53 protein-coding genes and 1 other annotated feature (2 of these 54 only partly in view) are annotated in these 54,866 nt (G+C 69.4%); of the genes, 35 read left to right on the forward strand and 18 right to left on the reverse strand.

Annotated features, from left to right (window positions below):
- The 3 genes from purF to radA all read right to left on the reverse strand — a co-directional run.
- On the reverse strand, positions 1-603 hold the start of the coding sequence (gene purF, locus AC2SGK_RS04345) for an amidophosphoribosyltransferase (protein WP_488322362.1). Its footprint begins 888 nt before the window's first position; 603 of the gene's 1,491 nt are visible here — the first part of the coding sequence; its start codon is at positions 601-603; its stop codon lies off the left edge, out of view.
- 124 nt (positions 604-727) lie between these two features.
- Complete coding sequence (locus tag AC2SGK_RS04350) at positions 728-1,321, reverse strand: CvpA family protein (protein WP_488322363.1); 594 nt, start codon at positions 1,319-1,321, stop codon at positions 728-730.
- 42 nt (positions 1,322-1,363) lie between these two features.
- Positions 1,364-2,728: a DNA repair protein RadA gene (gene radA / locus AC2SGK_RS04355; protein WP_488322364.1), complete on the reverse strand. Its 1,365-nt coding sequence runs from the start codon at positions 2,726-2,728 to the stop codon at positions 1,364-1,366.
- Between the two features lie 135 nt (positions 2,729-2,863).
- Here radA and AC2SGK_RS04360 point away from each other — a divergent pair, with 135 nt between their 5' ends.
- The 4 genes from AC2SGK_RS04360 to AC2SGK_RS04375 are packed head-to-tail and all read left to right on the forward strand — an operon-like array spanning position 2,864 to position 5,785.
- Positions 2,864-4,159, forward strand: coding sequence for a lipoprotein-releasing ABC transporter permease subunit (locus AC2SGK_RS04360; protein ID WP_488322365.1), 1,296 nt, complete (start codon positions 2,864-2,866; stop codon positions 4,157-4,159).
- A complete protein-coding gene (locus tag AC2SGK_RS04365) occupies positions 4,152-4,817 on the forward strand; it encodes an ABC transporter ATP-binding protein (protein ID WP_488322366.1) in 666 nt (221 codons plus the stop codon). Before AC2SGK_RS04360 ends, AC2SGK_RS04365 begins: the two co-directional genes overlap by 8 nt.
- A 59-nt stretch (positions 4,818-4,876) precedes the next feature.
- Entirely contained in the window at positions 4,877-5,284 is a 408-nt protein-coding gene (locus AC2SGK_RS04370; protein ID WP_488322367.1) for a cytochrome C, read from the forward strand.
- A gap of 3 nt (positions 5,285-5,287) precedes the next feature.
- Positions 5,288-5,785, forward strand: a complete 498-nt coding sequence (locus tag AC2SGK_RS04375; protein WP_488322368.1) for a phosphatase PAP2 family protein — start codon at positions 5,288-5,290, stop codon at positions 5,783-5,785.
- Here AC2SGK_RS04375 and selD read toward each other — a convergent pair.
- Positions 5,782-6,843: a selenide, water dikinase SelD gene (selD, locus tag AC2SGK_RS04380; RefSeq protein WP_488322369.1), complete on the reverse strand. Its 1,062-nt coding sequence runs from the start codon at positions 6,841-6,843 to the stop codon at positions 5,782-5,784. The two genes, AC2SGK_RS04375 and selD, sit on opposite strands and share 4 nt — an antisense overlap.
- Positions 6,844-6,998: 155 nt before the next feature.
- On the opposite strand from selD, the gene tig reads away from it, so the two are divergent.
- The 9 genes from tig (at position 6,999) to AC2SGK_RS04425 (ending at position 14,547) form a co-directional block, all read left to right on the forward strand.
- Complete coding sequence (gene tig, locus AC2SGK_RS04385; RefSeq protein ID WP_488322370.1) at positions 6,999-8,333, forward strand: trigger factor; 1,335 nt, start codon at positions 6,999-7,001, stop codon at positions 8,331-8,333.
- 108 nt (positions 8,334-8,441) lie between these two features.
- Positions 8,442-8,861: a DUF1489 family protein gene (locus AC2SGK_RS04390; protein WP_488322371.1), complete on the forward strand. Its 420-nt coding sequence runs from the start codon at positions 8,442-8,444 to the stop codon at positions 8,859-8,861.
- 250 nt (positions 8,862-9,111) lie between these two features.
- Positions 9,112-9,621, forward strand: coding sequence for a CarD family transcriptional regulator (locus tag AC2SGK_RS04395; protein ID WP_488322372.1), 510 nt, complete (start codon positions 9,112-9,114; stop codon positions 9,619-9,621).
- Positions 9,622-9,760: 139 nt separating this feature from the next.
- Entirely contained in the window at positions 9,761-10,678 is a 918-nt protein-coding gene (locus tag AC2SGK_RS04400; RefSeq protein WP_488322373.1) for a manganese-dependent inorganic pyrophosphatase, read from the forward strand.
- Positions 10,678-11,538, forward strand: a complete 861-nt coding sequence (locus tag AC2SGK_RS04405; protein WP_488322374.1) for a TIGR01459 family HAD-type hydrolase — start codon at positions 10,678-10,680, stop codon at positions 11,536-11,538. The genes AC2SGK_RS04400 and AC2SGK_RS04405 overlap by 1 nt, the downstream gene beginning before the upstream one ends.
- Before the next feature lie 126 nt (positions 11,539-11,664).
- On the forward strand, positions 11,665-12,108 hold the full coding sequence (locus AC2SGK_RS04410; protein WP_488322375.1) for a MaoC family dehydratase: 444 nt from the start codon (positions 11,665-11,667) through the stop codon (positions 12,106-12,108).
- Between the two features lie 32 nt (positions 12,109-12,140).
- The gene (locus AC2SGK_RS04415; RefSeq protein ID WP_488322376.1) at positions 12,141-13,070 is read left to right on the forward strand and encodes a bifunctional riboflavin kinase/FAD synthetase; all 930 of its coding nucleotides are present in this window, start codon (positions 12,141-12,143) and stop codon (positions 13,068-13,070) included.
- Positions 13,070-13,510, forward strand: a complete 441-nt coding sequence (locus AC2SGK_RS04420; RefSeq protein ID WP_411836594.1) for a YcgN family cysteine cluster protein — start codon at positions 13,070-13,072, stop codon at positions 13,508-13,510. The genes AC2SGK_RS04415 and AC2SGK_RS04420 overlap by 1 nt, the downstream gene beginning before the upstream one ends.
- On the forward strand, positions 13,507-14,547 hold the full coding sequence (locus AC2SGK_RS04425) for a threonine aldolase family protein (RefSeq protein ID WP_488322377.1): 1,041 nt from the start codon (positions 13,507-13,509) through the stop codon (positions 14,545-14,547). Before AC2SGK_RS04420 ends, AC2SGK_RS04425 begins: the two co-directional genes overlap by 4 nt.
- Here the strand turns inward: AC2SGK_RS04425 and AC2SGK_RS04430 are convergent.
- The 5 genes from AC2SGK_RS04430 to AC2SGK_RS04450 form a co-directional block, all read right to left on the reverse strand.
- A complete protein-coding gene (locus AC2SGK_RS04430; protein WP_488322378.1) occupies positions 14,544-15,014 on the reverse strand; it encodes a CinA family protein in 471 nt (156 codons plus the stop codon). The genes AC2SGK_RS04425 and AC2SGK_RS04430 overlap by 4 nt on opposite strands.
- Positions 15,011-15,508, reverse strand: coding sequence for a phosphatidylglycerophosphatase A family protein (locus AC2SGK_RS04435; protein WP_488322379.1), 498 nt, complete (start codon positions 15,506-15,508; stop codon positions 15,011-15,013). Before AC2SGK_RS04435 ends, AC2SGK_RS04430 begins: the two co-directional genes overlap by 4 nt.
- Positions 15,505-16,647, reverse strand: a complete 1,143-nt coding sequence (locus tag AC2SGK_RS04440; protein ID WP_488322380.1) for a bifunctional 2-C-methyl-D-erythritol 4-phosphate cytidylyltransferase/2-C-methyl-D-erythritol 2,4-cyclodiphosphate synthase — start codon at positions 16,645-16,647, stop codon at positions 15,505-15,507. Before AC2SGK_RS04440 ends, AC2SGK_RS04435 begins: the two co-directional genes overlap by 4 nt.
- Positions 16,644-18,818: a phosphoribosylformylglycinamidine synthase subunit PurL gene (gene purL / locus AC2SGK_RS04445; RefSeq protein WP_488322381.1), complete on the reverse strand. Its 2,175-nt coding sequence runs from the start codon at positions 18,816-18,818 to the stop codon at positions 16,644-16,646. Before purL ends, AC2SGK_RS04440 begins: the two co-directional genes overlap by 4 nt.
- A gap of 329 nt (positions 18,819-19,147) precedes the next feature.
- On the reverse strand, positions 19,148-20,053 hold the full coding sequence (locus AC2SGK_RS04450) for a LysR family transcriptional regulator (protein WP_488322382.1): 906 nt from the start codon (positions 20,051-20,053) through the stop codon (positions 19,148-19,150).
- Between the two features lie 162 nt (positions 20,054-20,215).
- Here AC2SGK_RS04450 and AC2SGK_RS04455 point away from each other — a divergent pair, with 162 nt between their 5' ends.
- The 8 genes from AC2SGK_RS04455 (at position 20,216) to AC2SGK_RS04490 (ending at position 29,580) form a co-directional block, all read left to right on the forward strand.
- Positions 20,216-23,605: an indolepyruvate ferredoxin oxidoreductase family protein gene (locus AC2SGK_RS04455; RefSeq protein WP_488322383.1), complete on the forward strand. Its 3,390-nt coding sequence runs from the start codon at positions 20,216-20,218 to the stop codon at positions 23,603-23,605.
- 78 nt (positions 23,606-23,683) lie between these two features.
- Positions 23,684-24,496: a glutamate racemase gene (locus AC2SGK_RS04460; RefSeq protein ID WP_488322384.1), complete on the forward strand. Its 813-nt coding sequence runs from the start codon at positions 23,684-23,686 to the stop codon at positions 24,494-24,496.
- 20 nt (positions 24,497-24,516) lie between these two features.
- The gene (gene ccmE / locus AC2SGK_RS04465; protein ID WP_488322385.1) at positions 24,517-24,966 is read left to right on the forward strand and encodes a cytochrome c maturation protein CcmE; all 450 of its coding nucleotides are present in this window, start codon (positions 24,517-24,519) and stop codon (positions 24,964-24,966) included.
- 113 nt (positions 24,967-25,079) lie between these two features.
- A complete protein-coding gene (locus AC2SGK_RS04470) occupies positions 25,080-25,691 on the forward strand; it encodes a holin-associated N-acetylmuramidase (RefSeq protein ID WP_488322386.1) in 612 nt (203 codons plus the stop codon).
- Positions 25,682-26,209, forward strand: coding sequence for a holin family protein (locus AC2SGK_RS04475; protein WP_488322387.1), 528 nt, complete (start codon positions 25,682-25,684; stop codon positions 26,207-26,209). The genes AC2SGK_RS04470 and AC2SGK_RS04475 overlap by 10 nt, the downstream gene beginning before the upstream one ends.
- Before the next feature lie 103 nt (positions 26,210-26,312).
- Complete coding sequence (locus tag AC2SGK_RS04480; RefSeq protein WP_488322388.1) at positions 26,313-28,277, forward strand: heme lyase CcmF/NrfE family subunit; 1,965 nt, start codon at positions 26,313-26,315, stop codon at positions 28,275-28,277.
- A complete protein-coding gene (locus tag AC2SGK_RS04485; RefSeq protein ID WP_488322389.1) occupies positions 28,274-28,747 on the forward strand; it encodes a cytochrome c-type biogenesis protein in 474 nt (157 codons plus the stop codon). Before AC2SGK_RS04480 ends, AC2SGK_RS04485 begins: the two co-directional genes overlap by 4 nt.
- A 62-nt stretch (positions 28,748-28,809) precedes the next feature.
- Positions 28,810-29,580: an enoyl-CoA hydratase-related protein gene (locus AC2SGK_RS04490; RefSeq protein ID WP_488322390.1), complete on the forward strand. Its 771-nt coding sequence runs from the start codon at positions 28,810-28,812 to the stop codon at positions 29,578-29,580.
- Here the strand turns inward: AC2SGK_RS04490 and AC2SGK_RS04495 are convergent.
- The 3 genes from AC2SGK_RS04495 to AC2SGK_RS04505 all read right to left on the reverse strand — a co-directional run bounded on the left by AC2SGK_RS04495 (position 29,577) and on the right by AC2SGK_RS04505 (position 32,046).
- Complete coding sequence (locus tag AC2SGK_RS04495) at positions 29,577-30,257, reverse strand: NUDIX hydrolase (RefSeq protein ID WP_488322391.1); 681 nt, start codon at positions 30,255-30,257, stop codon at positions 29,577-29,579. The two genes, AC2SGK_RS04490 and AC2SGK_RS04495, sit on opposite strands and share 4 nt — an antisense overlap.
- The gene (locus tag AC2SGK_RS04500; protein WP_488322392.1) at positions 30,254-30,655 is read right to left on the reverse strand and encodes a DUF983 domain-containing protein; all 402 of its coding nucleotides are present in this window, start codon (positions 30,653-30,655) and stop codon (positions 30,254-30,256) included. Before AC2SGK_RS04500 ends, AC2SGK_RS04495 begins: the two co-directional genes overlap by 4 nt.
- A 68-nt stretch (positions 30,656-30,723) precedes the next feature.
- A complete protein-coding gene (locus tag AC2SGK_RS04505) occupies positions 30,724-32,046 on the reverse strand; it encodes a diguanylate cyclase (RefSeq protein ID WP_488322393.1) in 1,323 nt (440 codons plus the stop codon).
- 178 nt (positions 32,047-32,224) lie between these two features.
- On the opposite strand from AC2SGK_RS04505, the gene AC2SGK_RS04510 reads away from it, so the two are divergent.
- From AC2SGK_RS04510 to AC2SGK_RS04535, 6 genes are all read left to right on the forward strand, one after another.
- Positions 32,225-32,515 carry a DUF3572 family protein gene (locus AC2SGK_RS04510; RefSeq protein WP_488322394.1) on the forward strand — a complete coding sequence of 97 codons (291 nt, stop codon included), beginning with the start codon at positions 32,225-32,227 and terminating at the stop codon, positions 32,513-32,515.
- Between the two features lie 70 nt (positions 32,516-32,585).
- Positions 32,586-33,155: a heme NO-binding domain-containing protein gene (locus tag AC2SGK_RS04515; protein ID WP_488322395.1), complete on the forward strand. Its 570-nt coding sequence runs from the start codon at positions 32,586-32,588 to the stop codon at positions 33,153-33,155.
- A gap of 23 nt (positions 33,156-33,178) precedes the next feature.
- On the forward strand, positions 33,179-34,159 hold the full coding sequence (locus AC2SGK_RS04520) for a GGDEF domain-containing protein (protein WP_488322396.1): 981 nt from the start codon (positions 33,179-33,181) through the stop codon (positions 34,157-34,159).
- 392 nt (positions 34,160-34,551) lie between these two features.
- Positions 34,552-35,178 carry a Crp/Fnr family transcriptional regulator gene (locus AC2SGK_RS04525; protein ID WP_488322397.1) on the forward strand — a complete coding sequence of 209 codons (627 nt, stop codon included), beginning with the start codon at positions 34,552-34,554 and terminating at the stop codon, positions 35,176-35,178.
- Positions 35,179-35,228: 50 nt separating this feature from the next.
- Entirely contained in the window at positions 35,229-36,563 is a 1,335-nt protein-coding gene (locus AC2SGK_RS04530) for a hypothetical protein (RefSeq protein WP_488322398.1), read from the forward strand.
- A gap of 3 nt (positions 36,564-36,566) precedes the next feature.
- On the forward strand, positions 36,567-37,301 hold the full coding sequence (locus AC2SGK_RS04535; protein WP_488322399.1) for a COG3904 family protein: 735 nt from the start codon (positions 36,567-36,569) through the stop codon (positions 37,299-37,301).
- 36 nt (positions 37,302-37,337) lie between these two features.
- Here the strand turns inward: AC2SGK_RS04535 and AC2SGK_RS04540 are convergent, their stop codons facing one another.
- The gene (locus tag AC2SGK_RS04540) at positions 37,338-38,816 is read right to left on the reverse strand and encodes a SulP family inorganic anion transporter (protein ID WP_488322400.1); all 1,479 of its coding nucleotides are present in this window, start codon (positions 38,814-38,816) and stop codon (positions 37,338-37,340) included.
- 63 nt (positions 38,817-38,879) lie between these two features.
- Positions 38,880-38,935: a sequence feature (sul1 is cis-regulatory element that is thought to sense ions involved in sulfur or methionine metabolism; They are found in Alphaproteobacteria), on the reverse strand.
- 67 nt (positions 38,936-39,002) lie between these two features.
- Positions 39,003-40,037, reverse strand: coding sequence for a tryptophan--tRNA ligase (gene trpS / locus AC2SGK_RS04545; protein WP_488322401.1), 1,035 nt, complete (start codon positions 40,035-40,037; stop codon positions 39,003-39,005).
- Positions 40,038-40,111: 74 nt separating this feature from the next.
- Between trpS and AC2SGK_RS04550 the strand changes: the two genes are divergently transcribed.
- Positions 40,112-40,813, forward strand: a complete 702-nt coding sequence (locus AC2SGK_RS04550) for a rhomboid family intramembrane serine protease (RefSeq protein ID WP_488322402.1) — start codon at positions 40,112-40,114, stop codon at positions 40,811-40,813.
- On the opposite strand, the gene murJ is transcribed toward AC2SGK_RS04550, so the two are convergent.
- Genes murJ through AC2SGK_RS04565 form a run of 3 tightly spaced genes read right to left on the reverse strand, consistent with a single transcriptional unit; the run spans position 40,810 to position 46,340 of the window.
- Positions 40,810-42,342 carry a murein biosynthesis integral membrane protein MurJ gene (gene murJ, locus AC2SGK_RS04555; protein WP_488322403.1) on the reverse strand — a complete coding sequence of 511 codons (1,533 nt, stop codon included), beginning with the start codon at positions 42,340-42,342 and terminating at the stop codon, positions 40,810-40,812. The genes AC2SGK_RS04550 and murJ overlap by 4 nt on opposite strands.
- On the reverse strand, positions 42,339-45,107 hold the full coding sequence (locus tag AC2SGK_RS04560; protein WP_488322404.1) for a [protein-PII] uridylyltransferase: 2,769 nt from the start codon (positions 45,105-45,107) through the stop codon (positions 42,339-42,341). Before AC2SGK_RS04560 ends, murJ begins: the two co-directional genes overlap by 4 nt.
- Positions 45,108-45,131: 24 nt before the next feature.
- The gene (locus tag AC2SGK_RS04565; RefSeq protein ID WP_488322405.1) at positions 45,132-46,340 is read right to left on the reverse strand and encodes a penicillin-binding protein activator; all 1,209 of its coding nucleotides are present in this window, start codon (positions 46,338-46,340) and stop codon (positions 45,132-45,134) included.
- Between the two features lie 121 nt (positions 46,341-46,461).
- Here AC2SGK_RS04565 and rsmI point away from each other — a divergent pair, with 121 nt between their 5' ends.
- Genes rsmI through gshB form a run of 3 tightly spaced genes read left to right on the forward strand, consistent with a single transcriptional unit; the run spans position 46,462 to position 48,761 of the window.
- Positions 46,462-47,385: a 16S rRNA (cytidine(1402)-2'-O)-methyltransferase gene (rsmI, locus tag AC2SGK_RS04570; protein ID WP_488322406.1), complete on the forward strand. Its 924-nt coding sequence runs from the start codon at positions 46,462-46,464 to the stop codon at positions 47,383-47,385.
- Positions 47,378-47,752, forward strand: a complete 375-nt coding sequence (locus AC2SGK_RS04575) for a YraN family protein (protein ID WP_488322407.1) — start codon at positions 47,378-47,380, stop codon at positions 47,750-47,752. The genes rsmI and AC2SGK_RS04575 overlap by 8 nt, the downstream gene beginning before the upstream one ends.
- A gap of 58 nt (positions 47,753-47,810) precedes the next feature.
- The gene (gshB, locus tag AC2SGK_RS04580; protein ID WP_488322408.1) at positions 47,811-48,761 is read left to right on the forward strand and encodes a glutathione synthase; all 951 of its coding nucleotides are present in this window, start codon (positions 47,811-47,813) and stop codon (positions 48,759-48,761) included.
- On the opposite strand, the gene AC2SGK_RS04585 is transcribed toward gshB, so the two are convergent.
- Complete coding sequence (locus AC2SGK_RS04585) at positions 48,758-50,272, reverse strand: YifB family Mg chelatase-like AAA ATPase (protein ID WP_488322409.1); 1,515 nt, start codon at positions 50,270-50,272, stop codon at positions 48,758-48,760. The two genes, gshB and AC2SGK_RS04585, sit on opposite strands and share 4 nt — an antisense overlap.
- Before the next feature lie 126 nt (positions 50,273-50,398).
- Here AC2SGK_RS04585 and coaBC point away from each other — a divergent pair, with 126 nt between their 5' ends.
- From coaBC to sufC, 4 genes are all read left to right on the forward strand, one after another.
- The gene (gene coaBC, locus AC2SGK_RS04590) at positions 50,399-51,586 is read left to right on the forward strand and encodes a bifunctional phosphopantothenoylcysteine decarboxylase/phosphopantothenate--cysteine ligase CoaBC (RefSeq protein ID WP_488322410.1); all 1,188 of its coding nucleotides are present in this window, start codon (positions 50,399-50,401) and stop codon (positions 51,584-51,586) included.
- The gene (locus AC2SGK_RS04595) at positions 51,583-52,671 is read left to right on the forward strand and encodes a cysteine desulfurase family protein (RefSeq protein ID WP_488322411.1); all 1,089 of its coding nucleotides are present in this window, start codon (positions 51,583-51,585) and stop codon (positions 52,669-52,671) included. The genes coaBC and AC2SGK_RS04595 overlap by 4 nt, the downstream gene beginning before the upstream one ends.
- A complete protein-coding gene (gene sufB / locus AC2SGK_RS04600) occupies positions 52,671-54,191 on the forward strand; it encodes a Fe-S cluster assembly protein SufB (RefSeq protein ID WP_488322412.1) in 1,521 nt (506 codons plus the stop codon). The genes AC2SGK_RS04595 and sufB overlap by 1 nt, the downstream gene beginning before the upstream one ends.
- A gap of 77 nt (positions 54,192-54,268) precedes the next feature.
- On the forward strand, positions 54,269-54,866 hold the 5' portion of the coding sequence (sufC, locus tag AC2SGK_RS04605) for a Fe-S cluster assembly ATPase SufC (RefSeq protein WP_488322413.1). It continues 158 nt past the right edge of the window; the window shows 598 of its 756 coding nt (coding positions 1-598); the start codon lies at positions 54,269-54,271; the stop codon falls past the right edge of the window.

The raw sequence follows: 54,866 nt of genomic DNA on the forward strand, positions 1-54,866 counted from the left end.
CAGCGGCCGCACGCCCAGGGCGTCGCGCACGCCGATCAGCTTGGTCCGGGTCATGGCGATGACGCTGAACGCACCCTCGACCCGGCGCAGCGCGTCCTTCATCCGCTCGGGAATGTTGCGCTGGATCGACCGGGCCATCAGGTGGATGATGCACTCGCTGTCTGAGGACGACTGGAAGATCGAGCCGCGCTCGATCAGTTCGCGCCGCAGGGCGCTCGCGTTGGTGATGTTGCCGTTATGGGCGATCGCGCAGCCGCCCATGTGGAACTCGCCAAAGAAGGGCTGCACGTCGCGGATCGCGGTGTTGGCCTTGGTCCCGGCGGTGGAGTAGCGGACATGCCCGATGGCCAGCGGGCCGGGCAGGGTGGCCATCAGCTCGGGCTTGGTGAAGTTGTCGCGGACATAGCCGAAGCGATGGGCGCTGTTGAAACCCTGTTCGGGGTCGTGGGCGACGATGCCGCCCGCCTCCTGGCCGCGATGCTGCAGCGCATGAAGGCCCAGGGCCACGAAGTTCGATGCGTCCGCCACGCCGATGGCGCCGAAGATGCCGCATTCCTCATGCAGGCGGTCCGAATCGAAGGGATGGGCCAGAAAGGGTTGCACGAACGGACCTCGATGGCTGGGGGCTGTTAGGCGCTATGTAGTCCGCCCCCGCCTCAAAGTCACGCCCCCGCGGTCGGGCGGGGGCGCTTTTTCGTCATGCTGCCGTCGCAATCGGCGGAGGGCCTCAGTTCGCGGCCGGTGCCTCGGGGGTCACGGCGGCGTCGGTGGCGGTGCAGCCCATCACCATCTGCTCGTAGCGGGTGACGATCCAGCCCGGCGCGTCGGCGGGGATCTGGTCGTCCATCTGCAGGCGCATCCGCTCGAACACCTGGGCCGAACGCGAGTTCTCGACCACGGCGACGTCCTGGGTGGTCATCACGCGGTCGTAAACGATGAAGGCGATCGCGACCAGCAGCACGCCGCGGGCCACGCCGAACAGAAAGCCCATCCCCTGATCCACCCCGCCCAGCGCCGAGCGCTGCACGACCGAGGAGAACAGCGGCGTGATGATCGAGAAGACGACCAGCGCCAGCGCGAAGACCACCGCAAAGCCCGCGATCGTCGCCAGCTCGCAGCTGTCGCCCAGGAACCGGTCGAGCACCGGCAGCTGCGCCACCAGCGGGCGCATCGTCGGCGCGAACAGGAAGGCCAGCACCGCCGCGCCGATCCAGCCCAGGATCGCCAGCGATTCGCGCACGAAGCCCCGCGACCAGGCCAGAATGGCCGAGAGGATGATGACACCCGCCACCACCGCGTCGATGATCGTAAATCCGTCCATGAACCTGCCCCTTGCGCCGGTTGTCGTTCCGTTTCAGGCCCTTCAGCCGGCGCCGAAGATATCGCCCACAAATCCCGTCAGGTCGGTGATGCGCCTGAGCGCCATCCCCGACGCGCCTTCGACCCGTGAGGCGTCCGGCAAAATCGCTTGTGAAAAACCAAGTTTCTGCGCCTCTTTCAACCTGTTTTCGGCCTGCGCCACCGGACGCAGCGCGCCCGACAGGCTGATTTCGCCGAAAAGCACGGCGTCCGGGGGCAGGGGGTTGTCCTCGCGCGCCGACAGAAGCGCCCCCGCGATGGCCAGGTCGGCCGCCGGTTCCGCGACCTTCATGCCGCCCGCGACGTTCAGGAACACGTCCAGCCCCGCGAAGGGGATGCCGCAGCGCGCCTCCAGCACCGCCAGGATCGTGCTGACGCGGCCGCTGTCCAGGCCCACCACCGTGCGGCGCGGGCTGGCGAGCGTCGAGGGCGCGACCAGGGCCTGCACCTCGGTCAGGACGGGGCGCGTGCCTTCGATGCCCGCGAATACCGCGCTGCCCGCGATGGGCTGGCCGCGTTCGGACAGGAACAGCGCCGAGGGGTTCGCGACCTCGGCCAGGCCCGCGCCGGTCATCTCGAAGACGCCGATTTCACCGGAAGGGCCGAAGCGGTTCTTGACGCTGCGCAGGATGCGGAACTGATGCCCGCGCTCGCCCTCGAAATACAGCACGCAGTCGACCATGTGCTCGACCACGCGGGGGCCGGCGATCTGGCCGTCCTTGGTGACATGGCCCACCAGGATCACCGCGACGCTCCGGCTTTTGGCGAAGGTCACAAGCTCGTGGGCGGCGGCGCGGACCTGGGCCACGCTGCCCGGCGCGGCCTCGACCGTGTCCGACCACAGCGTCTGGATCGAATCGATCACCGCCACGTCGGGGCGCTCGGCGTCCAGCGTCGTCAGGATGTCGCGCAGGTTCGTCTCGGCGCCAAGCCGCATCGGCGCATCCGCGAGGCCAAGGCGGACGGCGCGCATGCGCACCTGGGCGCTGGCCTCCTCGCCGCTGAAATAGATCGCGTTCTGACCGCGCCGCGCGAAGGCCGCCGCCGCCTGCAGCAGCAGGGTGGACTTGCCGATGCCCGGATCGCCGCCGACCAGCAGGGCCGATCCCGGAACCAGCCCGCCGCCCAGCACGCGGTCCAGCTCGTCCATGCCCGACAGGGCGCGCGGCGGCGGCGGCTCGGTCGTGGACAGGCCCGACAGCGGCACCGCGCGCCCCTTGTGCGCGCCGAGGCCCCGGCCCGGACCCTGCGACAGGGGGGCCTCCTCGATGATGGTGTTCCAGGCGCCGCAGGCGTCGCAGCGCCCGGCCCATTTCTTGTGGGCGGCGCCGCAGGCGGTGCAGGTGAAGGCGGAGGATGATTTTGCCATGGCCCTCATCTGGCACCGCCCGGCGGGCCTCGCAAGGTGGGTATTTGCCCGCGCGCCAGGCCCTCACGGCTTTGTCGGCTTGAATTTCGGGGGGCGCGGGGGCAGGGTCCGGGCGGAAATTCAGGGGCTTGGACCATGGCGATAGGCTTTTCGCGTTTCGAATTCATGATCGCCTGGCGGTATCTGCGGGCGCGCCGCGCCGAGGGCGGCGTCAGCGTCATGACCTGGATCAGCCTGATCGGCATCGCCCTGGGGGTGATGGCGCTAATCGCCACGCTGGCCGTCCGCGCGGGATTCCGGGCCGAGTTCGTGGACACGATCCTGGGGGCCAACGCGCATACCACGGTCTATCTGGCGCCGCAGACCGTCACCAACGAGTTCACCGACGACGTCTATGTCGTGCCGGGCCGCATCACCGACTATGAGGCGATGGCCGCGCGCCTGGCCGAGGTTCCCGGCGTCACCCGCACTGCCGCGATCATCAAGGGCCAGGTCATGGCCAGCGCCAACGATTCCTCCAACGTGGCCGAGGTCTTCGGCGTGACCCAGGCCGATCTGGAGGCGATGCCGCGCATCGTCGACCCGGCGACGTCCGAGGGCGACCTGGCGCGGTTCGACGAGGGCATCGCCATCGGATCGGGGATCGCGCGCGAACTGGGCGTGGGCGTGGGCGACCGCATCCGCCTGATCGCGCCGGAGGGCGCGCGCACCGCCTTCGGCACCTCGCCCCGCGTCAGCGCCTACGAGGTGACCTACATCTTCAGCGCCGGGCGCTATGACATCGACCGCACGCGTGTCTACATGCCGCTGGCCGAGGCGCAGGCCTATTTCAACCGCGAGGGCGTCGCCGACGAGATCGAGGTCTTCGTCGAGGACCCCGAACGCGTCGACGACTGGACCCTGCCCCTGATGCAGGCCGCCGGAGAGGGCGCGCAGACCTGGTCCTGGCGCGACAGCTCCGGGTCGTTCCTGTCGGCGCTGGACATGGAGGACGACGTGATGTTCGTGATCCTGTCGGTGCTGGTCCTGATCGCGTCGATGAACATCACCAGCGGGCTGATCATGCTGGTCAAGAACAAGGGCCGCGACATCGGCATCCTGCGCACCATGGGCCTGACCGAAGGGTCGATCCTGCGCGTCTTCTTCCTGTGCGGGGCCTTCACCGGCGTTATCGGCACGATCGCGGGGGTGGTGCTGGGCGTGACGCTGGCGCTGAACGTGGACAATATCATGGCGGGGCTGAACGCGCTGACCGGGGGCGGCGCGTGGCAGCCCGAGGTGCGCGGCATCTATCGCCTGCCCGCCGATCTGCGGGCCTGGGACATCTTCCGCGCGGTAGCGCTGTCGCTGACGCTGTCCTTCGTCGTGACGATCTTTCCCGCGCGCCGCGCCGCGCGCATGAACCCGGTGGAGGCCCTGCGCTATGAGTGACGTGTTGCGGCTGGAGGGCGTCGGCAAGACCTATGGCCGGGGCGGACCCGCGCCGGTGACGGTGCTGGACGGGCTGGACCTGAGCGTCGCGCGCGGAGAGGTCGTGGCGCTTGTCGCGCCGTCGGGGGCCGGGAAGTCGACGCTGCTGCATATCGCGGGGCTGCTGGACACGCCCGATGCGGGGCGCGTCTGGCTGGCCGGGCGCGACATGACCGGCCTGCCCGACCGCGCGCGGACCGAGGCGCGCAGGCAGGAGCTGGGCTTCGTCTACCAGTTCCACCACCTGCTGCCCGAATTCAGCGCGGCCGAGAACATCGTCCTGCCGCAGCTGGCCAATGGCACGGCGCCCCGCGACGCGCAGGCGCGGGCAACCGATCTGCTGGGCCGCGTAGGGCTGGCGCATCGCGCCGATCACCGCCCCGCCCAGATGTCGGGCGGAGAGCAGCAGCGCGTGGCCTTCTGCCGCGCCCTGGCCAACCAGCCCGCGCTGCTGCTGGCGGACGAACCCACGGGGAACCTGGACCCCGAGACCTCGGACCGGGTCTTCGACGTGCTGATGGCGCTGGTGCGCGACACCGGCCTCTCGGCGCTGATCGCCACGCATAACCACGCGCTGGCCGAGCGGATGGACCGGGTGATCCGCCTGACCGCCGCCTGAGCGTTGCGCCGCCTCGCGCGGGGGTGCATGCTGGTGAAAACGAGAGAGGGGCAGGGCCGATGCGCGCATGGATGATGGCGGGGATGACCGGGCTGGGGCTGGCGGGACTGATCGCGGCCTGCGCGCCCGAAATGCAGCCGACCGGGGCCGCGCGCGACTATGCCGATTACTGCGCCAGCTGTCACGGTCCCGGCGGTCGCGGCAACGGTCCCGCCGCGGTGGGCATGCACCCCGCGCCGGCCGACCTGACCATGCTGGCCGCCGCGAATGGTGGCGTCTTTCCCAAGTCCCGCGTGATGGGGCAGCTGGTCGGATACACGATGGGCCGCAGCGAATCGCACATGCTGGTCTTTGACGGGCTGCGAGAGGGGCCGGTGGTCATGTATGATGACGGTTCCGGCCAGCGCGTCGCCACGCCCGCGCGGCTGGTGGCGCTGGCCGATTACCTCCAGACCCTGCAGCAGTAGCCGATGCGCGCGGCGATTGCCGGGATGGCCTGCCTGCTGGCCCTGCCCGCGGGGGCCGACGGGCTGGAACGGTTCGGCACCACGATGAAATACGCGCTGCCGCTGGCGGCAGCCGTCTGCGCGGCCGATCAGGACCGGCTGGAGGACTTCGCCGTTCGCGGCGCCCTTCAGGCGGCGGTGGTGCTGGGCCTCAAGGCAGTGTTCGACGGCACGCCCCTGGGCATGCGGCCTTCCGGAGAGGGGCGCGGGTTTCCGTCGGGGCATTCCGCCGCCGCAGGCTTCGGCGCCGCGGATCTGGCCGGGAAATGCTGGGAGGACGATCCCGCCCTGGGGGCCGCGGCCTATGGGGCGGCGGGGCTGACGGCGCTCAGCCGGGTCCAGGCCGGAGAGCATACGTCCGATCAGGCGCTGGCCGGCGCGTTGATCGGGATCAGCTTCGGCGCGGCCAGCTTCGGCATCGGGTCCGAAGGGGCGGCGATCAGCTTCGGCCTGCGCTTCTAGCGCAGGATGACGCGGGGCGCGTCACTGTGCGGGCCGACCTCGCCGATGACGGCGGCATCCGCGAAACCGTGGCGCGCAAAGGCCGCCTGCACCGCTTCCAGCGCGTCCGGCGCGCAGGCGACCATCAGGCCGCCGCTGGTCTGCGGATCGGTCAGCAGGGCGCGGTCCGCGTCGGCAAAGCCCTGCGGCAAGACCACCCCCTCGCCATAGCTGGCCCAGTTGCGGCCCGAGGCCCCGGTGACATGGCCCGCCGCGATCAGCGCGTCGATGCCGGGCAGTCGCGGCACGGCCGACCATTCGATCATCAGATCGCAGCCCGATCCGCGCGCCATTTCCAGCCCGTGGCCGCCCAGGCCGAAGCCGGTGACATCGGTCATTGCGTGCACGCCGTCGATCGCGGCCAGGTCCGGGCCGGGACGGTTCAGCTTCGTGGTGACCTCGATCATCCGGGCATAGCCCTCGGCACCCAGCTGGCCCTTCTTCAGCGCCGCCGACATGACGCCCACGCCCAAGGGCTTGCCCAGCACCAGGAGATCGCCCGGCTGCGCGTCCGCGTTGCGCTTTAACCGCGCGGGATCGACCAGGCCCAAGGCCACGAGGCCGTAGATCGGCTCGACCGAATCGATGGTGTGGCCGCCGGCGATGGGGATGCCCGCCTCGCGGCAGATCGAGGCGCCGCCGTCCAGGATCGCGCCGATGGTGGCGTGCGAGATCGCGTTGATCGGCATGCCCACCACCGCCAGCGCCAGGATGGGCGTCGCGCCCATCGCATAGACGTCGCTGATCGCGTTGGTCGCGGCGATGCGGCCGAAATCATGCGGATCGTCCACCACCGGCATGAAGAAGTCGGTCGTGGCGACCAGCGCCTGGCGATCGTTCAGCTTGTAGACGGCGGCATCGTCCGAGGTCTCGATGCCCACCAGCAGCTCGGGCGGGACGGGCAGGGCGGCGCTGCCCCGCAGCAGCGAGGACAGCACCCCGGGCGCGATCTTGCAGCCGCAGCCGCCGCCATGGGCCAGCGATGTCAGGCGGGGTTCGGTGGGGGCTTCGGCGGTCATGGCAACTCCTGTCGGTTGGTCCCATCCTAACGCCGCGGGGCGGGCAAGTTCCAGCGGGGCCGCGTGCTATCTGCTTGCAGGCCCGCGGCGCGGCGACTAGAACGGCGCAAATTTCAGGCCGCCTGATGGGTGGCCCTTCTTTCTATGAGGGTAAGATGCAGGTCAAGGAAACGCAGAACGACGGTCTGAAGCGCGGGTATCAGTTTACGCTGCCCGCCGCCGACCTGGCCGCCGCCGTCGATGCCAAGCTGAAAGAGGCGCAGCCCGAAGTCGAGATGAAGGGCTTCCGCAAGGGCAAGGTCCCGATGGCCATGCTGAAGAAGCAGTTCGGCCCGCGCATCCTGGGCGAGGCCATGCAGGACGCCATCGACGGCGCCGTGCGCGAGCATCTGGAGCAGTCGGGCGACCGCCCCGCCGCCCAGCCCAAGATCGAGATGGAGGGTGGCGACACCTGGAAAGAGGGCGACGACGTCGTGGTCAACGTGACCTACGAGACGCTGCCCGCGATCCCCGAGGTCGACCTGTCGGACCTGTCGCTGGAGAAGCTGACCGTTCCCGCCGAGGAGGCTGCCGTCACCGAGGCGCTGCAGAACCTGGCGAAATCGTCGCAGTCCTTCGAGGACCGCAAGAAGGGCAGCAAGGCCAAGGACGGCGACCAGGTCACCATCGACTTCAAGGGCTTCGTCGACGGCGAGGCATTCGAGGGAGGCGCGGCCGAGGACTATCCGCTGGTCCTGGGTTCGAACAGCTTCATCCCCGGCTTCGAGGATCAGCTGGTCGGTGCCAAGGCCGGTGACGAGGTCAAGGTCGAGGTCAAGTTCCCCGAGGAATATGGCGCGCCGCATCTGGCCGGCAAGGACGCCACCTTCGAATGCACCGTCAAGGCCGTGAAGGCCCCGAAGGAGGCCGAGCTGGACGACGAGCTGGCCAAGAAGTTCGGCGCCGAGGACCTGGACGGTCTGAAGAAGCAGATCGCCGAGCGTCTGGAGGCCGAATATGCCGGTGCCGCCCGCGCGGTGATGAAGCGGTCGCTGCTGGATCAGCTGGATGCCAAGGTCAAGTTCGACCTGCCGGAATCGCTGGTCGAGGCCGAGGCCGCGCAGATCGCGCACCAGCTGTGGCACGAGGAGAACCCCGAGGTCCACGACCACAACCACGGCTCAATCGAGCCGACCGAGGAGCACAAGACCCTGGCCGAGCGCCGCGTCCGTCTGGGCCTGCTGCTGGCCGAGATCGGCCAGAAGGCCGAGGTGACCGTCAGCGACCAGGAGATGACCCAGGCCGTCCTGCGCGCCGCGCGCCAGTATCCGGGTCAGGAGCGTCAGTTCTTCGAGTTCATCCAGCAGAACCAGGCCGCCCAGCAGCAGCTGCGCGCGCCGATCTTCGAGGACAAGGTCGTCGATCTGATCGCCGAGAAGGCCAAGGTCCAGGAGAAGACCGTGACCAAGGAAGAGCTGGAAAAGGCCGTCGAGGCGCTGGACGAGCTGTGATCCCGGTCATCTGACCGCCAGAGGGCCGCGCATCACGCGCGGCCCTTTGCGTTTCGGCCCCCGTCGCGGCCCCTTGATGCCGCCGCCCCGCGCGATTAGGTCGGCACCATGACCGCGATCCTGCACCTGATGAAGCTGTGCGTCGGCGCCGAGAGCCCCGACGATCTTGCCGCATGGCAGAAGCGCTTTGGCGCAGGCCCGGCGATGCACGTCACCCGCATGTGGCCCAAGCGCGAGGCCGAGCTGCTGGCCGGCGGGTCGATCTACTGGGTGTTCAAGGGCGTCATGCTGGCGCGCCAGCGCATCCTGTCGCTGGAGCGCATCGAGGGCGCGGACGGCATCCTGCGCTGCGGTCTGGTTCTGGACCGGGACCTGGTCCGGGTCGCCGCCGTGCCGCGCCGCCCGTTCCAGGGGTGGCGCTATCTTCCCGCCGAGGACGCGCCGCCCGACCTGCCCGCAGGCCGCGCCAGCGAGGAGGCGCTGCCTCCGGCCATCGCGGCGGCTTTGGCCGAGATGGGCCTGCGCTGAGGCTTCCCGCCGGACGCGGCGTCTTGATGGCCGCGACCTGCATGCGACGCTTTTTCCGGCGTCATTTTTGTGTTATACTCATTGCTGTCGCGCGTCGTCCGGAGGGTTTCCGGGCCATGGGCAATCCGCTGCCGCGTTCCTGCCGTCTGCTGGTCGGGAGCGCCCAACATGATCGAAAACGGACCGAGGGTGGTCGATCACCCTGCGGCCCTTTGTGCCCGTCCTATGGGCGCATGTCAAAGGAAGCCAGATGTCGAAATCGAAGAAGAATGAATTCCGTCCCGATGATTTCGTGGTCTATCCCGCCCACGGCGTCGGCCGCATTGTGTCCATCGAGGAGCAGGAGGTCGCCGGTCTGCGACTGGAGATGTTCGTGATCTCGTTCGACAAGGACAAGATGACCCTGCGCGTGCCCACCGCCCGCGCGACCGAGATCGGCATGCGCAGCCTGGCAACCCCCGACCTGATCGACCGCGCGCTGGAGACGCTGAAGGGCAAGGCCCGCGTCAAGCGCGCCATGTGGTCCCGCCGGGCGCAGGAATACGAACAGAAGATCCATTCGGGCGACCTGCTGTCGATCGCCGAGGTGGTGCGCGACCTGCACCGCTGCGACGACCAGCGCGAGCAGTCCTATTCCGAGCGTCAGCTCTATGAGGCCGCTCTGGACCGCCTGACCCGCGAGGTCGCCGCGGTGGGTGGCCTGGACGTGGACGGCGCGCAGAAGCGCGTGGGCGACGTGCTGATGTCCCGCGCGGCCTGATCCGGCGCATCGCGATGACGATGGGGGGCGCCCGACCGGGCGCCCTTCGCATGTCCGGAGCGATGTGCCGAACGTGGACAACGGGGGGCGGGCTGCCTATAAGGCGCGTGCAGACAACGCTCAAACCCCGAGGCGCATCATGATCAAGGTCTTTGGCCACACTTCTCCCGACACGGATTCGACCGGCTCGCCCATCATCTGGGCCTGGTACCTGAACGAGTGCCGCCAGACCCCGGCCGAAGCCGTCCTGCAGGGCGAACCGAACACCGAGGCCGCCTGGATGCTGCAGCGCTGGAACCTGTCCAAGCCGCGCATCATCGACGACGTGACCGCCGACGACCGCTGCGTGATCGTGGACACCAACAACCCGGCCGAACTGCCCGAGAGCCTGGAGCAGGCAGACGTGATCGAGATCATCGACCACCACCTGCTGGCCGGCGGCATCAAGACGCGCGCGCCCATCAACATCACCATCCGCCCGCTGGCCTGCACCGCGACCATCATGCACGACCTGATGGGCGAGGACATCGCCCGCGCCCCCGAGGGCATCAAGGGCGCCATGCTGACCTGCATCCTGTCGGACACGCTGGAATTCCGCAGCCCGACCACCACCCCGCATGACCGGGCCGTGGCCGAGAAGCTGGCGGCCGACCTGGGCGTGGACATTCCCGAATTCGCCGCCGAGATGTTCGCCGCCAAGTCCGACGTCAGCGCCTTCAGCGAGGCCGCGCTGCTGAAGATGGACAGCAAGGAATACGAGCTGGGCGGCAAGCAGCTGCGCATCTCGGTGCTGGAGACGACCGCGCCGCAGGTCATCCTGGACCGCAAGGACGCGCTGATCGCCGCCATGCCCGCCGTCGCCGCCGAGGATGGCGCCGACGAGGTCATGCTCTTCGTGGTCGACATCCTGCGCGAGCAGGCGACGCTGCTGGTCCCCAACGACTATGTCAAGTTCGTGGCCGAGCGCAGCTTCGGCGTCACCGTCACCGGCGACACCGTCGTGCTGCCCGGCGTCATGAGCCGCAAGAAGCAGATCATCCCGGTCCTGGCCGTCTGATGAGCCGCATCATTTCGTCGCTGGCCGAGATCTCGGCTGGCTATGACGCGCTGTTCTGCGATCTCTGGGGCTGTCTGCACAACGGCAGGCAGCCCTTTCCCGCGGCCGTGGCGGCGCTTGAGGCGTTCCGCGCGCAGGGCGGTCAGGTCTGCCTGATGACCAACGCGCCGCGTCCGAACCGCTTCGTCATCGCGCAGCTGGACCGCATGGGTGTGCCGCGCGACGCGTGGGACCTGGTGGTCAGTTCGGGCGATGCGGCGCAGGAGGCGATGTTCGCCGGCGCCGTGGGCCGCAAGGTCTGGCATATCGGGCTGGAGAAGGACGAGGGGTTCTTTGCCGACATCCCCGAGGGGGCCGAGCCGGTCCGGCGCGTCCCGCTGGTGGAGGCCGAGGGCATCGTGGCCTCCGGTCCCTTCGACGAGATCAACGAGACCCCCGAGGATTACCGCGACCGCTTCGAGACGGCGATCGCACGCGGGCTGCCGATGCTCTGCGCCAATCCCGACATCGTCGTGGACATGGGCGAGACGCGGATCTACTGCGCGGGCGCGCTGGCGCAGTTCTACGAGACCCTGGGCGGCACCGCGCTCTATTTCGGCAAGCCGCATGCCCCGATCTATGACCGGGCGCGGCAGCTGATGGGCCTGGGTCCCGATGCGCGCTGCCTGGCCGTGGGCGACGGCATCCTGACCGACATCGCCGGGGCCGAGGCGCAGGGCATCGATTCGCTGTTCGTGACCGGCGGGCTTGCGGCGGATGCCTTCGGCGCGGATGTTGAGGCCCCCGAGGAGGCCCTGCTGCACCCGTGGCTGATGGCCGAGGGTCGGACGCCGACCTGGGTGATCGGACGACTGCGCTGATCACTGCTCCGGTCCGACAACATCCTTTCGTCTGATCGCATAAGAGGGTTATTTTGTTGCCAAGACGCGCCGTCGCTGCTATGCAGCAATGGCGCGTCTGCGTTCTTGGCACAGGAAGACCCCGTGATGTTGGACAACCTGCCCCGCGGCACCATCGTGATCGAGGATCTGGAGATCGGCATGACTCGCCATCTTCAGAAGCAGGTGACCGATCATGACATCGCCCTGTTCGCCGAGGTCTCGACCGACCGCAACCCGGTGCATCTGGACGAGGCCTATGCCCGCGACACGATCTTCGAAGGGCGCATCGCCCATGGCATGCTGACCGCGGGGCTGATCTCGGCCGTGATCGGAGAGCAGCTGCCGGGTCATGGCACGGTCTATCTGGGCCAGACGCTGAAGTTCATGGCCCCCGTCCGCCCCGGCGACACGGTCCGCGCCGAGGTCACCGTGCAGGCGATCGACCACGCGAAACGGCGGGTGACGCTTGCAACCCGCTGCCTCGTCGGCGATACGGTCGTTCTGAAAGGCGAGGCGGTCGTGCTGGCCCCAAGCCGCAAGTTCGACTGAAGGGACGGCCCGATCGTCCCGTTGGGGGCCTATTGCAGATCCATCGCGACTGGACCGCACTGAAGGCCGAGGCACGCGGTGCATCGGTCGCCATGGGCAATTTCGACGGCGTGCATCGCGGCCATCGCACGGTGATCGACGCGGCCCGCGCCGCCAGCGACGCCCCTCTGGGCATCCTGACCTTCGAGCCGCATCCGCGCGAATACTTTGCCCCCGACGCGCCGCCCTTCCGGTTGATGAACGCCGAGGCGCGGGCGAACCGGCTGTCGCGGCTTGGTGTCGCGCATCTCTATGAGCTGCCCTTCGGTCCCATCCTGGCTGGGCTGACGCCCGAGGCCTTCGCGCGCGAGGTCCTGGCCGAGGGCCTGGGCGTCGCGCATGTCACGGTGGGGGCCGATTTCTGCTTCGGCAAGAACCGGGCGGGGACGGCGGCGACGCTGCAGGATCTGGGCCGGCAGCTGGGCTTCGGCGTCACCATCGTGCCGCTGGCGGGCAGCGAGGGGGCCGATTACAGCTCCACCGCGATCCGCGAGGCGCTGGCGCGCGGCGACACGCAGGCGGCCGAGCGCATGCTGGGCCACTGGCACCGCATCGAGGGCGAGGTCATCCACGGCGAGAAGCGCGGCCGGGAACTGGGATGGCCCACCGCGAACATGGCGATGGACGGGCTGCACCTGCCGCGGCTTGGCGTCTATGCTGTGCTGGTCGACATCCTGACCGGGCCGGACAAGGGACCCTGCAAGGGCGTCGCCTCGCTTGGCGTGCGGCCGATGTTCGGGGTCAATACGCCGAACCTGGAGGTCAACCTGTTCGACTATTCGGGCGATCTCTATGGCCAGCACCTGTCGGTCGCGCTGGTGGCCTTCCTGCGCGACGAGGCGCGGTTCGACAGCCTGGAGGCGCTGATCGCGCAGATGGATCGCGACGGTGCCGAGGCCCGGCGCATCCTGGACGGTCGCTGATGCGCGAGCGGTTCTGGGAGCTGCCGCTGCCCCGGCTGACCCGCGAGGAGTGGGAGGCGCTCTGCGACGGCTGCGGCAAGTGCTGCCTGAACAAGATCGAGTTCGAGGACACGAACGAGTTGGCCTTCACCCGCGTCGCCTGCAAGCTGCTGGACGGCGAGGCCTGTCGCTGTTCCAGCTATGCCAACCGCCACGATTTCGTGCCCGATTGCGTCGTGCTGACCCCGGCCAAGATCCAGGAGATCGCCTGGTGGCTGCCGGCGACCTGCGCCTATCGGCTGCGCCACGAGGGGCGGCCGCTCTACGACTGGCACCACCTGATTTCGGGCGATCCCGAGAGCGTGCATCGCGCAGGCGCCAGCGTGCGCGGCTGGACCGTCAGCGAGCTGTCGGTCACCGAGGACGATTGGGAAGACCACATCATCGAGGATCTGTCGTGAATTTCGCCTCCGACAATGCCTACACCGCCCACCCGGCGGTTCTGGACGCGCTGATGGCCGCCAATTCGGGCGCCGCGATGGGTTACGGCGCGGATGCCGTGACCGCCGCCGCCGAGGCTGCCATCCGCGACCTGCTGGAGGCGCCCGAGGCCGTCGTGCGCTTCGTAGCGACCGGCACGGCCGCGAACGCGCTGGTCTGCGCGCAGCTGGCCCCGTCCTTCGGCCGCATCTACTGCCATGACGACGCGCATATCGAGACCAGCGAATGCGCCGCGCCCGAGTTCTTCTCCCACGGGGCCAAGCTGGTGACGCTGCCGGGTCAGGAGGGCAAGATCGGCCCTGAGACGCTGGCCCGCGCGCTGCAGGCCGGGGCGGGCGTCGGGCTGAACGGCGGGCGCAGCGCGCTGGTGTCGCTGACCAATGCGACCGAATGGGGCACCGTCTATGCGCCGGAGGAGGTCGCGGCCTTGGCCCGCGTCGCGCATGAGGCGGGCCTGCCGCTGCACATGGACGGGGCGCGCTTCTCGAACGCGGTGGCGACCTTGGGCTGTTCGGCGGCCGATCTGACCTGGCGGGCGGGCGTCGATGCGCTCTGCCTGGGCGGCACCAAGAACGGCGCGATGGCAGCCGAGGCGATGGTCTTCTTCGACCCCGCGCGGGCCGAGGGCTTCGACTATCGCCGCAAGCAGTCGGGGCATGTGCTGTCCAAGAACCGCTATCTGTCCGCGCAGATGCTGGCGCTGGCCACCGACGGGCTGTGGCTGGATCTGGCGCGGCGGGCGAACGCCAAGGCGCAGGTCCTAGCGCAGGCGGTGCGGGACGGGGGCGGGGCTCTGCTTGCCCCGGTGCAGTCGAACGCGGTCTTTGCCACGCTGCGGGTGGCGGTCCATCGCACGGCGCGGGCGGCAGGGGCGCAGTACTATCTCTGGCCCGACAAGTCCGCCGAAGGGGCCGATCCGGTGCCGGTGCGGCTGGTCTGTGCCTGGGACACGCCCGATGCGGATGTGGACCGGCTGGCCGCGATCCTGCGCGGCTAGGTGCGCAGCGCCTCCAGCAGCAGCTGCAGCGCATGATCCACGGTCGCCGCGCGCACGCGCTGGCGGCCGATTGCGCCGAACTCGACGGTCTGGGTCTGCGTGCCGAAGGGCTGGCTGAGGCCGAAGCAGACCCGGCCCTCGGGCTTGTGCTCGGACCCGCCGGGTCCGGCGATGCCGGTGACCGACACCGTGATGCCCGCCCCGGAATGGCGCAGCGCACCCTGCGCCATCTCGGCCGCGATCTCCTCGCTGACCGCGCCATGCGCCTCCAGCGTCTCGGGCCGGATGCCCAGCATCTGGACCTTGGCGGCGTTGGAATAGGTGACGAAGCCCCGGTCGAAGGCGTCCGAGGACCCCGGCACCTCGGTCAGGGCGCCCGCGATCAGCCCGCCGGTGCAGCTTTCGGCGGTGGCGATCATGACGCCCCGCGCGCGCGCGGCGTCCAGGACCTGCGCGGCCAGCGTCACATCAGCACCCCATGCGCCACGCCTGCCGCGATGATCGTGGCGATCGCCGCGAAGATCCCGGCCCAGAGGTCGTCCAGCATCACGCCTGCCGTGTCGTGACGCCGATCGGCCCGGCCGACCAGCCAAGGCTTCCAGATGTCGAACAGACGGAAGAACAGGAAGGCCGCGACCCAGCCCGGCCAGGGGAAGTTGTCGGCCGTCAGGCCCGCATGCCAGAAGCCGAAGGAGGGCGCCATCAGCGCCAGCCACTGGCCGGCGACCTCATCGATGACGATCTCGCTGCGGTCGGGATCGGCCATCCCGGCGGTGTATCGCGGCACGACCCAGAACCCCAGCAGGGTCACCAGACCCGTGGCCAGGGCCAGCAGGGGGAAATGCCCGATCCGGTGCAGGATCAGCCCCATCGCCACCGCGACCGCCGATCCCCAGGTGCCGGGGGCGGGGCGCAGCAGGCCGGTATAGAACCAGGTGGCCAGCAGGCGGTCCATGCTCACTCCTTGATCAGGGTGGCGGTGGCGATGGCGGCGATGCCCTCGCGCCGGCCGGTGAAGCCAAGCCGTTCGCTGGTCGTGGCCTTGACGCTGATGCGGGCGGCGTCCAGCCCCATGATCTCGGCCAGGCGGTGCGCCATGTCCAGGGCATGGGGGCCGATCTTGGGCGCCTCGCAGATCAGGGTCACGTCGGCATTGCCGATGCGGAACCCCTTGTCGCGCGCCATGCCCGCCGCATGGGCCAGGAAGATCGCGCTGTCCGCGCCCTTCCATTGAGGGTCCGAGGGCGGGAAATGCCGCCCGATATCGCCCTGCGCCAGCGCGCCATAGATGGCGTCGGTCAGCGCGTGCATGCCGACATCGGCATCCGAATGGCCCAGCAGGCCCGCATCATGCGGCACGCGGATGCCGCAGAGGGTCACATGGTCGCCCGACCCGAAGGCGTGCACGTCATAGCCATTGCCAAGGCGGATATCCATGTCGGTCCCCAGAATGCGTTCGGCCCGCGCGAAATCGGCGGGGAAGGTGATCTTCAGATTGTCCTCGGAACCGGGGGTGATCGCAACCTCCAACCCGGCGGAAAGGGCCAGTTCCACGTCATCGGCGGCATCCGCCGACTGGTCGCGATGGGCCTTGAGGATCGCGGCCAAGACAAAGCCTTGCGGCGTCTGCGCGCGGTGAAGGCCGTCGCGCGGGGCTGTGGCCGTCACCCGGTCCGCCGCGCCACGCCAGAGCGCGTCCGAGACGGGCAGGGCGGGGGCGGCGCCATCGGCCCCGGCCTGCAGCGCGTCGATCACGCCCCGGATCACCGCGTCGGGGGTCAGGGGGCGGGCGCCGTCATGGATCAGGACGTGGCTGGCCTGACCCTCCAGCGCCTGAAGGCCCGCGCGGACGCTGGCGGCGCGGGTTTCGGCCCCCGCGACGATGGTGACCGTCCCGGCATAGCGGTCGATGGCCTGGGCCATGTCGTCGGGATGGACGACCAAGACGATGCGGTCAAAGCCCGCGAACCGCGCCAGGGTGCGGTCCAGAACCGGCCGTCCGGCCAGATCGCGCCATTGCTTGGGCGTGCCGCCACCCGCGCGCGTGCCGCGTCCGGCGGCGGTGATCAGCGCCGCATAGCCGCGGGGCGCGCGGATCATGCGTGATCCGCGCCCTGGATCGCCGCCGCGAAGGCCGTGCGGTAGAGCGTCGAGAGATCGGCCAGGGCCGCGCTGTCGCCGCCCAGATCGACCGCCGTGCCGCCGAAGCGGCCGACCGTGGCGATGGGCACGCCTGCGGCACGGGCCGCATCGGTCAGGGCCGCCGCCGCGTCGGGCGAGCAGGCGACCAGATAGCGGGCCTGATCCTCTCCGAAGAGTTGTGCGATGTCTGCGCTGTCCAGCGTGACGCCGATGCGGGCTTCCTCGGCCATCTCGAAGGCCGCGAGCGCCAGGCCGCCATCCGACAGGTCGGTGGCCGCGCGCAGATGGGCGCGATGGGCGCGCAGGAATTCGCCGTTACGGCGCTCTGCCTCCAGATCGACCGTGGGCGCGTCGCCCGCGTCGATGCCGAAACCCTCCCAGGCCAGGGCGGATTGCGCCAGATGGCCCTCGGTCGCGCCGATGACCAGCGCCAGGTCGCCCGCCTGCGGCAGGCCCGCGATGATGTCGTCCAGATCCGCGATCAGGCCGACGCCGCCGATGGTGGGGGTGGGCAGGATGCCCTTGCCGTCGGTTTCATTATAAAGCGACACGTTGCCCGACACGATGGGGAAGTCCAGCGCGCGGCAGGCCTCGCCGATGCCTTGGATCGCGCCGACCAGCTGGCCCATGATTTCGGGCTTTTCGGGATTGCCGAAGTTCAGGTTGTCGGTCGTGGCCAAGGGAAGGGCGCCCACGGCGGTCAGGTTGCGATAGGCCTCGGCCACGGCCTGGCGGCCGCCCTGCACGGGGTTCGCCTTGACGTAACGCGGGGTCACGTCGCTGGTGAAGGCCAGCGCCTTGCGGGTGCCGTGCACGCGCACCACGCCCGCGCCCATGCCGGGGCGGCGGATCGTGTCGGCGCCGACCTGGGTGTCGTACTGTTCCCAGACCCAGCCCTTGTGGGCATGGCTGGGGCTGCCGATCAGCGCGCGCAGCGCCGCGATGGGGGCGATGGCGGGCAGGGCGGGCGCGGGGCCCGCCGGCGGGGTGGCGACCCACGGGCGGTCGTATTCCGGCGCGCTGGAGGAGAGCTTGGACAGCGGCAGGTCGGCCATGACCACGTCGCGATGGAGGATCAGGAAGCGGTCCTCGGGAATCGTCTCGCCGACGATGGCGAAATCCAGGTCCCATTTCTCGAAGATCGCGCGGGCCTCGGCCTCCTTTTCGGGCTTCAGCACCATCAGCATCCGCTCCTGCGATTCCGACAGCATCATCTCATAGGCGGTCATGTTCGCTTCGCGCTGCGGCACGTTGTCCAGGATCAGCTTGATGCCCAGACCGCCCTTGTCGCCCATCTCGACCGCCGAACAGGTCAGGCCTGCGGCTCCCATGTCCTGAATGGAAATCACCGACCCCGACGCCATCAGCTCAAGGCAGGCCTCCAGCAGGCATTTTTCGGTGAAGGGGTCGCCGACCTGCACGGTGGGGCGCTTGTCCTCGATCGTGTCGTCGAACTCGGCGCTGGCCATGGTCGCGCCGCCGACGCCGTCGCGCCCGGTCTTGGCACCCAGATAGACGACGGGCATGCCCACGCCCGAGGCCGCCGAATAGAATATCTTGTCGGCATCGGCCAGGCCCGCTGCAAAGGCGTTGACCAGACAGTTGCCGTCATAGCTGGGATGGAAGCGGACCTCTCCGCCCACATTCGGCACGCCGAAGGCATTGCCATAGGCGCCGATCCCCTCGACCACCCCCTTAACCAGATGCGGGGTCTTGGGATGATCCGGCCGGCCGAAGGACAGCGCGTCCATCGCGGCGATGGGGCGCGCGCCCATGGTGAAGACGTCGCGCAGGATGCCGCCGACTCCGGTCGCCGCGCCCTGATGCGGCTCAATGTAGCTGGGGTGGTTGTGGCTCTCCATCTTGAAGACCACGGCCTGGCCGTCGCCGATATCGACCACGCCCGCGTTCTCTCCGGGGCCGCAGATGACCTGCGGGCCGTCGGTGGGCAGGGTGCGCAGCCATTTCTTGGACGACTTGTAGGAGCAGTGCTCGTTCCACATGGCGCTGAAGATGCCCAGTTCGGTGAAGCTGGGCTCGCGGCCGATGATCTGCAGGATGCGATCGTACTCGTCGGGCTTGAGCCCGTGCGCGGCGATCAGTTCGGGGGTGATCCGGGGTTCGAGCATGATCAAGCCTTCCTGCGCATGAAATCACGCGCCTTTTAGGCGCTGCCAGCGCGCATGGGAAGGCCGCCCGACCGCGTTGCACGACAAAAAAAAGCCGGGCACAAGGCCCGGCCTAAGTCCAACAGGGAGGTAGAAGATGACGCGCGATTACGCGGGTCGTCGTCTTCTGAGCCCGATCTATGTGCAGTTTGTGAACGCTTCAAGACAAATGAGGATGCATGCGCAGCATAGCCGCCATGCAATGCCGGTATGGCTGCCCCAAAAGGCTGCAAATCACGTCATATCAGCGGTTTCTGCCGTAAATGCAGGCGGTCCCGCCTTATCTCGCGTCAGTCCTGACCGGTTTCGCTCTGGTAGCGGCGATAGGCCTGGATCTCCTCCAGCACGAAATCGCGGAAGACGGCCACGCGGCGGGTCTGACGCAGCTCCTCCGGATAGGCCAGAAAGACCGGAACCTCGCCCGATTCGGTATCGGGAAAGACCCGCACCAGGTTCGGATGGTCGGCGGTCAGGTAATCGGGCAGCACCCCGATGCCCAGATTGGCCAGCACCGCCTGCAGGACGCCGAAATAGTTGTTCACCGTCAGGGTGGAGCCGACATTCTGCGCCATCAGCTCCTGCACCAGCCGGGCGCCGGCGGCGACCTGGGGCTGATCGGGCTTCTGGCAGATCAGCCGGTGGTTCGCCAGATCGGTCAGATCGGCAGGGTTGCCCCGCGCGGCGATGTAGTCCGGGCTGGCGTAGAGGCGCATGCGGATGTTCAGCAGGCGGCGGCGGATCAGGTCGGATTGGCTGGGCTCCTTCATGCGGATGGCCACGTCGGCCTCGCGCATGGGCAGGTCCAGGACGCGCTCCTCCAGCAGCAGGTCGATGCGCAGGTCGGGGAACTTCTCGTAGAGCTTGACCAGCCGCGGGGCCAGCCACAGCGTGCCGAAGCCCACGGTCGCGGTGACCTTCAGCTCTCCGAAGACGTTCTCCTCGCTGTCGCGGATGCGCGCCGAGGCGCTGTCCAGCTTGCGCGACATGGAGGAGGTCGCCTCGAACAGCAGCTCGCCCTGCTCGGTCAGAATCAGGCCGCGGGCGTGGCGGTGGAACAGCGTGGTCCCCAGGGATTCCTCCAGCGCCCTGATCTGTCGGCTGACCGCCGACTGCGACAGGTGCAGCACGTCGCCCGCATGGGTCAGCGACCCCGCATCCGCGACGGCGTGAAAGATTCTGAGCTTGTCCCAATCCATCCTTGTTACGATCCTGTCATGACAGCCATGCGCTTTTTGCAGACCTAACCTTCCCCTGCGATTCCGGCAAGGCGCCGTCAAGGGATGAATTTTCGCTTCGTTGGTCAGTCATTCTGACCTATAATGGCGTCGGAGGCCCTGTGGGCATGGGAGGAGATGGTAGTGAGCAAGCAGGAATTTTCGCTGGCCGACCGGTTTGATCTGTCGAAGCGACACGTGTTGTTGAACGGGACGCAGGCACTCGTGAGGCTGATGCTCATGCAATCGGCACGCGACAAAGCCGCGGGTCTGGACACGGCGGGCCTGGTCACCGGCTATCGCGGCAGCCCGCTTGGCAGCGTGGACCTGATGATGACGCGCGAGGCCAAGCGCCTGGCCGCGGCGCAGGTGCTGTTCCAGCCGGGCCTGAACGAGGATCTGGCTGCGACCGCCATCTGGGGCAGCCAGCAGGCCGAGCTGCGCGGCGAGGGGCGCCATGACGGCGTCTTCGCGCTGTGGTACGGCAAGGGGCCAGGCGTGGATCGGTCGGGCGACGTCATGCGGCACGGCAACATGGCCGGGTCGTCGCGCCACGGCGGCGTGGTCATGGCGATGGGCGACGATCATACCGGCGAAAGCTCGACCGTGCTGCATCAGTCGGACTGGGCGATGGTCGACGCCTATATCCCGGTGCTGTCACCGGCGGGCGTGCAGGAGATTCTGGATTACGGCCTCTACGGCTTTGCGCTGTCGCGCTATGCGGGGGTCTGGATCGGCCTCAAGACGATGAAGGACACGGTCGAGGCGACCTCCGTCGTGGACGGCGATCCGTTCCGGCTGCGCTTTATCACGCCCGAGCGGGTGCTGCCTGAGGGCGGGCTGAACATCCGCCTCGGCGACACGCCGGTGGCGCAGGAGGCGCGGATGATCGACCATAAGCGGTGGGCGGCCGAGGCGTTCAGCCGTGCGAACCGCATCGACCGCAAGGTCTGGGGCAAATCCGGGGCGCGGATCGGTTTCGTGGCTGCGGGCAAGAACTGGCTGGACCTGGTCCATGCGCTGTCGCTGCTGGGCATCGATGAGGCCGAGGCCGAGCGGCTTGGCCTGACCACTTACAAGGTCGGGCAGACCTGGCCCATGGACATGAAGTCCATCCAGGAATGGTCCGAGGACCTGGAGCTGATCGTCTGCGTCGAGGAGAAGCGCAAGCTGATCGAGGTGCAGCTGAAGGAGGCGATCTTCGACAACCGCCACGGCCGCCGCGTCCATGGCTGGAAGCACGACCGCACCGGGGAGGAGCTGTTCCCGGTCCGCTATGCGCTGGACCCGGTGATGATCGCGCAGAAGATCGGCGGCATCCTGATCGAGGAGGGCCGCGGGACCGAGCGTCTGCGCGCCGGGCTGGAGCGGCTGAACGAGGTGCGCCGCAACGACAACGCGCCTGAGATCGCCACCCGCACGCCGTGGTTCTGTTCGGGTTGTCCGCACAACACCTCGACCCGTTTGCCGGAGGGCAGCCGCGCCTATGCCGGGATCGGCTGCCACTACATGGTGCAGTGGATGGGGCGCGAGACCAACGGCTTCACCCATATGGGTGGCGAGGGCGTGAACTGGATCGGCGAAGCGCCGTTCAGCAAGAGAGGTCATGTCTTTCAGAACCTTGGCGACGGAACCTATAATCATTCGGGGTCTCTGGCGATCCGCGCGGCCAAGGCGGCGGGCACCAACATCACCTACAAGATCCTCTATAACGACGCCGTCGCGATGACCGGCGGGCAACCGAACGAGGGCGGCCTGACCGCCCCGCAGATCGCGCGCGAGCTGCAGGCCATGGGCGTCAGCCCGCTGATCGTGGTGCATGACGAGAAGGAGGAGGTCGATCCCGCCCTGTTCCCCAAGGGCCTGCGGATCGAGACCCGCGACAAGATGATGGCCATCCAGCGCGAGCTGGAGACGGTGGAGGGGGTCAGCGCGATCCTCTATGTCCAGACCTGCGCGGCCGAGAAGCGGCGGCGGCGCAAGAAGGGCCAGTTCCCCGACCCCGACCGCCGCGTCTGGATCAACCCCGAGGTCTGCGAGGGCTGCGGCGACTGTTCGGTGCAGTCGAATTGCGTGTCCATCGTGCCGCTGGACACCGAGCTGGGCCGCAAGCGCCAGATCGACCAGTCCAGCTGCAACAAGGATTTCAGCTGCGTGAAGGGGTTCTGCCCCAGCTTCGTGTCGGTCCGGGGCGGCAAGCTGCGCAAGCCCAAGGCCGAGGCCTTCGATCTGCCGCCGCTGCCCGAGCCGGCGTTGCCCGCGATCCACGGCACGCATAACGTCGTCATCACCGGCGTCGGCGGCACCGGCGTGGTGACGGTCGGTGCGGTCCTGGCGCAGGCCGCGCATATGGACGGCAAGGGCGCGGGCATGATGGAGATGGCGGGGCTGGCCCAAAAGGGCGGCGCCGTCCACATCCACTTGCGCCTGGCCGAGCGCCCCGAGGACATCAGCGCGATCCGCGTCGCCGTGGGCGAGGCCGATTGCGTGATCGGGGGCGATCTGGTCGTGACGGCCGGGGCCAAGACGATCGGGCTGATGACCGCCGGCCGCACCGGCGCGGTGGTGAACGACCATGAGATCATCACCGGCGATTTCACCCGCGACCGCGATTTCCGCGTGCCGTCGGACCGGCTGCGGATGTCGCTTGAGGCGCGCTTGGGCGAGAAGGTGGCGTTCCTCGACGCCAACGACCTGGCGCTGCGGATGCTGGGCGATTCGATCTATTCGAACATGGTCGTGCTGGGTGCGGCCTGGCAGCAGGGGCTGATCCCGCTGGCCCATGACGCGATCATGGAGGCGATCCGCCTGAACGGCGCGCAGGTCGAGGCGAACCAGCGCGCCTTCCAGATCGGCCGTTGGGCCGTGGCCTTCCCCGAGCAGACCCGCAAGCCCGCCGAGGTCGTGCAGCTGCCGCCCGATCCGGTCGCCTATCGCGAGGCGCGCCTGATCGAGTATCAGGGCCGTCGCCTGGCCCGGCGCTATCGCAAGCTGGTCGATGCGGCGCCTGCGGGCCTGCGCGACAGCGTCGCAAGAAGCTATTACAAGCTGTTGGCCTACAAGGACGAATACGAGGTCGCGCGGCTGCATTTGAGCACCGCCCGGCAGGTCGCCGACCGGTGGGAGGGTGATGTGCGGCTGTCGCTGCATCTGGCCCCGCCGATGCTGACCGGCAAGGATGCCGACGGCCGCCCGAAAAAGCGCGAGTTCGGTCCCTGGATGTTCCGCGCCTTCCGCGTGCTGGCGGCCTGCAAGGGCCTGCGCGGAACGCCGCTGGACCCGTTTGGCTACAGCGCCGAGCGTCGCCGCGAGCGGGCCGCGATCCGCGAATACGAGGCCGACATGGCCGAGATCTTCGCGGGCCTGACCGACCCGATGCTGCCGGTCGCGATCGAGCTGGCCGAGCTGCCGTTGGGCGTGCGCGGCTTTGGCCCCGTCAAGGACCGCGCCGCCGACCAGGCCGCCCTGCGGCGGGCCGAACTGCTGGAGCAGTTCCGGACCGGGCGGGCACCGATCCGTGAAGCGGCGGAGTGATCTGGCGCATTTTCAAACCGGTCGTGGCGTCCTAAGAAGGGCGCCACGATCACAGGGACGGTCTCAGGGGGGCGGCAGATGGCGGTAGGGGTCTTCGATTCGGGGCTGGGCGGGCTGACGGTCCATCAGGCCATCGCCGCGCGCCTGCCCGACCTGCCGCTGGTCTATCTGGGCGACAATGCGCACGCGCCCTATGGCGTGCGGACCCATGACGACATCTTCGAGCTGACCTGCGCCGGGGTCGAGCGGCTGTGGGCCGAGGGCTGCGATCTGGTGATCCTGGCCTGCAACACCGCCAGCGCCGCGGCGCTCAAGCGCATGCAGGAGACCTGGCTGCCCGCGGACAAGCGCGTCTTGGGCGTCTTCGTCCCGATGATCGAGGCGCTGACCGAACGGGCCTGGGGCGACAATTCGCCCCCGCGTCAGGTGGCCGTGAACAACGTGGCCCTGTTCGCCACCCCCGCCACCGTCGCCAGCCGGGCCTTCCAGCGCGAGCTGGCCTTCCGCGCGGTCGGCGTCGATGTCGAGGCGCAGCCCTGCGCCGGCGTCGTCGATGCGATCGAGATGGGCGACGAGCAGCTGGCCGAGGCGCTGGTCACCAGCCATGTCGAGGCGCTGAAGCGGCGCATGCCACATCCGGAGGCGGCGGTTCTGGGCTGCACGCATTATCCGTTGATGCAGGAGGCCTTCCAGCGCGCGCTTGGCCCCGACGTCAAGGTGTTCAGCCAAGCGGGGCTGGTGGCCGAGAGCCTGGCCGATTACCTGATCCGCAGGCCGGAATTCGTGGGGTCGGGGACGGAGTCGAAATACCTGACCACGGGCGATCCGGTGCGGGTCGGCGGCAAGGCCACGCAGTTCCTGCGCCGCCCGCTGCGCTTTCAGGCCGCGTGAGGAGGCTCCCGATGGCCGGCATGAAATCCCTCAAGAAGCAGCGCCGCATCCAGGTCCTGGCCGCAGGCAGCGTGGCGCTGGTCCTGGCCGTGGCGCTGATCGGATACGGGTTCAGCGACGGCATCAACCTCTATCGCTCGCCCAGCCAGGTCACCGAGGCCGCACCCGAGCCGGACGAGTTCTTCCAGCTGGGCGGGCTGGTCAAGGAGGGCTCCATCGTCAACCGCGAGGGTGTCGCCTTCGACTTCGTCATCACCGACGGCGCGGCCGAGATCCCCGTGGCCTATGTCGGCGGCGACCCGCGTCCGGACCTGTTCAGCGAGGGGCAGGGCACCATCGCCAAGGGCTGGTATCGCGACGGCCGCTTCGAGGCGCGCGAGATCCTGGCCAAGCATGACGAGACCTACATGCCGCGCGAGGTCGTCGACACGCTGAAGGCGACCGGCGTCTACAAGGACCCCGACGCCTGACGCCCCCGAAACGGACGCCCAGGCAACGCCCGCAGGGTTAACAGGACGTTAACCGCCCCCCGTCAGCATTCCCCGCAGCGCCCCGTCCGGGGTGCGCAACGCGAGGGGGTGCCATGCCGAGTGTCGAACAGATTGCCCGAGAGATCGTCGCCCGCGAGGGTGGCTTCGTGAACGACCCCGACGATCCGGGCGGGGCCACCAACCATGGCGTCACCATCGGGACCATGCAGGCCCTGGGTCTGGACCTGAACGGCGACGGCCGGGTCGATGTCGCGGATGTCCGCGCCCTGACGCGCGCCCAGGCCGAGCAGATCTTCGTCCAGCACTATTTCGCCAGGCCCCGGCTGGCGGATCTGCCTGCCCCGGTTCAGGCGAGCGTCTTCGACATGTATGTCAACGCCGGGGCCAATGCGGTGAAGATCCTGCAGCGGCTGGTCACGCGGATGGGCTTTCCTGCGGTCGATGACGGCATCGTCGGCCCCGCCACCATCGCCGCCGTGACCGAGGCGGCCCAGGCCGCGCCCGCGCACCTGGCCGATGCCTATGGCATCGCGCGGCGCAACTACTACTACGCGCTGGCCGATCAGCGTCCCGCCAGCCGGAAGTTCGCCCGCACCAAGGCCGGCGGCAAGGGCGGCTGGATCACCCGGGCCGAGGAGTTCATCGCGCCGCGCTATCACCTGACCCAAGCAGAGCACCGCGAAAGGACCGCGAAATGGGCCTGATCGACCGCTTCATCGGCATCGCGCCGACCGTTACCGCCCTGGGCAGCGCCGCGACCGGCATGGCCGAGGTCTTCACCCAGAACGCCACGCGCCGCATGGAGCTGGACGAGGAGGCCTATGCCCGCGCCATCGCCCAGCACGGGCAGGAGTTCGCCGTGCCGCGCCAGGGCTGGTTCGACGGCTTCGTCAACGGTCTGAACCGCCTGCCGCGACCGCTGCTGGCCTTGGGGACGATGGGGCTGTTCATCTATGCCATGGTCGAGCCGATCGGCTTCGGCATCCGCATGGAGGGGTTGCAGCGTGTGCCCGAACCCCTGTGGTGGCTCTTGGGCGCCATCGTGGGGTTCTATTTCGGGGCGCGGGAGGCGCATCACTTCCGGCACCGGGTCTGGCCCGCCCGCGTCACCGAGGAGACGACCGTGGTCCCCACCGGCCAGCCGGCCCGCGTCGTCCGCCCGGACGACGATTTCGCCGACAATTCCGCGCTGCGGGACTGGGTCGCGGGCCTGCGCGATTAGGCCGCAGCCGCGGGCGCCGAAGGACGGGGCTGGGACCAAGGGGGGGCTTTCCCCCCCTTTCGCGTATCCCTATGCTGCGAGGCCAGCAGAGGGATTGCCGCAGATGATCGCAGAGCTTGGCCATTTCGCCCTGATCCTGGCCTTCACGGTCGGGATCTTCCAGATGATCGTGCCGATGGTCGGCGCGGCGCGCGGCTGGCACGGCTGGATGGAGAGCGCGCGTCCCGCGGCCTTGGTGCAGGCCGCGCTGATCGCGGTCAGCTTCGGGGCGCTGACGGTGGCCTTCGTGACCTCCGACTTCTCGGTCCGGCTGGTCTACGAGAACTCCCACACCGCCAAGCCGCTGATCTACAAGATCAGCGGTGTCTGGGGCAACCATGAGGGCAGCATGCTGCTCTGGGTGCTGATCCTGGCGCTGTTCGGGGCGGCGGCGGCGCTGTTCGGGGGCAACCTGCCGCCCAGCCTGCGCGCCCGCGTCCTCGGCGTGCAGGCCTCGGTCACGGTGGCCTTCTACGCTTTCATCATCTTCACCTCCAACCCCTTCTGGCGCATGGGAAATCCGCCCTTCGACGGGCGCGACCTGAACCCGCTGCTGCAGGACCCGGGCCTGGCCTTCCATCCGCCCTTCCTCTATCTCGGCTATGTCGGGCTCTCGATGGCCTTCAGCTTTGCCGTGGCCGCCCTGATCGAGGGGCGCGTCGATGCGGCCTGGGCGCGGTGGGTCCGGCCCTGGACGCTGGCGGCCTGGGTGTTCCTGACCATCGGCATCGCGCTCGGCTCGTGGTGGGCCTATTACGAGCTGGGCTGGGGCGGCTTCTGGTTCTGGGATCCGGTCGAGAACGCCAGCTTCATGCCGTGGCTGCTGGCCGCCGCGCTCCTTCATTCCGCCATCGTCGTCGAAAAGCGCGAGGCGCTGAAAAGCTGGACGATCCTCCTGGCGATCCTGGCCTTCGGCTTTTCGCTGATCGGGACGTTCATCGTGCGCTCGGGGCTGATCACCTCGGTCCACAGCTTCGCCAACGATCCCGAACGCGGCATCTTCATCCTGGCGATCCTGGTCCTGTTCACCGGGGGCGCGCTGACGCTCTATGCGCTGCGCGCCTCGGCGATGACCGCCAAGGGGGTCTTCTCGCCGGTCTCGCGCGAAGGGGCGCTGGTGCTGAACAACGTCCTTCTTGCGGTCTCGGCCTTCGTGGTCTTCGTCGGCACCATCTGGCCACTCTTGGCGGAGATGGTCTGGGGCAGGGTCCTGTCCGTGGGGCCGCCCTTCTTCAACCAAGCCTTCACGCCCTTCATGATCGTGCTGGCCATCGCGCTGCCCTTGGGCTCGCTGATGCCGTGGAAGCGCGCGGGCCTCGCGCGCAGCCTGCGGCCCCTGCGCGGCCCGGCGGTGCTGACGGCGGCGGTGATGCTCCTGGTCTTCGCGGTCTCGACCGGTCACTCGGCACTGGCGGTGATCGGGGCGGGGCTGGGGGCTTGGCTGATCTTCGGCGCGCTGGCCGATCTGTGGCTGCGCACCGGATCGTCGGGCGCGGGGCGCCTGCTGCGCCTGCCGCGCGCCGATTGGGGCAAGGCCGTGGCCCATGCGGGCCTGGGCGTGACCTTCCTGGCCGTGGCCCTGATCCAGGCCTGGCAGGTCGAGGACGTGCGCGTCGCCCAGATCGACCAGCCGTTCCGCGTCGGCGCCTATGACCTGGTGTTGCGCGACGTGGACCGGGCGGACGGCCCCAACTATCTCGCGCAGCGCGCGGTGATCGAGGCCAGCCGCGACGGCCGCCCCGTCGCCATGCTACACCCGGAAAAGCGCGTCTATCCGGTCCAGGGCATGCCCACGACCGAGGCCGCGATCGATTACGGCCTGTGGCGCGACCTCTATGTGGTGCTGGGCGACGAACAGCCGGGCGGGGGCTGGGCGGTGCGGACCTACATCAAGCCCTTCGCGAACTGGATCTGGGGCGGGGCGATGCTGATGGCGCTTGGCGGGCTGATCAGCCTGACCGACCGGCGCTATCGGGTGGCGGCGGGGGCGGCCAAGACCGTCCGGCGCGGCGCGGTGCCTGCGGAATGAGGCCCGCCCGCCGCATCGGCGCCGCCCTGTCGCTGCTGGTGGTGCTGACGGCGACGCCGGTCCTGTCGGTACAGCCCGACGAGATCCTGCCCGACGCGGCGCTGGAATCGCGCGCGCGCGACATCTCACAGAAGCTGCGCTGCCCGGTCTGTCAGGGCGAGAATATCGACGAATCGAACGCCCCCATCAGCCGCGACCTGCGGCTCTATGTGCGCGAGCGTCTGGTGGCGGGCGACAGCGACGCCGAGGTCATCGACAATGTCGCCGACCGCTTCGGAGAGTTCGTCCTGTTCGAGCCGCGCGCGCAGGGCGCGAACCTGATCCTGTGGCTGGCTGCGCCGCTGATGGGGCTGGTCGCGGCGCTGACGGCCGCGGGCTTCCTGCGCGGTCGCAGCCGCGCGCAGGAGAGCGTCACCGCGCTGGAGCCGGAGGAACAGCGCCGCCTGGACGAGATCATGCGCCGTCCCTGACGCGGGGTCGCGCTTTCCCCGGCGCCGCTTTCCTGCATGATCCGCGCCAAAGGGAGGCCGCCATGACCTACGAGACCATTCTTCTGTCCGTCGCCGAGGGCGTCGCGACGCTGACGCTGAACCGCCCCGAGGCGCTGAATGCGCTGAACGGCCGGATGCGCGCCGAGATCACGGCCGCGCTGACGCACCTGCCCGAAGGCGTGCGCGCGGTCGTCATTACCGGGGCGGGCCGCGGCTTCTGCTCGGGGCAGGACCTGACCGACGCGGCATCGGCCGTCGATCTGGAACGCACCCTGCGCGAGGAATACGAGCCGATGCTGGCCGCGATCACCGGCTGCACGGTGCCGGTCATCGCGGCGGTGAACGGCGTCGCGGCCGGGGCCGGGGCCAATCTGGCGCTGGCCGCCGATGTGGTGATCGCGACGGAGAGCGCGACCTTCATCCAGGCCTTCACACGCATCGGGCTGATCCCGGATGCGGGCGGCACCTGGATCATCCCGCGGGCGGTCGGCGCGGCGCGGGCGATGGGCATGATGCTGTTCGCCGAACCCGTGACGGCCCGGCAGGCGGCGGATTGGGGCCTGATCTGGGAGGCGCTGCCCGATGACGCGTTCCACGCCGGCGTCGCCCGCCGCGCGCAGGCGCTGGCGCAAGGGCCGACCCAAGCCTTCCTGTCGATCCGCGAGGCGCTGGCGGCCTCGTTCGGCAACGACATGGGCGAGCAGCTGGCGGTCGAGGCGCGGCTGCAGGGGCGTGCGGGGCACAGCGCCGATTTCGCGGAAGGCGTCGGCGCCTTCCTGCAGAAGCGCAAGCCTGTCTTCCGGGGTCGCTAGGCGATCTGGCGGAACACCGGCGCCGGCCCGCGATTGTCGAAGAAGGGCACCGTCGCGGGCGGGCGCAGCGGTTGGCCCTCCTCGCGCAGCGCCAGCAGCGCGCCCAGCTCGGCCAGCACGACTTCGGTGATGAAGGGCAGGTCCAGCGCCCGCACCTCGGACATCGGGACCCATTGCAGGTGCGAAAGCTCGTCGCAGGCGGCGCTGAAATCGTCCGGATCGCCCTGGATGCGGTCGGCATCGACCACCAGGAAATGCGCGTCGAAGCGGCGCGGCCGCCCCGGCGGCGTGATCGCGCGGAACAGATAGATCAGCGCCGAGGCATCCGGCGTCAGCCCGGCCTCCGAGAATCCCGGCCAGAGGCAGGGGTGGCCATCGGGTCTTCCGATCAGCAGGCCCGTCTCCTCGGCCAGCTCGCGCAGCGCGGCCGCCGCGATGGCGTCCGGGCCGGGGCCCTGCCCATCGGCCAGACGCGCGCGGCATGGCTCTCCAATCGACCCGGCCAGCGCGACATCCGCGTCGCCCGGATCGACCGCGCCGCCGGGAAAGACGAATTTCGACGCCATGAAGGCCGCCCCCGCACCGCGCATGCCCATAAGCACCGCGTCCTGACCGTCCATCCGACGCACGACCAGCACCGTCGCCGCATCGCGAATCGCCGGACCCTCGACCGTCATCGCCGCGCTGCCCCGTCGTCGAAGCCGTGCATGCGCCGCGCCCATTGCAGGCCCACCATGCCGCCCTTCATGATCGGCAGCAGGATCAGCGACAGCACGATCGCGCCGATCCCGAAGGACCAGATCATCGTCGCGGCACTGGGCCGCCAGGCGATGAACGAGGCCAAGAGCAGCGGTGCCCCCAGATGCGACACGATCAGCACGGTCAGATAGGCCGGGCCGTCATCGGCGCGCTGATGGTGCATGGCCTCGCCGCAGGCCGGGCAATGGTCGGCGACCTTGAGATAGCGGGTGAAGAGGCGCCCCTCGCCGCAGGCGGGGCAGCGACCGCGCGCGCCGCGCAGCATGGCCGCTCCGGTCGGGCGGTCGTCCGGACTGAGGTCGGTGGCCTGGCTCATGCGCGTGCTCCGCGGATCGTCATGTCGCGGCGATCCTACCGGCCGGGGCGAGCGGAGGAAAGCACCCTCTATGCCGCATGCTGCTTCGTCGCGCAGACGACGCGGTTCCGCCCGGCGGCCTTTGCCGCCAGCAGGGCCCGGTCCGCCTGCTCCAACGCCAGATGCGCGACCTGTTCGGGCCAGCTGTCGCCGTCACCCCGGCCGAGCGCAAGGCCCACGGAGGCGGTGACGCGCAGCTGTCCGCCGCCCGAGACCCCCGGCAGCCGCACCGGGCGCGCCTGCACCGCGAGGCGCAGGGCCTCGGCGATCTGCATCGCGCGTACCGTCGGACAGTCGCCCAGCACCACGAGGAACTCCTCTCCGCCCATCCGCGCGATGAGGCCGTCAGGGCCGACCGTGTCGCGCATCCGGGTGGCGATCTCGGCTAGGACGGCATCGCCTGCGGTATGGCCGTGGCGGTCGTTCACGGCCTTGAAGTGGTCCAGATCGATCGCGAAGACACCGAAGCTGCGCCCGGACTGTGCCGAGGCGCGCACGATGTCGGCCAGCTTCGGCAGCGCATAGCGGCGGTTGTGCAGCCCGGTCAGTGGATCGGTCATCGCCCAGACCATGTGACGGCGGACCTCGGCGCGGCGCTGGTCGCTACGCGACTTGCGCGACAGCAGCATCTGCAGCGACATGGCGGCGGCCTCGGCGGCGGCGGACGTGTCCAGCAGGTCGGCGATCACCTCGCCCGCGCCCAGGTCCAGGGCGATCGCCGAAAGCTCATGGCGGTCCGGCGCGATGGCGATGACGAAGCCTGCATCGCGCGAGCCGTGCCGGCTGCGCAGCTCCGACAGCAGGCGCAGCCCGTCGCCACGCTCGCGCAGGTCGGCGGCGATCAGGTAGAGATCGACCTGACGGCCCTCGGCGGCGGCGCCCAAGGCCTGGTCGGGGTCGCGTACCTCGAAGCGGCAGCTCATCCGATCCGACAGCATCTTGCGCCAGCGCAGAGCGCGCGCGGGGCTCTCGGCCACCAGGACGACCAGCGGGCGTGTGCCATGGGCGAAGGCCGCAGGCGCCTCGGCCATGCCCATCGCGACGCCGGCATCGCCCGGAGCATCGCACTGCCGCAGGATGTTGCGGATACGGGCCAGCAGGATCTCGTCGCCGCTGTCAGGCTCCAGCGTCGCCGTGGCGCCGGCCTGCAGCGCGGCTAGCCGCGCCTCGGCCGAGACCAGCATCAGGATCGGCACCTCGTTCAGGCGCGGATCACAGGAGATCGCGGAACACAACGCCTCGGCCGGAAGGTCGGGCAGGGCGCCGCTGATGATGATCAGGTCCGGCAGCCCGTCATCCAGCTGCCGCGCCAGCTGTTCGCGCGTGCCCGCCGCGACGACGTCGTAGCGCACGGCCGAAAGGCGGACCTTTAACGTGATCCGCGCCGTGGATGCGCCGTCTGCAATGAGGATGCGTGCTGTCATCGGCCTATCCAGAAAACCCCGACTTACTCATTTCAAATTCGCCTAAAATGCTTAACAAAGGGTTTCATTTCCGACGTGCTCACAAAATTGATACTTGAGGGACGACATGGCCTATTCGGTGACACAGGCGGCCGATCTGGCCCAGCAGGTGCTGATCGCCCTGGTGGACCGCCCCGAAGACCTCGGCGCCTTCATGGAGGGCGCGGGGCTGCAGCCCTCCGATATGCGGGATTTCGCGGACAGGCCCGACATCGCGCTCTACCTTCTTGATTTCGTGACGGAAGACGATGACCGGGTGATTGCCTTTGCGCAAGCCCTCGGGCTGCGGCCCCAGGACGTCATGGCCGCCCGGACGGCGCTTTCCGGCCCGGGAAGCTACGGCTGGACCGCCGATTAGCGGAATTCCGCCACCATCTTTCCGGTTTGTTTACGCCCGGACGCTAATCTCGGCTCGAATCGAGGTGGGCATGAACGGTCTGATCAATCGCGCGATCGAGGAGTTTCTCCGCTCCACTTACGGGGAGGGGCTGGTCCAGGCGGTGCTGGAGGAGACGGCCGTCGCGGCGGGCGGCCTGTCCGGCGGGATCCTCGCCGCGGGCTCGGACTGCCTCGACCGCGCGGCTTTCCGCCTGAGCAAGCCGCGCGGCGAGATGATCGAGGATCTGGGCGGCTGGATGACCCGGATCGAGCCGATCCGCCGCCTGCTGCGCTTCTCGGGGCGCGACTTCCGGGACTTCCTCCTGCGCCTGGACGAACTACCGGGCCGCGCGCATCTGGTCCTTCCCGATCTGGTGGTCCCGCCGATCGAGGTCGCGTCCGGCGACCAGAGCGTCTGGCTGATCATGCTGGATCTGGACGAATCCTGGCAGCATTTCCTCATCGGGCTGATCCGAGGCATGGCGGATGATTATGGCGCGCTGTGCCTGATCGCCGCGGACGAAGCCGCGATCCGGGTGGACATCTGGGATGAGCAGTTCGCCGAGGGGCGGCTGTTCAGCCTGCAGGCCATGGTTCCGGCCGGAACGGTGCTGTCGTGACCGCGGCGTTGCGGGACGCCGTCATGCAGCTGGGGACCGGGGCGCTGGCGCAGCTTCTGCCGATGCATCTGTGGCTGGAGGATGGCGGAACGGTCCTGTCGGTGGGGCCGACGCTGGCCAAGCTGGTTCCAGACCTCTCGGAGGGCCTGCCCGGCCGTCTGGCGCCGACGCGCGTCGGGCGGACGGGCTGTCCGCTGGCCGAGATGCGTGTCGCGATCGATCAGCGGCGACGCCTGTTCCTGCGTGCGGTCTGCGCCCGCGACGTCGTCCTGCGCGGCCACGGCATCCGCGTCGAGGACGGCAGCATGCTGGTCAACTTCGGCTTCGGCATCAGCCTTCATCACGCCATCCGGACCGCCGGGCTGACCGACGACGACTTCGCCCCCTCGGACCTCGCGATGGAACTGCTGTTCCTGCACGAGGCCAATCGCGGCGTCCTGACCGAGCTGTCGCGCTTCAACGCGCAGCTGGCGCAGTCGCGCGAACAGGCGCTGATGCAGGCGCTGACCGATCCGCTGACCGGGCTGCACAACAGGCGCGGGCTGGAGCAGGCACTGGCGCAGGCGCTGCGGCCTTCCGACCTGCCGGATGCAGGGCCGCAGCCCTTCGCCCTAGTGCATCTGGACCTGGATCAGTTCAAGCAGGTGAACGACCAGCTGGGCCATCAGGCGGGCGACGACTTGCTGCGCGCCGTGGGCCAGGTGCTGCGCGGGCAGATCCGCAAGGCCGACACCGCCGCCCGCATCGGCGGGGACGAGTTCGTGCTGATCCTCAAGGGCATGACCTCGCGCACCGCATTGAGCCATCTGGCGCAGCGCATCATCCGCGCCATCGAGGCGCTGTCGCCCAAGGATCTGGCGCCGCTGGTGACCTCGGCCAGCCTCGGCATCGTGATCTGGACGCATGCCGTTCCCACCCACCCTGACGAAATCTTGGCGATCGCCGACAGGGGGCTCTACGAGTCCAAGGCCCGCGGGCGCGCCTGCGCGACGATCGTTCCGTGACGCCGGCCGCTCCGTGCGATGGTCCGTGACGGCCTGATGCGGGAAAAGACCGGCTCTGTCGTCACCGCGACAGACGGCGATGCGCGATCTGCGCTAAGGTCGGGGCAGGAGCGGGGCATCGTTCCTGTCGCCCTGTGTTCCGATCAACCGCCCCGCCCGACGATGCGTCGCGGCGGGATCACGGTCCCGCCGTAGCAGTTTGCGGTTCCATCTCGCTGCGCAAGATGTCACCATCGCGTTATGGTTCGGGCGGCGGTGCAGACATGACGGCGCGGATATCCAGGTCCATCCCGGCCGGGTCGGACATCCTTGACCTGCTCAGACGTCTGCGCCCCGCGATACTCGCCGGCATCACCCATGACGGGCTGTCCGCCCTGATTGCGGAGGCGCGCATGATCTCCGTCTCGCAGCCGCTGGAGGTCCTGCGTCAGGGCGAGGTCGCGGACTGGGCCTATCTGATCCTGAAGGGCCGGATCGAGGTCAGCTATCTTGACCGCGACGGCAATCGGGTCTTGGCCCATCTGGCGGGTCCAGGCGAGGTGATGGGCGAGGTCGAGCAGTTCTCGGGCCGGACCTGCGCTGCCGGCTGCACCGCACTGCCTGACAGCACCTTGCTGCTGGTCAATGCCGCGATGATCATGCGGCACATGCCGCACGACTTGCTGATCCGCAACCTTGCGACCATCTTTCACGACCGCCTGACGCGCGACAACCGGCAGCAGTCCATCGCGATGTTCTACGCTTCGGAGCACCGCGTCCGCATCCATCTGCTGTCCCTGACCACCCCCGACGCGCCGCAGATCCGGCTGAGCCAGGCAGAGCTTGCGGCCTTTGCCGGCTGCTCGCGCCAGACGGTGAACCGGACCCTGTCGCAGCTGCGCGCCGAGGGGATCGTCGATCTTGGCCGCGGCACGATCCGGGTGCTGGACCGCGCCCGCCTGCGCGATGCCGGCAGGGGGGATGCGACCGGTGCGGGCCCCGAGGACGACGGCGCGTCGCTGGACATGCCGAAAGCGTGACCGCCCGCGCGGCCTGAAGGGCTGAGATTTCCGGCCTCCTGCGGTTATCTGTGCGCAAGCCCAGCCCGATCGGAGACCGCATGTCCCAGGATGCCCGCCCCACCGACCCCGACCTTCGCCCCCCATCGCAGGCCCTTGCCGGGCGCGACCGCATGGGCGACCGCTATGCGCGGGAACTAGAGCGGCACCTGGACTGGCTGGACAGCTTCACCTCGACCGCGCTCGGGGTGCTGTCGGCGGCGTCGGGCATCTATACCTATCTGGGGGTGCGCACGCTGCTGGACAGTCCCGGCCTGTGGACCACCTTCGCGGCGCTGGCCTATTCGATCGCCGTGTCGGTCGGCATCTTCGTCTTCTGGTCCTACATGCTGCGGCTGCTGCCGGCGGTGCGCTCGGCCGCGTCGCGCGTAGGGCTGCTGCTGACCATGGCGCTCGGCTCGGTGGCGATCGTGGCGATGTCGTCCTGGCTGAACGCCGCGGCGCTGGCCGGCACCGCCGCGGTCGAGACGCACATGGCGGCGACCGTCCAGAGCTATCAGACCTCGCTGGAGCGGGCGCATGCCAATGCGGTCGCGGGGCAGTCGCTGGTGCGCGACGTGACGCGCGTCCGGCAGAGCTTCGGCGACCTGTCCGAACAGGAGGCGGACGGCACGCTGTCGGGCTTCTCCGGACGCGGGGCGGTGTTCCGGGTGCTGACCCAGAAGGGGTCCGAGCTGCAGGCGCTGGAGGATCAGCTGCTGGCGGTCGAGACCTCGATCGAGGACACCTTCGCCCAAGGCAACGTCATCCTGTCGCGCATGCGCGGCACCTCGGTCGAGCCGGGCCCGCTGGAGGACCGCACCGTGCGTTTCTCCGAGGACGCGGTGCAGCTGGCGGGCCTGATCACCCAGCTGCGCCAGCTGAACCCCGCGCCACTGGTCGCACGCGCCGCGCTGGACCTGTCCGAGGCCGTCGTGCTGCCGGAACTGGACGGCTCGACCGAGGCCACGCGGGCGGGACAGTCCAGCACCATCACCTCGGTCCTGGGTCTGGTCGAGCAGCGCGCCCAGACCCTGGCGCAGGCCGCGACCGAGGTCATGGCCCTGCCCGATGCGGATGACGCGCTCTATACGCCGATGTCGGCGGCGGATGCGGTCATCGCCTATGCGGGGAACTTCGTTCCGGCCTGGGCCGGGGCCATCGCCATCGACCTTCTGCCCGCGGTCCTGGTCTTCGTCATCATGGTCGTGCAGGCCGCGATCCGGTCGGGCCGGGGCGAGGGGCACAGCGACGACCGCATGACCGTCGGAGAGCTGCGCGCCGCGCTGGCCGCATCCGAACTGCTGCGCCAGCACGAGGCGCTGCATGCGGAGCCTGCCCCCCGTCCCGCAACCCCCGAGGTCTGAGCGATGGGCCTGCTCTCCTCGCCGCAGCGCGCGATCCGGGCCGTGCTGCTGTCGCAGGTCGTGATGGCTGCGGCCATCGTGGGGCTGGATCTGTGGCAGGCGCCGGGCCGTGCCGCCCCCGGCCTCTATGCGCCCCCCGCCCAAGGGCCGAGCGTGCGCCCCTATCGCCCCGATCTGCGCCCGGCCGACCCCGCCCAGCCCGGCGCCCCGGCGATGCGCACCATGCCCGAGGCGCTGGACTTCGCCGAGGCCGATGGCGCGATCACCCTGGTGGGCCAGATCGCGCCCGGCGACGCGGACCGTTTCGCGGCCTGGCTGGACCGGACGCGGCCCACGGCGAGCGTGGTGGCGCTGGACAGTTCCGGCGGATCGGTGTCGGACGCGCTCGCCATCGGGCGCACGATCCGGGCGGCGGGCATGGCCACGCGGGTCGCGGACGGGGCGGTCTGCCTGTCGGCCTGTCCCTACATCCTGGCGGGCGGCACCGAGCGGCAGGTCGCGCCGGGTGGCGTGGTGGGCGTGCATCAGCACTACTTCGGCCAGAGCACGATCCTGCCCGCCTTCATGGCGGTCAGCGACCTGCAGCGCGCCCAGGCCGGGGTGATGGATTATCTGGTGCAGATGGGGGTCGATCTGCGGCTGATGCCCCTGGCGCTGCGCACGCCGCCGGCCGAAATCAACATCCTCGACGCCGAACAGATGGCCGATCTGGGGCTGACCACGCCGACGGATGGCTGATCGGCCCGGCCGCTGAGGCCGGACCGACAAGGGCGCTCAATGCGCGGGCAGGCGGTCCGGCATGGACAGGCGGTCCATCAGCGTGGCCGAGGCCGCGTTCATGCCCGTCACGCGTGCGTCGGTGCCCGTGCGGCGGAACCTGGCCACGGCCATGTCCAGCGCCTGCACCGCGGTGATGTCCCACAGATGCGCGTCCGAGACGTCGATGGTCGCCGTCTCCAGCGGTTCGGCAAAGTCGAAGGCCGCCATCAGCGCCTCGGTGGAGGCATAGAACATCTGCCCCTGCACGCGATAGGTGCGGTGCCGCCCGTCATCCGACAGGGTCGAGGTCACGCGGAACAGCTGCGCGATCTTGGCCGCGAAGAAGACGCCCGACAGCAGCACGCCCACGCCGACGCCGATGGCCAGGTTGTGCGTCCAGACGACCGTCGCCACCGTCGCCAGCATCACGACCGAGGAGGTGCGCGGATGGTGCCGCAGATCGCCGAGCGACGACCAGCTGAACGTGCCGACAGACACCATGATCATGATCGCGACCAGCGCGGGCATGGGGATGCGGCTGACCAGGTCGCCGAAGACGACCACCAGGATCAGCAGCGCCACCCCCGCGGTGAAGGACGAGAGCCGCCCCCGACCGCCGGATTTGACGTTGATCATCGACTGCCCGATCATCGCGCAGCCCGCCATGCCGCCGATGAAGCCCGTCGCGGTGTTGGCCAGCCCCTGGCCGATGCATTCCTGCGTCCGGCTGGAGCGGGTGTCGGTCTGTTCGTCGACCAGATTCTGGGTCATCAGGCTCTCCAGCAGGCCCACGACCGCGACCGCCAGCGAATAGGGCAGGATGATCAGCAGCGTCTCCAACTTCAGCGGGATGTCGGGCAGCAGGAAGACCGGCAGCGTGTCGGGCAGGGCGCCCATGTCGCCCACCGTCCGCACGTCCCAGCCATAGGCCATGGCCAGCCCGGTCAGCACCACGATCGCCACGAGAGGCGAGGGCACCGCCCGCGTGACGCGCGGGAACAGGTAGATGATCGCCAGCGCCGCCGCGACCAGCACATAGGTGAAGGCGCCCACGCCCGGCGTCGCGGGGTTCAGCTCGGGCAGCTGCGCCATGAAGATCAGGATCGCCAGCGCGTTGACAAAGCCGGTCATCACCGATTTCGACACGAAGCGCATGAAGCGTCCCAGCCTCAGCAGGCCGAAGCCGATCTGGATCAGCCCGGCCAGCACCGTGGCCGCCAGCAGGTGGTCCAGCCCGTGCTCGCGCACCAGCGTGACCATCAGCACCGCCGTCGCCGCCGTCGCGGCCGAGATCATGCCGGGCCTGCCGCCCGCGATGGCGGTGATGACCGCGATTGAGAAGCTGGCGTAAAGCCCCACCTTGGGGTCCACCCCCGCGATCAGCGAAAACGCGATCGCCTCGGGGATCAGGGCCAGGGCCACGACAAGGCCCGACAGCAGGTCGGGCCGGACATTGCCCAGCCATTCGTTCTTGTAGGTCGTCATTGAAAACATGCGTCATCCGTTCCCGACCGGGCCGTGCTGGCCTGCGGTCCGACAGTCATCTGTCACGGTTCGAATTGTCCGGCGGATCGGCGGCCGGAAGAGCCACCCGGAATTTCACCGGGTCCATGCGGATGCGACGCTCATACCCGCAGCCGCCGCGGGGATGCAACCCCGCAGCGGCAAAAGATCGGGACCTCAGCGGCGGGTGCGCAGCAGGCCCATGATCTCCTTGGTGCGCTCGAGGATCGGCGTGGCGATGGCGTCGGCCCGCTCCGCGCCCTGGGCCAGGATGGCGTCGATCTGGGCCGGGTCGGCCATGTAGTCCGACATGCGCCGCGTGATCGGCGACAGCGCCTCGACCGCGACCTCCGCCAGGGCGGGCTTGAACGCGCCGAAGCCCTGACCCTCGAACCGCGCCAGGACCTGATCCGGCGTCTGGTCGGCAAGGGCTGCGAAGATGTTGACCAGGTTGCGCGCCTCAAGGCGGTCCTTCAGGCCGTCCATCTGACCGGGCAGGGGGTCGGCATCGGTGCGGGCCTTGCGGATCTTGGTGGCGATGGTGTCGGCATCGTCGGTCAGGTTGATGCGGCTGGCATCCGACGGGTCGGATTTGGACATCTTCTTCGATCCGTCGCGCAGCGACATGACCTTGGTGGCCACCCCCTCGATCAGCGGCTCGGTGATGGGGAAGTGGTTCACGCCGTAATCGTGGTTGAACTTGGCCGCGATGTCGCGGGTCAGCTCCAGATGCTGCTTCTGATCCTCGCCCACCGGCACGGCGGTGGCCTGATAGGTCAGGATGTCGGCCGCCATCAGCGCCGGATAGGCCAGCAGGCCCAGGCTGACATTCTCGGTGTTCTTGCCGGCCTTGTCCTTGAACTGGGTCATCCGGTACATCCAGCCGACGCGCGCGACCGTGTTGAACAGCCAGGCCATCTCGGCATGGGCGCTGACCTGGCTCTGGTTGAACAGCACGGACTGCGCCGGATCGACGCCTGCCGCCATGAAGGCGGCCGCCGCCTCGCGGATGCGGGCGCGCAGCTGTTCGGGCTCCTGCCAGACGGTGATCGCGTGCAGGTCGACGATGCAGTAGACCGTCTCGGCCGCGCCCCCCTGCAGGGCCGCGAACCGCTTGAGCGCGCCCAGATAGTTGCCCAGGGTCAGCCCGCCCGAAGGCTGGATCCCCGAGAAGATGCGCGGACGGAAGGGGGTGTCGATCGGGTCGGACATGACGGGCCTGCCTTGGAATCTGCTGGCCCGTGGCTTAGCGGTTGGTCCTGTGCTTCGCAACCCAAGGAACGCCCATGCGCACCGGCCTGCCCGAATCGCCCCTGAACCCCCTGCCGCCGGTCATCTGGCTGCTGGCCCTGCCGGTCGTCGCGCTGGAGGCCGTCTTCGCGCTTGGCGCCATGGGCATGATCGGCGGGGCCGAAGGGGTGGGGCTGCGCCTGTCCGCGATCCGCCTTGCGGCCTTTCCGCCCGAACTGCTGCAGCGCGCCTGGACCTATGGCGCGGTGGACCTGGACCAGGCCTATCGGCTTTTGTCCTTCGTCTTCGTCCATGCCAGCCTGACGCATGCGCTGTTCGTGGTGGTCTTCACGTTGGCGCTCGGCAACATGGTGGCGCAGAACTTCCGCCCCTGGGCGGTGCTGGCGCTGTTCTTCGGGTCGGCCATCGGCGGCGCGGCCGTCTATGCGGCCGTCGTTCAGGCGACGGGCGCGCGGTCCGCGCCGCTGATCGGCGGCTATCCGGCCGTCTATGGGCTGGTGGGCGCCTTCACCTTCCTGATCTGGACGCGGCTGGCGGCGCAGAACGCCAACCGTCTGCGCGCCTTCACACTGATCGGCATGCTGCTGGCGTTCCAGCTGGTCTTCGGGCTGGTCTTCGGCGGCGCGGGCCTGGGCTGGATCGCCGAGATCGCGGGCTTTGGCTGGGGCTTCGCGCTGTCCTTCCTGCTGGTGGACGGAGGGCTGGCGCGCGCCCTGGCGCAGCTGCGCCAGCGCTAGCCGCGCCGGACCGCCGCGCGCAGTTCGGACGGGCGATAGCCCGCGACTGCGATGGCCAGCGCGAAATAGATCGCGGCCCCCCCGAAGACCAGGATCGCCAGCCCCGCGCCGCGCCCGATGCCCGCCGTCTCCAGCCAGCCGCGCATCGCCCAGAGCGCCCCCGCCATCAGCGCCGACGACAGGAGGATGCGCGGAAAGGCGCGGCGCAGGCGCGCATCGGCGCGCGCTGCCTGACCCATGGCGCGGGTCCCCCACCACAGCTGCGCGACCATGATCCAGGCCGCGATGCTGGTGGCCAGGGCCGCCGCCAGAAAGCCGAACAGCGGCATCAGCCCGAAGGCCGCCACCGCGTTCACCACCATCGAGATGACGGCAAAGCGGAACGGGGTCCTGGTATCCTCGCGCGCGAAATACAGCGGCTGCAGGATCTTCTGCAGCACGAAGGCCGGCAGGCCCAGGGCATAGACGACCAGCGCCGCCGCCGTCTGCTGCGTGTCGAAGGCGGTGAAGGCGCCGCGTTCGAACAGCGTCGCCACCATCGGCTCGGCGATGACGGCGATGGCGAAGGCGGCGGGCAGGGTCAGGAACAGCCCGAACTCGGTCGCGCGCGAAAAGGCGGTCTGCCCGCCCGCGTGATCCTCGGCGCGGATGCGCCGTGCCAGCTCGGGCAGCAGCACCACGGCCACCGCCGCGCCCACCACGCCCAGGGGCAGCTGATAGAGGCGGTCCGAATAGGACAGCCAGGCGATCGCGCCGTCGAACTGCGATCCGACCTGACGCCCGACCAGCAGGTTGATCTGCACCACGCCCCCCGCGAAGGCCGCAGGCAGCGCCACCGCGATCAGGCGGCGCATGTCGGGGGTCAGGCGCGGGCGGTGCGGCCAGAAGGTGTATCCGGTGCGCCGCGCGTCCCACCAGACCAGCGCCAGCTGGGCCACGCCCGTGACCGGCGTGGCCCAGGCCAGCGTCAGCCCTAGGTCCCAGCCCTGCCAGCGGCCCAGATACATGGCGACGATGAACAGCAGGTTCAGCAGCACGGGCGCGGCGGCGGCGGCTGTGAAACGCCCGTTCGCGTTCAGCACGCCCGAGATCATCGAGGCCATTGAGATCATCAGGATATAGGGGAAGGTGATGCGCCCGTATTCGACCGCCAGATCGAAGCGTTCGTCGCCCACAAAGCCCGAGGCCATCAGCCAGACCAGCCCGGGCATGAAGATCATCGCCACTGCCGACAGCGCCAGCACCGTCAGGAACAGCCCCGAGAAGGCCTCGCGCGCAAAGCGCCGCGCGTCCTCCGGGTCCTCCAGCTTCTTCGAGAACATCGGGATGAAGGCGGTGTTGAACGCCCCTTCCGCGAAGAAGCGGCGGAACATGTTGGGCAGGGACAGCGCGATGAGGAAGGCCTCGGCCACTGCGCCCGTGCCCAGCCAGGCCGCCATCAGGATGTCGCGCACGAAGCCCGACGCACGCGAGATCAATGTCCAAAGACCCACGGAGAGGAACCCCCGCACCAGCCCTGTCTTTTTCATGCCTGTTCGGCCTCGGCCCTTTTCACGCCATCGGCGATCGCCGTGCGCAGTTTCTTTTCCAGCCCGTCGCGTTTCGCGGCGCTGTGCAGCTTCAGCCCGAACATGTCCTTGACATAGAAGCTGTCCACCACCTGCGCCCCATAGGTCGCAATGACGGCGCTGACAATCTGGATGTGGTTCGCGGCCAGCGTCCGCGTCAGGTCGTAGAGCAGGCCCGGACGGTCGCGGGTGTCGACCTCGATGATGGTATAGATGTCGCTGCCTTCGTTGTCGAAGGTGATGTGGGTGGGGAACCTGAACTCGCGGTTGCGCTTCTTGGGCTTGTCGCGGCTGGCGAAGGCTTCGCGCGCGACGATCTCTCCGGCCAGGGTGCGCAGGATGGTCTGGCGCAGCCTGGGCAGGCGGTCCTCGGCGAAGGGGTGACCCTCGCTGTCCTGCACCCAGAAGACCGCCGTCGCATAGCCGTCGCGCGTCGTGTAGGTGCGCGCATCGACCACGTTCGCTCCGGTCAGCGTCAGCGCGCCCGCCAGCCGCGAGAAGATGCCCGGATGGTCCGACAGCACGAAGGCCGCGCGGGTCGCGTCGCGGTCCGGATCGGCACGCAGATCGATGCGGATCTCGTCGGGGCCGATGCCGGACAGCAGCTCGGCGAAGGCCGCCTGCGTCGCCGTCTGCAGCCCCGGCCAATAGGCGTCGTAATGCCGGCCCAGCTCGGCCCGGACCTTCCGGGCGTCCCAGCCCTTGGCGATCAGCATGTGCCGCAGCGAGCGCTTGGCCTCGGTCTGGCGGCGGTCGCGGTTCAGCTCCTCCAGCCCGTTGTCCAGGGCGGCGGCGGTCTCCTGGTGCAGCTGGCGCAGCAGCGCGGCCTTCCAGTTGTTCCAGGTGCCCGGACCCACGCCGCGGATGTCGCAGACGGTCAGGACCAGCAGCAGGTCTAGCCGCTTCCTGGTCTTCACCGCCTTGGCGAAGTCGCGCAGCGTGCGCGGATCGGCGATGTCGCGCTTCTGCGCCACGTCCGACATCAGCAGGTGGTGGCGCACCAGCCATTCGACCGTGTCGATGTCGTCCTGGGCAAAGCCGAAGCGCGTGGCGATGCGGCGCACGATCCGCGCGCCCAGGATCGAATGGTCCTCGGGGCGGCCCTTGCCGATGTCGTGCAGCAGCGTCGCCAGATACAGCACCCGGCGGTTCACGCCCGCCTGGATGATCTCCGACGACAGCGGCAGGTCCTCGGGATGCTCGCCGCGCTCGATCTCGGCCAGGGCGGCGACGCATTGGATGGAGTGCTCGTCCACGGTGTAGTGGTGATACAGGTTGAACTGCATCATCGCCACGACCGGCTCGAATTCCGGGATGAAGGCGGCCAGCACGCCCAGCTCGTTCATGCGCCGCAGCGCGCGTTCTGGGTTCCCGTGCCGCAGCAGCAGGTCCATGAAAATGCGGATCGCCTCGGGGTCGGACTGCACCTTGTCGTCGATCAGATGCAGGTTCGCGGCCACCAGGCGCAGCGCCTCGGGGTGGATCAGGATGCCGGCGCGCAGGGCCTCCTCGAACAGGCGCAGGATGTTCAGCGGATCGGCCAGGAACTGCGCCTCGTCGGCATAGGACAGGCGGCCCTGCTGATCGGTGAAGCCGGGCCGCATCTTGCGCCGCCGCCGGAACAGCCGCCCCAGGAAGGGGGCCGCGCGCACGTGGCGGGTCTCCAGCTCGGTCAGAAAGACGCGGGTCAGCTCGCCCACGCGGGTGGCGTGGCGGAAGTAGTCCTGCATGAAATACTCGACCGCGCGGCGCGCGGTGGTGTCGGCATAGCCCATGCGCCGCGCCACCTCAACCTGCATGTCGAAGGACAGCACGTCCGAGGGCCGCCCCGCGATCAGGTGCAGGTGGCTGCGCACCGCCCAGAGGAAATCCTCGGCCTGCCAGAAGGCCAGATGCTCGTCGCGGGTGAAGACGCCCAGATCGACCAGCTCGACCGCGCGGTCCACGCGGTGGATGTACTTCGCGATCCAGTAGAGGGTTTGCAGGTCGCGCAGGCCCCCCTTGCCCTCCTTGACGTTGGGTTCCAGGACATAGCGCTGGCCGCCCTGGCGGGCATGGCGGGCGGCGCGCTCCTCCAGCTTGGCCTCGATGAATTCGGGAACGGTCCGCTCGAACAGCTCGGACCACAGCCGGTCGCGCAGCTCCTGCGCCAGGGGCGCGTGGCCGGTGACCAGCCGATGCTCGACCAGCGAGGTGCGGATGGTGATGTCGGCCGCGCCGAGGCGCAGGCAGTCGTCCACGCTGCGGATCGAATGGCCGATCTTCAGCTTCAGGTCCCACAGCATGTAGAGCATCGATTCGACGACGCTCTCGGCCCAGCCCGTGATCTTCCAGGGCGTCAGGAACAGCAGGTCCACATCGGATGCGGGCGCCATCTCGGCCCGGCCGTAACCGCCCACGGCCAGCACCGCCAGTCGCTGCGTCTCGGAGGCCGATTGCTGGGGATGCAGGCGGGTCGTGGCGACGTGATGCACGCCGGTGACCAGCGCGTCGGTCAGCATGGCGATGGCACGCACCGTCTCGCGCGCGGCGCGGGGGTGGCGGGCGAACCCGGCCTCGATCGCGGCCATCCCCTCGGCCCGCGCCAGGGCCAGCGTGGCGACCGTGCGCGCGCGGATCTCGCGCGCGTCCGTGACCGACGCCAGCGCGTGGTCCAGTTCGGCGATCAGCCGGTCCGTGTCGGCCATGGCCGTCAGGGGGGCGGCGGCAAGGGATGGCTGCGTCATCGGCTCAGGCCGCCGCCACGACGCTTACGAGCCCAGCCCGCGCGAATTGCGCGGCGCGGGGTCCAGCACGACCAGCTGGCCGCCCCGGATCGTCGCCACGGCCAGGCCGCGCTGGACCGTGCCGTCGGGCTGCAGCCGGAAGACCCCGCCCACGCCCGCAAAGCCCGAGCGCTGCGTCAGCCCGGTCGAGGTCAGCGCATTGCGCTGGCCGTTGCGCACCAGCGAGGCGATGGCCGCGACCCCGTCATAGGCCAGCGAACCCAGCAGATGGGGCGCCTCGCCATAGGCCTGGGCATAGCGGGCCTCGAACTGGCGCTGCAGCGTCTGGTCGGGGATCGCGAACCAGCCTTCGGCCAGCTGCGGCATGCCGAGGCGGTCGGCCGGCTGGTCCCACCGGGTCAGGCCCACCATCTGCGTGCCGGGCGAGCGCACGCCCGCCGCGGCCAGGCTTTCGGTCAGATAGGGCAGCACGGCCTGGTTGTTGGCGGTCATGAACACCGCATCGACCTGGCCGGTGCGCGCGGCCTCCGCGATGCGCGGGACCACCCCGTCGATGCCGCTGATCGAGACCGGATGATCGACCCGGCCCGCCAGACGCGCACCGTTGAGCGCCACCGCGGCTTCGATCGCGCGGCCGCCCAGCTGGCCCGCGACGTCGTTCTCGGCTACGACCAGGACGTTGCGCTTGCCCTGCGACAGGCCGTATCCGACCAGCCGGTCGGCGATGTTCTCGAAGCTGTTGCCCAGCACGAAGACGTTGCCGCCCGCGACCTGGGTGTTGTTGGAGAAGGTCAGCACGTTGATGTTGCGCGCCTTCATCGCGTTGCCGACGGCATTCGCGCCTTCCGCGAAGAGCGGCCCCAGGATGATCTGCGCACCCGCATCGGCGGCCGCGTTGGCCTGGGCCACGGCGCTCTCGGTCGAGGCGCCGCTGTCATAGACGCGCAGGTCGATGGTCGCGCCCTGCGCGTCGGCGGCGGCCATGCGGGCCGCGTTCTTCAGGCTGCGCGCCAGCCATTCCAGGTCCTGCGACCCGGTCCCGCCCGGCGCCAGCAGCGCCACGCGCACCGGCTCGGACGGGTCGATCAGGGGTCCGGTCTCCGGGCCGCGGGCCTGGGTCGTGCCGCCGGTGGGTTCGCAGGCGGCCAGGAACAGCGCCGAGGCCACCGTCGCGGCTTTCATGAGGACATGGCGCAGGCCCGATGCCGGGCGGCTTGTGACGAAGGCTGACATGTGAAACTTCCCTGCAATATGCTATGACGGGCGCGGATGGCGGCAGCCTATGTCCTGTCCGTTCGAATGGCAATCAGCCCCGGCCCGCCCGACCCGGCCGCCGGCCGCAACCGGAGACAGGATGCCCGACCCCCAGACCCCGCCCCGCAGCGACCCTCTTGACCCGCCCCGCCGCCTGAGCGCCCATGTCGAGGCGACGGTCCTGACGCCGGGCCTCTATCTGGTCGCGACCCCCATCGGGGCGGCGCGCGACATCACGCTGCGCGCGCTGGATGTGCTCAATAGCGCCGACATGCTGGCCGCCGAGGACACCCGCGTGCTGCGCCACCTGATGGACATCCACGGCATCCCGCTGCGCGGCCGACGCATCCTGGCCTATCACGACCACAACGGCGACCGCGCGCGGCCCGCGCTTCTGGCGGCGCTGGCGCGGCAGGAGAGCGTGGCCTACTGCTCGGATGCGGGCACGCCGCTGGTGGCCGATCCGGGCTATCGCCTGGCGCTGGATGCGGCGCAGGCGGGGGCGCGGGTCCATGCGCTGCCGGGGCCGTCATCGGCGCTGGCGGCGCTGTCGGTGGCGGGCTTGCCAAGCGACCGATTCCTGTTCCTGGGCTTTCCGCCATCCACCCAGGCCGCGCGGCTGACCTGGCTGCGCCGCTGGCTGGCGGTGGACAGCACGCTGATCCTGTTCGAAAGCCCGCGCCGCGTTAACCGGACCTTGGCGGATCTGTGCGAGATTGACCCGAATCGGACCGTCGTAGTCGCGCGCGAGCTGACCAAGAAGTTCGAGGAGGTCATCCGCGGAACGGCCGCCGCCCTGGCTGCCGATCCGCGCATGGCCGAGCTGAAGGGAGAGGTCGTGATGGTGCTGGACCGGCCCGCCGAGGCCGTCATGGACGAGGACCGCCTGCGCGCCGTGCTGGCCGGGCATCTGGGCCGCATGTCGGTCAAGGATGCCGCGCGCGAGGCGGCGACGCAGCTGGGCCTGCCGCGCCGCGACGTCTATCAGCTGGCGCTGAGCATGGCGCAGGGCGACGATGCCTGACCCCCTGCGCGCCCGTCGCGGCCGGACCGCCGATCTGGCCGGGCGCCTGGCCGAGGAGGGGGTGCTGCGCCACTACCGGGCGCGCGGCGCGACGCTTCTGGAGGCGCGCTGGCGGGGCCGGGGCGGAGAGATCGACCTGATCCTGCGCGACGGCGCGGACCTGGTCTTCGTCGAGGTCAAGGCGGCGCGCGATCACGACATGGCCGTGCAGGCCCTGGGTCCCGCTCAAATGCGGCGGATCATGCTGTCGGCGCTGGATTATTGCGAGGCGCGGGCCCTGGGCGAGGTGCCGATGCGCTTCGACGTGGCGCTGGTCGATGCGACGGGGCGGGTCGCGCTGATGCCCGACGCCTTCGGGGCGGGCTGACGGCCTTGCATCCCGCGAGGCGCCGCGCCACAACGTCAGGAAAAGCCAGGAGGGCCGGATGAGCCTCTACGTCGCCTTGCAGATGGACCCGATCGAGCATGTCTCGATCACCGCCGACAGCACCTTCCGCATCGGGCTGGAGGCCCAGGCCCGCGGCCATCGGCTGTTCCAGTACACCGTCGATCAGCTGCGCTATGACGAGGGCCGGGTGATCGCGCGCGGCCGCCCCGTGACCCTGCGCCGCGTCGAGGGCGACCACGTCACCTTTGGCGATTGGGCCGAGGTCGAGCTGACCGAGTTCGACGTGGTCTGGCTGCGCCAGGACCCGCCCTTCGACATGGGCTATGTCACCTCGACGCACCTGCTGGACCGGGTGCATCCCGGCACGCTGGTGGTGAACGACCCGTTCTGGGTCCGGAACTGCCCCGAAAAGCTGATGGTGCTGGATTTCCCCGACCTGACGCCGCCCACCATGATCGCGCGCGATCCAGCTGCCTTTCGCGCCTTCCGCGAGCGTCACGGAGAGATCATCGTCAAGCCGCTCTACGGCAATGGCGGGGCGGGGGTGTTCCACCTGAAGCCGGGCGATCCGAACCTGTCCTCGCTTCTGGAGACCTTCGCGGGCATCAACCGCGAGCCGATGATCGCGCAGAAATACCTGCCCGCCGTGGTCAAGGGCGACAAGCGCGTGATCCTGGTCGATGGCGAACCCGTGGGTGCCATCAACCGCGTGCCGCAGGAGGGCGAGGCGCGGTCGAACATGCATGTCGGCGGGCGCGCCGAGAAGGTCGGCCTGACCGAGCGCGAGCGCGAGATCTGCGCCCGCCTGGCCCCCGTCCTGCGCGAGAAGGGGCTGATCTTCACCGGCATCGACGTCATCGACGGCTGGCTGACCGAGATCAACGTGACCTCGCCCACCGGCATCCAGGAGCTGGAGCGCTTCGACGGCATCAACGCCGCCGAAGCCATCTGGCAGGCGATCGAACGGCGCGTGGCCGCCAAGGGCTAACCCCCCGCCACGAAGGGCAGCCGATAGCTGAGCGCCTCGCGCAGGTGGTCGGTCAGCACCCGGTCCGACCCGGCCAGATCCGCGATGGTGCGCGAGGTGCGCAGCACGCGATGATAGCCGCGCATCGTCAGGCCCAGCCTGTCGGCCGCCGCGGCGATCAGGGCGCGGCCTTCGGCGTCCGGGGCCGCGATCTCCTCCAGCAGCGCGCCCGAGGCGTCGGCATTCACCCGCGCGTCGGGATGATCGGCAAAGCGCGCGGCCTGGATGTCGCGCGCCCGCGCCACGCGGGCCGCGACTGTGGCCGACGTTTCGCCCGTGGCCGCACCCGGATGATCGGCGATGGGCACGCCCGCCACCTCCAGCCGCAGGTCGAACCGGTCCAGCATCGGCCCCGAGATGCGCCCCAGATAGCTGGCCCCGCAGGCCGGCGCGCGGGCGCAGGCGCCGGCCGGATCGGCCAGATGGCCGCAGCGGCAGGGATTGGCGGCGGCGACCAGCAGGAAGCGGCACGGATAGCGCATCTGCGCCGCGGTCCGCGTCACGAACACCTCGCCCGATTCGATGGGCTGGCGCAGCGCCTCCAGCACACGGGGCTGGAACTCGGGCAGCTCGTCCAAAAACAGCACGCCGTTATGCGCCAAGCTGATCTGGCCGGGACGCGCGCGCGGGCCTCCGCCGACGATGGAGGGGGGCGATGCGCCGTGATGGGGGTCCTGGAACGGCGCCTGGCGGAGGATGCGTCCATCCTTCAGCTGTCCCGCAACGGAATGCACGATGGAGGTCTCCAGCGCCTCGCGCGCTGTCAGGGGCGGCATCAGCCCGTGCAGGCTGCGCGCCAGCAGCGTCTTGCCGGCGCCGGGCGGGCCGACCATCAGCAGATGGTGCCGCCCCGCCGCCGCGATCTCCAGCGCGCGTTTGGCGCGCTCCTGACCCTTGACGGCGGACAGGCAGGCGACCGGGGCCGGGGCTTCGGGCGGGCCGGGCCGGGCCGGGCTCAGGGGGCGGCGGTCGGTCAGATGATCGACCACCGCTCGCAGCGTCCCGGCGGCCAGGACCGGCACGGCTTCGATCCAGGCGGCTTCGGGGCCGCAGGCTTCGGGGCAGATCAGCGCGCGGTCCTCCTCGGCCGCGGCGACGGCGGCGGGCAGGGCACCCGCGACCGGCACCAGCCTGCCGTCCAGCGCCAGTTCCCCCAGGGCCACGCAGCGCGCGACCTCATCGCGCGGGACCAGGTCCAGCGCCGCCAGCACGGCCAGCGCGATGGGCAGGTCGAAATGCGACCCCTCCTTGGGCAGGTCCGCGGGCGAGAGGTTGACCGTCAGCCGCCGGTTCGGCAGGGCGATGGCCAGCGCGCCGAAGGCCGCGCGCACCCGCTCCTTCGCCTCGCTGACGGCCTTGTCGGGGAGGCCCACGATGGAGAAGCCGGGCAGGCCCGCCGCGACGGCGCATTGCACCTCGACCAAGCGCGCCTCGATCCCCTCGAAGGCGACTGAATAGGCGATGGCGACCATGATGCTCTCCACGACGGTTCGCCAATGGTTAACGGGATGCGCCTTAAGGAAAGGTTAACGGGCGGGCTTTCCTTGCGGCAAGGGGCGCGGGGGGTTATCTGGTGCGCAGGACGCAGCGGGGGCGGCATGCAGGGCAGACGGATATTGCTGATCGTGGGCGGCGGGATCGCCGCCTTCAAGATCCCCGCCCTGGTGCGGCTGATCCGGGCCGAGGGCGCGGCGGTGACGCCGGTGCTGACCGCGGCCGGATCGCAGTTCGTGACCCCCATGACCCTGTCGGTGCTGGCCGGAGAGCCGGTCCACGACACGCTGTGGGATCAGGGCGCCGAGGCCGAGATCGGCCATATCCAGCTGTCGCGCCGGGCCGATCTGGTCGTGGTGGCACCCGCCACCGCCGACCTGATGGCGCGCATGGCGCAGGGGGGGGCGAACGATCTGGCCTCGACCCTGCTGCTGGCGACCGACAAGCGCGTGCTGATCGCGCCCGCGATGAACGTGCGCATGTGGGACCATCCGGCGACGCGGCGCAACCTGGCCGCGCTGCGGGGCGACGGCATCCTGACCGTCGGTCCCGACGAGGGCGACATGGCCTGCGGCGAATACGGCCCCGGCCGGATGGCCGAGCCCGAGGCGATCCTGGCCGCGATCCGCGCCGCGCTGAGCGACGGGCCGCTGGCGGGGCGCCACGTCGTGGTGACCTCGGGGCCGACGCATGAGCCGATCGACCCGGTGCGCTATATCGCCAACCGCTCCAGCGGGGCACAGGGGACCGCGATCGCCGCGGCGCTGCGCGATCTGGGCGCGCGGGTGAGCTTCGTCACCGGTCCCGCCGCGGTGCCGCCGCCCCAGGGCGTGGCGGTGATCCGGGTCGAGACCGCGCGGCAGATGCGCGACGCGGTCGAGGCGGCGCTGCCTGCGGATGCGGCGGTGATGACCGCCGCCGTCGCCGACTGGCGCGTCGAGAACGGCAGCGCGCAGAAGATCAAGAAGGGTCCGGACGGCCCGCCCAGCCTGCGCATGGCTGAGAATCCGGACATCCTGGCCTGGATCAGCCGCGCGCCGGCGCGGCCGCGTCTGGTCGTGGGCTTTGCCGCCGAGACGACCGATGTCTTGGCCCACGCGACGGCCAAGCGGCTGCGCAAGGGCTGCGACTGGATCGTGGCGAATGACGTGAGCCCCGGCACGGGCATCATGGGCGGGACCGAGAACGCCGTCACCATCATTTCCGACGCGGGGGCCGAGAGCTGGCCCCGGCTGACCAAGACCGAGGTCGCCGCCCGGCTGGCGGCCCGCATTGCGGAGGCCCTGGCATGAGGACCTATCTGGACTGGAACGCCACCACGCCCCTGCGCCCGGAGGTCAAGGCCGCGATCGTCGAGGCGCTGGAGATCGCGGGCAACCCGTCCTCGGTCCATACCGAGGGGCGCGCGGCCAAGATGGCGCTGGAGCGCGCGCGCGAGCAGGTGGCCGTGGCCCTGGGGGCGGACGGGGCCGACGTGGTCTTCACCGCGGGAGCGACCGAGGCCGCGGCGATGGTGCTGGCGCAGGGCGGCTTTCACTGCGCGCCGACCGAGCACAGCGCCGTCAAGGTCTGGTGCGAGACCGATCTGGCGGTGGACGGCTGCGGCATCGTGACCGTCACCGACCCCGCGCGCAGCACCCTGCAGCTGGCCAACAACGAGACCGGCGTGATGCAGGACCTGCCGCAGGGCCTGCACAGCAGCGACCTGACGCAGGCCTTCGGAAAGGTGCCCTTCGCGTTCAACTGGCTGGGCATCACCGCCGGTTTCGTCAGCGCGCACAAGCTGGGCGGGCCCAAGGGGATCGGCGCGCTGATCCTGAAGAAGGGCACCGACCTGCCGCCGCTGATCAGGGGTGGCGGGCAGGAGCAGGGGCGCCGCGCGGGGACCGAGAACCTGATCGGCATCCTGGCCTTTGCGGCCGCCGCCACCGCCGCGCAGCGCGACCTGGAGGCCGGCCTGTGGGACGCGGTGCGCGCGCGGCGCGACGCGCTGGAGGCGCGGCTGATGGACATCGCGCCGCAGTCGGTCATCGTCGGAAAGGACGTCCCGCGCTTGCCGAACACGACCTGCCTTCTTACATCGGGGTGGAAGGGCGAGACCCAGGTGATGCAGATGGATCTGGCGGGCTTTGCCATATCGGCGGGGTCGGCCTGTTCGTCGGGCAAGGTCCGGGCCAGCGGCGCCCTGCAGGCGATGGGATTTGACGATCAGCTTTCGCAATCGGCGATCCGGATTTCGATAAGTCCGGCTTTGGACGACGATCAGATCAACCGATTTGCGGATGCCTGGGAAAACGCGTATTCACGCTGGCGCGACAGGAATGGCGTGACTGGAACGGGCGGGCAGGGGTCCGCTCTACCGAGGAAGGAACGATGATGACGGCGACCACCGATCTTGACGTGCGCGAAGGCGTCGACCGCGAAACGGTCGAGACCGTGCAGAACATGGGCAGCTACAAGTATGGCTGGAACACCGAGATCGAGATGGACTATGCCCCCAAGGGCCTGTCCGAGGACATCGTCCGCCTGATCTCGGAGAAGAACAACGAGCCGCAATGGATGCTGGACTGGCGGCTGGAGGCCTATCGGCGGTGGGTGACCATGACAGAGCCCAGCTGGGCCATGCTGAACTATCCGGTGATCGACTATCAGGACCAATATTACTACGCGCGTCCCAAGAGCATGCAGGAAAAGCCTAAGTCCCTGGACGAGGTCGATCCCAAGCTGCTGGCGACCTATGAAAAGCTGGGCATCCCGCTGAAGGAGCAGATGATCCTGGCGGGCGTCGAGGGGGCCGAGACCGCCCCCGCCGAAGGCCGTCGCGTGGCCGTGGATGCGGTCTTCGACAGCGTCAGCGTCGGCACGACCTTCAAGGACGAGCTGGCCAAGGCGGGCGTCATCTTCTGCTCGATCAGCGAGGCGATCCGCGAGCATCCCGAGCTGGTCAAGAAGTATCTGGGCAGCGTCGTGCCGCAGTCGGACAACTTCTTCGCCACGCTGAACAGCGCGGTCTTTTCGGACGGATCGTTCGTCTACATCCCCGAGGGGGTGCGCTGCCCGATGGAGCTGTCCACCTATTTCCGCATCAACGCGGAGAACACCGGCCAGTTCGAGCGGACACTGATCATCGCTGACAAGGGCGCCCATGTCAGCTATCTGGAAGGCTGCACCGCGCCCAAGCGCGACACCAACCAGCTGCATGCCGCGGTTGTCGAGATCGTCATCCTGGAGGATGCCGAGGTCAAGTATTCGACCGTCCAGAACTGGTTCCCCGGCGACGAGGACGGCAAGGGCGGCATCTACAACTTCGTCACCAAGCGTGCCGACTGCCGCGGCGACCGCGCCAAGGTGATGTGGACCCAGGTCGAGACCGGCTCGGCGATCACATGGAAATACCCGTCCTGCATCCTGCGCGGCAATGAATCGCAGGGCGAGTTCTATTCGATCGCCATCGCCAACAACCACCAGCAGGCCGATACCGGCACCAAGATGATCCATCTTGGCAGGAACACCCGCTCGCGCATCGTGTCGAAGGGGATCTCGGCCGGCAAGGCGCAGAACACCTATCGCGGTCAGGTCAGCATGCACCCGCGCGCGACGAACAGCCGGAACTATACCCAGTGCGACAGCCTGCTGATCGGCGATCAGTGCGGCGCGCATACGGTGCCCTATATCGAGGTCAGGAACACCTCCAGCCGGGTCGAGCACGAGGCGACCACCAGCAAGGTCGATGACGACCAGCTGTTCTACTGCCGCTCGCGCGGGATGGACGAGGAGGAGGCGGTGGCGCTGGTCGTCAACGGCTTCTGCCGCGAGGTCCTGCAGGCGCTGCCGATGGAGTTCGCCATGGAGGCGCAGGCGCTGGTCGCGATCTCGCTGGAAGGCTCGGTGGGCTGATCTCTCAGGCCGGGCCGCGGGTCCGGCCGCACACCCTATCGGCGCCCGCCGGGGCGCCTTCGCCGTTTGAGGAAAACATGCTGAAAATCAACAACCTGCACGTCAAGCTTGAGGAAGAGGACAAACAGATCCTGAAGGGTCTGACCTTGGAGGTCCCCGCCGGAGAGGTCCATGCGATCATGGGTCCGAACGGGTCGGGGAAATCCACCCTGTCCTATGTCCTGTCGGGCCGCGACGGCTATGAGGTGACCGAGGGCGAGGCGACGCTGGACGGCGAGAGCCTGCTGGACATGGAGCCCGAGGAGCGCGCGGCGGCCGGCCTGTTCCTGGCCTTCCAGTATCCGGTGGAGATCCCCGGCGTGGGCAACATGACCTTCCTGCGCACGGCGGTGAACGCGCAGCGCAAGGCGCGCGGCGAGGCCGAGCTGTCGGCGGGCGACTTCCTGAAGGTCGTGCGCGAGAAGGCACGCGAGCTGCAGATCAGCCCCGAGATGCTGAAGCGCCCGGTGAACGTGGGCTTTTCGGGCGGCGAGAAGAAGCGCAACGAGATCCTGCAGATGGCCATGCTGGAGCCGCGCATGTGCATCATGGACGAGACCGACAGCGGTCTGGACGTGGACGCGATGCGCCTGGTCAGCGAGGGTGTGAACGCCCTGCGCAACGAGGGCCGCAGCT

This window comes from Paracoccus sp. NIOT.M2S5SZ12 (genome assembly GCF_057748165.1).

What these genes read in the sequence shown, in the direction of transcription:
- AC2SGK_RS04565 (WP_488322405.1), bottom strand. Translation starts at nt 46,340, where the DNA reads ATGTCAGCCTTCGTCACAAGCCGCCCGGCATCGGGCCTGCGCCATGTC.
- AC2SGK_RS04560 (WP_488322404.1), bottom strand. Translation starts at nt 45,107, where the DNA reads ATGACGCAGCCATCCCTTGCCGCCGCCCCCCTGACGGCCATGGCCGAC.
- sufB (WP_488322412.1), top strand. Translation starts at nt 52,671, where the DNA reads ATGACGGCGACCACCGATCTTGACGTGCGCGAAGGCGTCGACCGCGAA.
- AC2SGK_RS04500 (WP_488322392.1), bottom strand. Translation starts at nt 30,655, where the DNA reads ATGAGCCAGGCCACCGACCTCAGTCCGGACGACCGCCCGACCGGAGCG.
- AC2SGK_RS04575 (WP_488322407.1), top strand. Translation starts at nt 47,378, where the DNA reads ATGCCTGACCCCCTGCGCGCCCGTCGCGGCCGGACCGCCGATCTGGCC.
- AC2SGK_RS04515 (WP_488322395.1), top strand. Translation starts at nt 32,586, where the DNA reads ATGAACGGTCTGATCAATCGCGCGATCGAGGAGTTTCTCCGCTCCACT.
- rsmI (WP_488322406.1), top strand. Translation starts at nt 46,462, where the DNA reads ATGCCCGACCCCCAGACCCCGCCCCGCAGCGACCCTCTTGACCCGCCC.
- AC2SGK_RS04450 (WP_488322382.1), bottom strand. Translation starts at nt 20,053, where the DNA reads ATGGATTGGGACAAGCTCAGAATCTTTCACGCCGTCGCGGATGCGGGG.
- AC2SGK_RS04405 (WP_488322374.1), top strand. Translation starts at nt 10,678, where the DNA reads ATGAGCCGCATCATTTCGTCGCTGGCCGAGATCTCGGCTGGCTATGAC.
- AC2SGK_RS04400 (WP_488322373.1), top strand. Translation starts at nt 9,761, where the DNA reads ATGATCAAGGTCTTTGGCCACACTTCTCCCGACACGGATTCGACCGGC.
- murJ (WP_488322403.1), bottom strand. Translation starts at nt 42,342, where the DNA reads ATGAAAAAGACAGGGCTGGTGCGGGGGTTCCTCTCCGTGGGTCTTTGG.
- AC2SGK_RS04390 (WP_488322371.1), top strand. Translation starts at nt 8,442, where the DNA reads ATGACCGCGATCCTGCACCTGATGAAGCTGTGCGTCGGCGCCGAGAGC.
- AC2SGK_RS04395 (WP_488322372.1), top strand. Translation starts at nt 9,112, where the DNA reads ATGTCGAAATCGAAGAAGAATGAATTCCGTCCCGATGATTTCGTGGTC.
- AC2SGK_RS04535 (WP_488322399.1), top strand. Translation starts at nt 36,567, where the DNA reads ATGGGCCTGCTCTCCTCGCCGCAGCGCGCGATCCGGGCCGTGCTGCTG.
- AC2SGK_RS04550 (WP_488322402.1), top strand. Translation starts at nt 40,112, where the DNA reads ATGCGCACCGGCCTGCCCGAATCGCCCCTGAACCCCCTGCCGCCGGTC.
- AC2SGK_RS04350 (WP_488322363.1), bottom strand. Translation starts at nt 1,321, where the DNA reads ATGGACGGATTTACGATCATCGACGCGGTGGTGGCGGGTGTCATCATC.
- AC2SGK_RS04510 (WP_488322394.1), top strand. Translation starts at nt 32,225, where the DNA reads ATGGCCTATTCGGTGACACAGGCGGCCGATCTGGCCCAGCAGGTGCTG.
- trpS (WP_488322401.1), bottom strand. Translation starts at nt 40,037, where the DNA reads ATGTCCGACCCGATCGACACCCCCTTCCGTCCGCGCATCTTCTCGGGG.
- AC2SGK_RS04595 (WP_488322411.1), top strand. Translation starts at nt 51,583, where the DNA reads ATGAGGACCTATCTGGACTGGAACGCCACCACGCCCCTGCGCCCGGAG.
- AC2SGK_RS04480 (WP_488322388.1), top strand. Translation starts at nt 26,313, where the DNA reads ATGATCGCAGAGCTTGGCCATTTCGCCCTGATCCTGGCCTTCACGGTC.
- AC2SGK_RS04365 (WP_488322366.1), top strand. Translation starts at nt 4,152, where the DNA reads ATGAGTGACGTGTTGCGGCTGGAGGGCGTCGGCAAGACCTATGGCCGG.
- AC2SGK_RS04470 (WP_488322386.1), top strand. Translation starts at nt 25,080, where the DNA reads ATGCCGAGTGTCGAACAGATTGCCCGAGAGATCGTCGCCCGCGAGGGT.
- ccmE (WP_488322385.1), top strand. Translation starts at nt 24,517, where the DNA reads ATGAAATCCCTCAAGAAGCAGCGCCGCATCCAGGTCCTGGCCGCAGGC.
- AC2SGK_RS04360 (WP_488322365.1), top strand. Translation starts at nt 2,864, where the DNA reads ATGGCGATAGGCTTTTCGCGTTTCGAATTCATGATCGCCTGGCGGTAT.
- AC2SGK_RS04525 (WP_488322397.1), top strand. Translation starts at nt 34,552, where the DNA reads ATGATCTCCGTCTCGCAGCCGCTGGAGGTCCTGCGTCAGGGCGAGGTC.
- AC2SGK_RS04410 (WP_488322375.1), top strand. Translation starts at nt 11,665, where the DNA reads ATGTTGGACAACCTGCCCCGCGGCACCATCGTGATCGAGGATCTGGAG.
- selD (WP_488322369.1), bottom strand. Translation starts at nt 6,843, where the DNA reads ATGACCGCCGAAGCCCCCACCGAACCCCGCCTGACATCGCTGGCCCAT.
- AC2SGK_RS04375 (WP_488322368.1), top strand. Translation starts at nt 5,288, where the DNA reads ATGCGCGCGGCGATTGCCGGGATGGCCTGCCTGCTGGCCCTGCCCGCG.
- AC2SGK_RS04495 (WP_488322391.1), bottom strand. Translation starts at nt 30,257, where the DNA reads ATGACGGTCGAGGGTCCGGCGATTCGCGATGCGGCGACGGTGCTGGTC.
- AC2SGK_RS04370 (WP_488322367.1), top strand. Translation starts at nt 4,877, where the DNA reads ATGCGCGCATGGATGATGGCGGGGATGACCGGGCTGGGGCTGGCGGGA.
- coaBC (WP_488322410.1), top strand. Translation starts at nt 50,399, where the DNA reads ATGCAGGGCAGACGGATATTGCTGATCGTGGGCGGCGGGATCGCCGCC.
- AC2SGK_RS04490 (WP_488322390.1), top strand. Translation starts at nt 28,810, where the DNA reads ATGACCTACGAGACCATTCTTCTGTCCGTCGCCGAGGGCGTCGCGACG.
- AC2SGK_RS04585 (WP_488322409.1), bottom strand. Translation starts at nt 50,272, where the DNA reads ATGGTCGCCATCGCCTATTCAGTCGCCTTCGAGGGGATCGAGGCGCGC.
- AC2SGK_RS04440 (WP_488322380.1), bottom strand. Translation starts at nt 16,647, where the DNA reads ATGATCCGCGCGCCCCGCGGCTATGCGGCGCTGATCACCGCCGCCGGA.
- AC2SGK_RS04540 (WP_488322400.1), bottom strand. Translation starts at nt 38,816, where the DNA reads ATGTTTTCAATGACGACCTACAAGAACGAATGGCTGGGCAATGTCCGG.
- gshB (WP_488322408.1), top strand. Translation starts at nt 47,811, where the DNA reads ATGAGCCTCTACGTCGCCTTGCAGATGGACCCGATCGAGCATGTCTCG.
- AC2SGK_RS04460 (WP_488322384.1), top strand. Translation starts at nt 23,684, where the DNA reads ATGGCGGTAGGGGTCTTCGATTCGGGGCTGGGCGGGCTGACGGTCCAT.
- tig (WP_488322370.1), top strand. Translation starts at nt 6,999, where the DNA reads ATGCAGGTCAAGGAAACGCAGAACGACGGTCTGAAGCGCGGGTATCAG.
- AC2SGK_RS04485 (WP_488322389.1), top strand. Translation starts at nt 28,274, where the DNA reads ATGAGGCCCGCCCGCCGCATCGGCGCCGCCCTGTCGCTGCTGGTGGTG.
- AC2SGK_RS04420 (WP_411836594.1), top strand. Translation starts at nt 13,070, where the DNA reads ATGCGCGAGCGGTTCTGGGAGCTGCCGCTGCCCCGGCTGACCCGCGAG.
- purL (WP_488322381.1), bottom strand. Translation starts at nt 18,818, where the DNA reads ATGCTCGAACCCCGGATCACCCCCGAACTGATCGCCGCGCACGGGCTC.
- radA (WP_488322364.1), bottom strand. Translation starts at nt 2,728, where the DNA reads ATGGCAAAATCATCCTCCGCCTTCACCTGCACCGCCTGCGGCGCCGCC.
- AC2SGK_RS04520 (WP_488322396.1), top strand. Translation starts at nt 33,179, where the DNA reads ATGCAGCTGGGGACCGGGGCGCTGGCGCAGCTTCTGCCGATGCATCTG.
- AC2SGK_RS04475 (WP_488322387.1), top strand. Translation starts at nt 25,682, where the DNA reads ATGGGCCTGATCGACCGCTTCATCGGCATCGCGCCGACCGTTACCGCC.